37 protein-coding genes and 2 pseudogenes (1 of these 39 running past the window's edge) are annotated in these 57,671 nt (G+C 72.2%); 23 read left to right on the top strand and 16 right to left on the bottom strand.

Annotated features, from left to right (window positions below):
* Positions 1-1,606 carry the 5' portion of a glycoside hydrolase family 3 C-terminal domain-containing protein gene (locus ACZ51D_RS24965; RefSeq protein ID WP_465621932.1) on the bottom strand. 1,250 nt of this gene lie to the left of the window's left edge, so 1,606 of the gene's 2,856 nt are visible here — the first part of the coding sequence; it begins with the start codon at positions 1,604-1,606; its stop codon lies off the left edge, out of view.
* A 452-nt stretch (positions 1,607-2,058) separates the two neighbouring features.
* Here ACZ51D_RS24965 and ACZ51D_RS24960 point away from each other — a divergent pair, with 452 nt between their 5' ends.
* The 3 genes from ACZ51D_RS24960 to ACZ51D_RS24950 all read left to right on the top strand — a co-directional run bounded on the left by ACZ51D_RS24960 (position 2,059) and on the right by ACZ51D_RS24950 (position 7,503).
* Positions 2,059-3,087, top strand: coding sequence for a LacI family DNA-binding transcriptional regulator (locus ACZ51D_RS24960; protein ID WP_465621689.1), 1,029 nt, complete (start codon positions 2,059-2,061; stop codon positions 3,085-3,087).
* A gap of 27 nt (positions 3,088-3,114) precedes the next feature.
* Complete coding sequence (locus ACZ51D_RS24955; protein ID WP_465621687.1) at positions 3,115-5,142, top strand: beta-galactosidase; 2,028 nt, start codon at positions 3,115-3,117, stop codon at positions 5,140-5,142.
* A gap of 243 nt (positions 5,143-5,385) precedes the next feature.
* Positions 5,386-7,503, top strand: a complete 2,118-nt coding sequence (locus ACZ51D_RS24950) for a beta-galactosidase (RefSeq protein WP_465621685.1) — start codon at positions 5,386-5,388, stop codon at positions 7,501-7,503.
* Positions 7,504-7,574: 71 nt separating this feature from the next.
* Here the strand turns inward: ACZ51D_RS24950 and ACZ51D_RS24945 are convergent, their stop codons facing one another.
* The 4 genes from ACZ51D_RS24945 to ACZ51D_RS24930 form a co-directional block, all read right to left on the bottom strand.
* On the bottom strand, positions 7,575-8,663 hold the full coding sequence (locus ACZ51D_RS24945; protein WP_465621683.1) for an aldose epimerase family protein: 1,089 nt from the start codon (positions 8,661-8,663) through the stop codon (positions 7,575-7,577).
* A gap of 381 nt (positions 8,664-9,044) precedes the next feature.
* Complete coding sequence (locus tag ACZ51D_RS24940) at positions 9,045-10,076, bottom strand: LacI family DNA-binding transcriptional regulator (protein ID WP_465621681.1); 1,032 nt, start codon at positions 10,074-10,076, stop codon at positions 9,045-9,047.
* Between the two features lie 428 nt (positions 10,077-10,504).
* Positions 10,505-11,992 (bottom strand): SulP family inorganic anion transporter, encoded by a 1,488-nt coding sequence (locus ACZ51D_RS24935; protein WP_465621679.1) that lies wholly within the window; start codon positions 11,990-11,992, stop codon positions 10,505-10,507.
* A gap of 148 nt (positions 11,993-12,140) precedes the next feature.
* Positions 12,141-12,743, bottom strand: a complete 603-nt coding sequence (locus tag ACZ51D_RS24930; protein ID WP_465621677.1) for a carbonic anhydrase — start codon at positions 12,741-12,743, stop codon at positions 12,141-12,143.
* A 510-nt stretch (positions 12,744-13,253) separates the two neighbouring features.
* On the opposite strand from ACZ51D_RS24930, the gene ACZ51D_RS24925 reads away from it, so the two are divergent.
* The 4 genes from ACZ51D_RS24925 to ACZ51D_RS24910 all read left to right on the top strand — a co-directional run bounded on the left by ACZ51D_RS24925 (position 13,254) and on the right by ACZ51D_RS24910 (position 18,536).
* Positions 13,254-15,902 carry an RICIN domain-containing protein gene (locus ACZ51D_RS24925; RefSeq protein ID WP_465663566.1) on the top strand — a complete coding sequence of 883 codons (2,649 nt, stop codon included), beginning with the start codon at positions 13,254-13,256 and terminating at the stop codon, positions 15,900-15,902.
* Between the two features lie 164 nt (positions 15,903-16,066).
* Positions 16,067-17,086 (top strand): expansin EXLX1 family cellulose-binding protein, encoded by a 1,020-nt coding sequence (locus ACZ51D_RS24920; protein WP_465626014.1) that lies wholly within the window; start codon positions 16,067-16,069, stop codon positions 17,084-17,086.
* A 131-nt stretch (positions 17,087-17,217) separates the two neighbouring features.
* The gene (locus ACZ51D_RS24915; RefSeq protein WP_465626012.1) at positions 17,218-17,748 is read left to right on the top strand and encodes a SigE family RNA polymerase sigma factor; all 531 of its coding nucleotides are present in this window, start codon (positions 17,218-17,220) and stop codon (positions 17,746-17,748) included.
* A complete protein-coding gene (locus tag ACZ51D_RS24910; protein WP_465626010.1) occupies positions 17,745-18,536 on the top strand; it encodes a hypothetical protein in 792 nt (263 codons plus the stop codon). Before ACZ51D_RS24915 ends, ACZ51D_RS24910 begins: the two co-directional genes overlap by 4 nt.
* A gap of 318 nt (positions 18,537-18,854) precedes the next feature.
* Here ACZ51D_RS24910 and ACZ51D_RS24905 read toward each other — a convergent pair whose 3' ends face one another.
* From ACZ51D_RS24905 to ACZ51D_RS24895, 3 genes are all read right to left on the bottom strand, one after another.
* The gene (locus ACZ51D_RS24905) at positions 18,855-20,861 is read right to left on the bottom strand and encodes a PTS fructose transporter subunit IIABC (RefSeq protein WP_465663565.1); all 2,007 of its coding nucleotides are present in this window, start codon (positions 20,859-20,861) and stop codon (positions 18,855-18,857) included.
* A gap of 211 nt (positions 20,862-21,072) precedes the next feature.
* A complete protein-coding gene (gene pfkB / locus ACZ51D_RS24900) occupies positions 21,073-22,032 on the bottom strand; it encodes a 1-phosphofructokinase (protein ID WP_465663564.1) in 960 nt (319 codons plus the stop codon).
* Entirely contained in the window at positions 22,029-22,790 is a 762-nt protein-coding gene (locus ACZ51D_RS24895) for a DeoR/GlpR family DNA-binding transcription regulator (protein ID WP_360508141.1), read from the bottom strand. The genes pfkB and ACZ51D_RS24895 overlap by 4 nt, the downstream gene beginning before the upstream one ends.
* 338 nt (positions 22,791-23,128) lie before the next feature.
* Between ACZ51D_RS24895 and ACZ51D_RS24890 the strand changes: the two genes are divergently transcribed.
* The 4 genes from ACZ51D_RS24890 to ACZ51D_RS24875 all read left to right on the top strand — a co-directional run bounded on the left by ACZ51D_RS24890 (position 23,129) and on the right by ACZ51D_RS24875 (position 28,780).
* Positions 23,129-23,401: an HPr family phosphocarrier protein gene (locus tag ACZ51D_RS24890; protein WP_360508138.1), complete on the top strand. Its 273-nt coding sequence runs from the start codon at positions 23,129-23,131 to the stop codon at positions 23,399-23,401.
* Complete coding sequence (gene ptsP / locus ACZ51D_RS24885; RefSeq protein WP_465663563.1) at positions 23,398-25,056, top strand: phosphoenolpyruvate--protein phosphotransferase; 1,659 nt, start codon at positions 23,398-23,400, stop codon at positions 25,054-25,056. Before ACZ51D_RS24890 ends, ptsP begins: the two co-directional genes overlap by 4 nt.
* Positions 25,057-25,412: 356 nt before the next feature.
* Positions 25,413-26,948 carry a cellulose binding domain-containing protein gene (locus ACZ51D_RS24880; protein ID WP_465663562.1) on the top strand — a complete coding sequence of 512 codons (1,536 nt, stop codon included), beginning with the start codon at positions 25,413-25,415 and terminating at the stop codon, positions 26,946-26,948.
* A 14-nt stretch (positions 26,949-26,962) separates the two neighbouring features.
* The gene (locus ACZ51D_RS24875; RefSeq protein ID WP_465663561.1) at positions 26,963-28,780 is read left to right on the top strand and encodes a glycoside hydrolase family 6 protein; all 1,818 of its coding nucleotides are present in this window, start codon (positions 26,963-26,965) and stop codon (positions 28,778-28,780) included.
* A gap of 59 nt (positions 28,781-28,839) precedes the next feature.
* On the opposite strand, the gene ACZ51D_RS24870 is transcribed toward ACZ51D_RS24875, so the two are convergent.
* Positions 28,840-29,862 (bottom strand): LacI family DNA-binding transcriptional regulator, encoded by a 1,023-nt coding sequence (locus tag ACZ51D_RS24870; RefSeq protein ID WP_465625997.1) that lies wholly within the window; start codon positions 29,860-29,862, stop codon positions 28,840-28,842.
* A gap of 286 nt (positions 29,863-30,148) precedes the next feature.
* Here ACZ51D_RS24870 and ACZ51D_RS24865 point away from each other — a divergent pair, with 286 nt between their 5' ends.
* From ACZ51D_RS24865 to ACZ51D_RS24845, 5 genes are all read left to right on the top strand, one after another.
* The gene (locus ACZ51D_RS24865; RefSeq protein ID WP_465663560.1) at positions 30,149-31,492 is read left to right on the top strand and encodes an ABC transporter substrate-binding protein; all 1,344 of its coding nucleotides are present in this window, start codon (positions 30,149-30,151) and stop codon (positions 31,490-31,492) included.
* Between the two features lie 5 nt (positions 31,493-31,497).
* Positions 31,498-32,445, top strand: coding sequence for a carbohydrate ABC transporter permease (locus tag ACZ51D_RS24860; RefSeq protein WP_465625993.1), 948 nt, complete (start codon positions 31,498-31,500; stop codon positions 32,443-32,445).
* Between the two features lie 3 nt (positions 32,446-32,448).
* The gene (locus ACZ51D_RS24855) at positions 32,449-33,321 is read left to right on the top strand and encodes a carbohydrate ABC transporter permease (RefSeq protein ID WP_465663559.1); all 873 of its coding nucleotides are present in this window, start codon (positions 32,449-32,451) and stop codon (positions 33,319-33,321) included.
* A 25-nt stretch (positions 33,322-33,346) separates the two neighbouring features.
* On the top strand, positions 33,347-34,816 hold the full coding sequence (locus ACZ51D_RS24850; RefSeq protein WP_465663558.1) for a GH1 family beta-glucosidase: 1,470 nt from the start codon (positions 33,347-33,349) through the stop codon (positions 34,814-34,816).
* Between the two features lie 178 nt (positions 34,817-34,994).
* Positions 34,995-36,077 (top strand): lactonase family protein, encoded by a 1,083-nt coding sequence (locus tag ACZ51D_RS24845; protein ID WP_465663557.1) that lies wholly within the window; start codon positions 34,995-34,997, stop codon positions 36,075-36,077.
* Positions 36,078-36,127: 50 nt separating this feature from the next.
* Here the strand turns inward: ACZ51D_RS24845 and ACZ51D_RS24840 are convergent, their stop codons facing one another.
* Both ACZ51D_RS24840 and ACZ51D_RS24835 read right to left on the bottom strand, forming a co-directional pair.
* Positions 36,128-37,102 (bottom strand): glycoside hydrolase family 6 protein, encoded by a 975-nt coding sequence (locus ACZ51D_RS24840; protein WP_465663556.1) that lies wholly within the window; start codon positions 37,100-37,102, stop codon positions 36,128-36,130.
* Between the two features lie 173 nt (positions 37,103-37,275).
* A complete protein-coding gene (locus tag ACZ51D_RS24835) occupies positions 37,276-40,260 on the bottom strand; it encodes a glycoside hydrolase family 48 protein (RefSeq protein ID WP_465663555.1) in 2,985 nt (994 codons plus the stop codon).
* 477 nt (positions 40,261-40,737) lie between these two features.
* Between ACZ51D_RS24835 and ACZ51D_RS24830 the strand changes: the two genes are divergently transcribed.
* Together ACZ51D_RS24830 and ACZ51D_RS24825 are read left to right on the top strand one after the other, a co-directional pair.
* On the top strand, positions 40,738-41,742 hold the full coding sequence (locus tag ACZ51D_RS24830; protein ID WP_465663554.1) for a LacI family DNA-binding transcriptional regulator: 1,005 nt from the start codon (positions 40,738-40,740) through the stop codon (positions 41,740-41,742).
* A gap of 192 nt (positions 41,743-41,934) precedes the next feature.
* On the top strand, positions 41,935-44,103 hold the full coding sequence (locus tag ACZ51D_RS24825) for a glycoside hydrolase family 9 protein (RefSeq protein WP_465663553.1): 2,169 nt from the start codon (positions 41,935-41,937) through the stop codon (positions 44,101-44,103).
* A 108-nt stretch (positions 44,104-44,211) separates the two neighbouring features.
* Here ACZ51D_RS24825 and ACZ51D_RS24820 read toward each other — a convergent pair whose 3' ends face one another.
* Both ACZ51D_RS24820 and ACZ51D_RS24815 read right to left on the bottom strand, forming a co-directional pair.
* A complete protein-coding gene (locus ACZ51D_RS24820) occupies positions 44,212-45,579 on the bottom strand; it encodes an extracellular catalytic domain type 1 short-chain-length polyhydroxyalkanoate depolymerase (RefSeq protein ID WP_465663552.1) in 1,368 nt (455 codons plus the stop codon).
* 68 nt (positions 45,580-45,647) lie between these two features.
* The gene (locus tag ACZ51D_RS24815) at positions 45,648-48,008 is read right to left on the bottom strand and encodes a beta-xylosidase/alpha-l-arabinosidase (RefSeq protein WP_465663551.1); all 2,361 of its coding nucleotides are present in this window, start codon (positions 48,006-48,008) and stop codon (positions 45,648-45,650) included.
* A gap of 158 nt (positions 48,009-48,166) precedes the next feature.
* Between ACZ51D_RS24815 and ACZ51D_RS24810 the strand changes: the two are divergent.
* Positions 48,167-49,387, top strand: a pseudogene (locus tag ACZ51D_RS24810) (RNA-guided endonuclease InsQ/TnpB family protein).
* 45 nt (positions 49,388-49,432) lie between these two features.
* Here ACZ51D_RS24810 and ACZ51D_RS24805 read toward each other — a convergent pair.
* From ACZ51D_RS24805 to ACZ51D_RS24795, 3 genes are read right to left on the bottom strand one after another with little or no spacing between them, the layout of a single operon-like run.
* Positions 49,433-50,251 (bottom strand): carbohydrate ABC transporter permease, encoded by an 819-nt coding sequence (locus tag ACZ51D_RS24805; protein ID WP_465625973.1) that lies wholly within the window; start codon positions 50,249-50,251, stop codon positions 49,433-49,435.
* Positions 50,251-51,189, bottom strand: coding sequence for a carbohydrate ABC transporter permease (locus ACZ51D_RS24800; protein WP_465663550.1), 939 nt, complete (start codon positions 51,187-51,189; stop codon positions 50,251-50,253). Before ACZ51D_RS24800 ends, ACZ51D_RS24805 begins: the two co-directional genes overlap by 1 nt.
* 11 nt (positions 51,190-51,200) lie before the next feature.
* Positions 51,201-52,451 carry an ABC transporter substrate-binding protein gene (locus ACZ51D_RS24795; RefSeq protein ID WP_465663549.1) on the bottom strand — a complete coding sequence of 417 codons (1,251 nt, stop codon included), beginning with the start codon at positions 52,449-52,451 and terminating at the stop codon, positions 51,201-51,203.
* 198 nt (positions 52,452-52,649) lie between these two features.
* Between ACZ51D_RS24795 and ACZ51D_RS24790 the strand changes: the two genes are divergently transcribed.
* The 4 genes and pseudogenes from ACZ51D_RS24790 to ACZ51D_RS24775 all read left to right on the top strand — a co-directional run.
* On the top strand, positions 52,650-53,675 hold the full coding sequence (locus ACZ51D_RS24790; protein ID WP_360504470.1) for a LacI family DNA-binding transcriptional regulator: 1,026 nt from the start codon (positions 52,650-52,652) through the stop codon (positions 53,673-53,675).
* A gap of 473 nt (positions 53,676-54,148) precedes the next feature.
* The gene (locus tag ACZ51D_RS24785; RefSeq protein WP_465663548.1) at positions 54,149-55,132 is read left to right on the top strand and encodes a glycoside hydrolase family 11 protein; all 984 of its coding nucleotides are present in this window, start codon (positions 54,149-54,151) and stop codon (positions 55,130-55,132) included.
* 259 nt (positions 55,133-55,391) lie between these two features.
* Positions 55,392-56,861, top strand: a pseudogene (locus ACZ51D_RS24780) (glycoside hydrolase family 10 protein); the annotation flags it as partial.
* A 103-nt stretch (positions 56,862-56,964) separates the two neighbouring features.
* A partial coding sequence (locus tag ACZ51D_RS24775) for an RICIN domain-containing protein (protein ID WP_465663547.1) occupies positions 56,965-57,671 on the top strand: 707 nt, incomplete at its 3' end.

Genomic DNA, 57,671 nt, shown 5'->3' with positions numbered 1-57,671 from the left:
AGCGCTCGGCATCGTCCGCGCTCTCGGCGGTGACGGTCACCCGGCCGTCGGTCGGGTCCATGGCGGCGTAGCGCCCCGTGAACACGGAGCGGAGCAGCACGGTGTCGGCGCCGGCCGGTTCGAGCCGGAAGGTCTCCTTGACGAACCAGCTCCTGATCACTTCCCGGTCGGCGGCCAGGGCGTCGTCGTCCTGAAGGCTCAGGTAGCGGCCGGTGTCGGCGGCGCACAGGGTGAAGGCGCCGCCGCCCCAGTCGGTCACGTCGTAGGCGGACTTGCCGAGCAGGTCTCCCGTGGTGCGCGAGCGCAGGGTGATCCGGTCGGCGCCTTCCACCCGGACCACTTCGGCGCCGTGTGCGCCGACGGCCTCGGCCAGTCCGGTGGCGATGCCCACCTGGTACGGCATGGTGCCGCTGTACCAGTCCTCGAAGAGCGTGTCGGAAAGCGGGCCGATGACAGCGATCCGCGGCGTGCGGGCCGGGTCGAGCGGCAGCAGGCCGTCGTTCTTGAGCAGCACCGTCGACTCGGTCGCGGCCTGCCGGGCCAGGTCGCGGTGCTCGGGGCAGTCGATCACCTCGGGTCCGGTGTCGGCGTAGGGGTCCAGCTCGGGGTCGAACTCGCCGAGGCGGAAGCGCAGTTCGAGCTGCCGCCGGACCGCGCGGTCCACGTCGGCCTCGTCGATCAGTCCGCGTTCCAGCGCTTCGCGCAGCCGGCCGACCGGAGTCGCGCTGTCCTCGCCATGGTCGGTGAAGCTGTCGATGCCGGCCTTCAGCGCGGCCGCGTGGGACTCGGCGTGGTCGTCGAAGTAGTGCTCCGGGTCGACCAGGTTGGAGGGGCCCTCGGCGTCGCTGACCACGAACAGCTCGTGGCCGGTGGGCTCGGCCCAGCGGCGCAGCTCCGCCTCGATCAGCGGGCTGACGTGGCAGGGTCGGCCGTTGACCAGGTTGTAGGCGGCCATCGCGCCGGTCGCGGCGCCGGAGGCGACGACCGGGCGGAAGGCGGCGAGGTCGTACTCGTGGAGCACGCGGGGGCGTAGCGAGGAGGAGGTGGTGCAGCGGTCGTCCTCGTTGTTGTAGGCGAGGAAGTGCTTGAGCACGGGGGCGGTGCGCAGGTAGGTCGGGTGGTCGCCGGCGAGGCCCCGGCAGAACGCCTCGCCGACCCGGGCGGTGTGCACCGGGTCCTCGGAGTAGCCCTCCTCGTTGCGCCCCCAGCGCGGGTCGCGCAGCAGGTTGAGCACGGGGGCCCAGGCCTGCAGGGAGTTCGCCCCGCGTTCGGTGGTGCCGATCGCCGGCGGGCGGTGGTAGTGGAAGGCGCGCAGTTCGGTCGAGACCGCCTCGGCGACCTCGCGCACCAGGTCCTCGTCCCAGCTGGCGCCGAGGCCGACGGCCTGCGGGAAGACCGTCGCCACCCCGAGCCAGGAGACCCCGTGCAGGCCCTCACTTCCGGTGCGGAAGGGGGCGACGCCCAGGCGCGGCACGGCGGGCGCGTACTGGTGCAGCATCGCGAGCCGTTCGTCGAGCGTGAGCCGGTGGAGCAGGTCGTCGACACGCTTGCGCAGGGGAAGCGTGGGATTGCGGAAACCGGGCAGGCCGGCTGCGGACGCGGGCACGGAACTCACGTGGAATACCCCTCGGGCGGGCTGGGCTCGGCGTCGTTCATCGAAGCGCTTCGACGTTGACAGGCTCCGAAGTGACTGTCAACTCCCCCGAGCGCAACCGATTTTGCATTTGTTCAGCCTCTTGCTCAACCGGTAACGCATCGTTAGTCTCGGCGAAACATCCAAGCGCTTCGACGCTTCCGACGCTGCGACGGAGAGGGGCCACGCCACCATGAGCTGTCGCTGCAGATGGCGGTCGTGGTCCTCACCCTGGTACCACTGGTGATCGTGAACCCGTTCGTGCAGAAGCACCTGCGTACCGGTGTCCTCATCGGCGCGATCAAGGGCTGAGTCGTCCGCCCGGGCCAGCCGGGCCCCACGGACCCGGAGCGGTCCCGCGCGGACCTCCCCGGCGCACGGCCGGGACCGCTCCCCACCGGAACCGACACGAAGGAACCAGAGCGATGGTGACACTCGCCGATGTGGCCAGGCACGCCGGCGTCTCGTCCAGCACGGTCAGCTACGCCCTCAGCGGCAAGCGCCCGATCTCCGACGAGACCAGGATCCGCGTCGAACAGGCCATCACGGACCTCGGCTACCACCCCAACGCGGGTGCCCGGGCCCTGGCCGGCAAGCGTTCGCACATCATCGCCCTGGTGGTGCCGCTCCACCCCGAGGTGCACGTGCCCACGATGATGGAGATCGCCATCGCGGTCACCGTGGCGGCCCGCGAACACGGCTACGACGTCCTGCTGCTCACCAACGACGAAGGGCCCGAAGGCGTCCGCCGGGTCGCCGCCACCGGACTCGCCGACGGCGTCATCCTGATGGACGTGCGGCTGGACGACGACCGCGTCCCGGTCCTGCGGGCCGAGGACATCCCGGCCGCCCTCATCGGCCTGCCCGACGACCCCGCCGGACTCTCCTGCGTCGACCACGACTTCGCCACTGCCGGCGCCCTGTGCGCCGACCACCTGGCCGACCTCGGCCACCGCGACATCGCCTTCATCGGTTACAGCAGCGGCGTCTACCGACGGCACGCCGGCTACGCCGAGCGCACCCTGACCGGCTTTCGCGCCCGCGCCGAACGACGCGGCCTGCGCTTCCTCCACCGCCCGTGCGAAGGCACCTACGAGAGCACCGCCGGCACCCTGGCCCGGATCCTCGCGGACCGCCCGGACACCACCGGCTTCGTCGTGCAGAACGAGGCCGCGATCGGCCCGCTGCTGAGCCTGCTGCGCGCCGGCGGGCGAACCGTGCCGGAGGACGCCTCCGTCATCGCCATCTGCCCCGACCCGCTGGCCGAGCAGCACTCTCCCCGGCTCACCTCCGTGACCAGCCCCCGGAAGGACCTCGGGCAGGTCGCCGTCGAGCAGGTCATGGCCAGGATCGCCGCGCGCGCCGCGGGCGACGATCCGGAGGACCGGCTCCTCCTGATGCCGCCGGAGCTGATGGTCCGCGAAAGCACCGCCCCGGCGCCGCACCGAAGTTGACACCACGACGAGAGGGACGGTTCCCAGATGGACATCCGCCGGCTCACCGACCGCCTCGGCGGCCTCGCCTACGGCGGGGACTACAGCCCCGAGCAGTGGGACGCGGAGGTGTGGAAGCAGGACGACGAGCTGATGCGCCGGGCGCGGGTCAACCTCGCCACCGTCGGCGTCTTCTCCTGGGCCCTGACGGAGCCCGAGGAGGGCCGCTACGACTTCGACTGGCTCGACGCCCACCTCGACCGGCTGCACGCGGCCGGCGTCGCCGTCGACCTGGCCACCCCCACCGCCTCCCCGCCGCCCTGGTTCAGCCTGGCCCACCCGGACGCCCTGACGGTCCGCCCCGACGGCGCCCGCCTGACCCACGGCAGCCGGGACACCTACTGCCTCGCCGCGCCCGCCTACCGCCGGGCCGCCCGCCGCATCGCCGGCGCCCTCGCCGAACGCTACGGCGACCACCCGGCGCTCGCCCTGTGGCACGTGCACAACGAGTACGCGACCCTCTGCTACTGCGACCACGCCGCGGCCGCTTTCCGGGTCTGGCTGCGCGCCCGCCACGGCTCCCTCGACGCCCTCAACGAGGCCTGGGGGACGGCCTTCTGGAGCCAGGGCTACAGCTCCTGGGAGCAGATCCTGCCGCCGCGCGCCACCCAGTGGCACAAGAACCCCGGCCAGGCGCTGGACTACAGCCGCTTCTGGTCCGACGAGACCCTCGCCGCCTACCGCGAGCAGCGCGACGCGATCCGCGCCCACAGCGACCGCCCGGTGACGACCAACCTCATGCTGCCCGGCTACCAGAACCTGGACCTGTGGGCCTTCGGCCGCGAGGTCGACCTGGTCTCCGTCAACCACTACCCCACCGCCCCCGGCATCGACGCCGCCGCCCAGGCCGCCTTCGACGCCGACCGGGCCCGCTCCTTCGCCGGCGGCGCCCCCTGGCTGCTGATGGAACAGGGCACCAACACCGTCTACGCCGGCGGCCGCGTGCTCGCCAAGGAACCGGGTGAGATCCTGCGCCACTCGCTCGCCCACATCGCCCGCGGCGCGGAGGGCGCCCTGTTCTTCCAGTGGCGCCAGTCCCGGGCCGGCGCCGAGCAGTGGCACTCGTCGATGGTCCCGCACGCCGGGCCGGACAGCCGCACCTTCCGCGAGGTCACGGCGACCGGGGAGGCCATCGCCCGGCTCGGCGAACTCGCCGGCTCCACCGTCCGGGCCGAGGTCGCCGTCCTGCACGACTCCGACGCCTGGTGGGCGATGAACGTCGACGGGCTCCCGTCCTGCGAGCTCGACTACCTCGCCGCACTGCGCCGCGCCCACCGGGCACTGTGGGACGCCGGCCGGACGGTCGACTTCGCCCACCCCGAACACGACCTGAGCCGCTACCGGGTCGTCCTCGCCCCGGCCCTGTTCCTGCTCACCGACGCGGGCGCCGAGAACCTGCGCCGCTACGTCGCCGCCGGCGGCACCCTGCTCGTCCAGCACTTCGGCGGCACCGTCGACGCACGCCTCCACGCCCGGCTCGGCGGCTACCCGGCCGCACCGCTGCGCGAGGCCCTCGGCATCCGGGTCGAGGAGCACCGTCCGCTGCGGAAGGGCGAGGAGATCGCGCTGTCCGACGGCTCGACGGCCACCTCCTGGAGCGAGTCCCTGCGCACCGAGGGCGCCGAGGCGCTCGCCGCCTACACCGAGGGCATGCTCGCCGGAAGCCCGGCCCTGACCCGCCACCGGTTCGGTTCCGGCCGGGGCTGGTACCTCTCCACCCGCCTGGACGACCCCGGGTACGCCGCCCTGATCGGCCGTCTGCTGGCGGAGGCCGGGGTCGTCCCGGAGCTGCCCGGCCTGCCGGCCGGCGTCGAAGCCGTCACCCGGCACGCCCCGGACGGCCGGGGCTGGCACCTGCTGCTCAACCACCGCGCCGACGCCGTGCCGCTGCCCCGGCCGGGCCACGACCTGCTCACCGACGGCACCGTCGACGAACTGGCCCCCGGCGGCTGCGCGGTCCTGCGCGCGCTGAACGCGCCCCGCGTCTCCCCCGCCCCACCGAGGAAGCGTCCCTGAGCGACCCACGCGAGACGATCCGCCGGGGCCACGACGCCCTGGAGCCGGAGACCGGCCCGGGCGACCGCGAGCCGAACTCGGTTCGGCCATGCCTTCGTTCCCATGTACGACGCCAACGCACACGGTGACCGGCACCACCGCCTGATCAACCGTCCTGCCCACCCCGTCCTGTCCACCCCGCCCTCCCCACCCCGGCCGTCGGCCCCTCGGCGGCCGGAGTTCCTCACGTCCCGAGGTGAACCCATGGTCCCGCTGCCCCCGCGCGTCCTGTTCGGCGCGGCCTACTACCACGAGTACCAGCCGTACGAGCGGCTCAAGGAAGACCTCGACCTGATGACGGAGGCGAAGTTCACCGTCATCCGGGTCGGCGAGTCCGTCTGGTCCACCTGGGAGCCCGAGAGCGGCCGGTTCGAGTTGGACTGGCTGACGCCGGTGCTCGACGGCGCCCACGAGCGCGGTATCTCCGTCGTCCTCGGCACCCCCACGTACGCCGTGCCGCCGTGGCTGTCCCGGCAGTACCCGGAGATCGTCACCGAGCAGGCGACCGGCCGGCCGATGGGCTGGGGAGCCCGCCAGGAGGCCGACTTCTCCCACCCCGCCTTCCGCCACCACGCCGAACGCGTCACCCGGGCGATCCTCGCCCGCCACGCCTCGCACCCCGCCGTCATCGGCTTCCAGGTGGACAACGAGCCCGGTCTGCGCCTGCCGCACAACCACGGCGTGTTCCAGCGCTTCGTCGACCACCTGCGGCACACCTACGGCGACGTGGAGACCCTCAACCGGGAGTGGGGCCTGGTCTACTGGTCGCACCGGCTCTCCACCTGGGCCGACCTGTGGCGACCCGACGACAACCAGCAGCCGCAGTACGACGTCGCCTGGCGGGCGTTCCAGGCCCGCCAGACCACCGAGTTCGTCGCCTGGCAGGCCGACATCACCCGTGAGTACGCCCGGCCCGACCAGTTCGTCACCACCTGCCTCGCCTACAACCACCCGGCGCTGGAGGACGACGAGATCACCGACGCCCTGGACGTCACCGCGGGCAACCCGTACTACGACATGCAGGACGCCCTCGCACTGCCCGACCCCACGCCCGAGGACCACGAGCAGTGGTGGAAGACCGCCGGCGTGTGGGCGCTGTACCAGAGCGCCGACCGGATCTTCTCCTCCCGCCAGGAGCCGTTCCTGGTCACCGAGACCAACGCCCAGGCCATCAGCGGCACTTCGGAGAACCGGCCGGCCTTCGACGGCCAGTGGCGGCAGGCCGCCTGGGCCCTGGTCTCGCGCGGCGCGCGGATGATCGAGTACTGGCACTGGCACACCCTGCACTTCGGCGCCGAGACGTACTGGGGCGGCATTCTGCCGCACAGCGGCAGGCCCGGCCGGGTGTACGCCGAACTCGCCCGCCTGGGAGCCGAGTTCGAGACGGCGGGGGCGCTGGTCGCCGGACTCGACCCGGACGCCGACATCACCATGGTCTACTCGACGCCCAGCAAGTGGCTGATGCAGAAGTACCCGCCGCTCGCGAAGCCGGACGGCAGCCCCGACCCGGCCTCCTACCACCGCGTCTTCGACCCGTTCTACCGCGGCGCCTTCGAGGCCGGCCGCCAGGTGCGGATCCTGCACGCCCGCCAGCTGCACGACGCCCGGGGGGAGCGCCACGGCGTGGCACCCGACGTGGCCGCCCGGCGCCACCCCGTCCTGATCGTCCCCGGGCTGTACCTCGCCGAGGACTCGCTGCTGGACTGGTTCGCGGCCTACGCCGAGGCCGGCGGCCACCTCGTGCTCGGCCCCCGCACCGGCTACGCCGACCACGAGGCCCGGGCCCGCCACGAGACCGCCCCGCCACGCCTGACGGCAGCCGCGGGCGCCTGGTACGACGAGTTCAGCAACCTGCCCGCGGACCTCCCGCTGCGCGCCGTACCCGGCAGTGCGCTGGCGCTTCCGTCGGGCACGACCGCGACCCGGTGGGTGGAGGGCCTCACCGCCACCGATGCCACCGTGCTGGCCGGGTACGACCACCCGCACTTCGGCCGCTGGTCCGCCGTCACCACCCGCGCCCACGGTGCCGGCCGGGTGACCTGCGTGGGCACGGTGCCCGGACGCGACCTGGCCCGGACGCTGGCCGCCTGGCTGGCCCCCGCCGCCGCCAGTGGCTGGCGTGACCTGCCCGCGTCCGTCACCGCGACCACCGGGACGGCCCCGGACGGGCGCCGCGTCCACGTGGTGCACAACTGGAGTTGGCAGCCCACCCGCGCCCAGGCCCCGGTGGACCTGACCAACGTGCTGGGCGGCGCCTCGGTGCCCGCCGGCGGGTCGGTCTCCCTCGGCGCCTGGGACGTGCGGGTCTTCGTCGCCGGCTGAGGACGGAAAAGGTGGAGGGGCGATGGGCCCCGCCGGGCCCACCGCCCCTCCACCGCTCGGCGGCCGCGCCGCTACTGGGCCGAGAAGCGGTACACCGTCCTCGACCGGTACTTCTCCCCCGGGCGCAGCAGGGTGGAGGGGTAGTCGGGCCGGTTGGGCGAGTCCGGGAAGTGCTGGGTCTCCAACGCGATGCCCGCGTGCGCGGCGTACCGGCGGCCGGATCGACCGGTCAGCGAGCCGTCGAAGTGGTTCCCGGTGTAGACCTGGAGCCCCGGCTCCGTGGTCAGGCACTCGACGTGCCGGCCGCTCACCGGGTGGCTCAGCAGGGCGGCCCGGCGGAACCCCGTGCCGCCGAGCACCCAGTTGTGGTCGAACCCGCCTCCGGCCGCCAGGAGTTGGGGGTTCTCCGCAGTGATGCAGGTACCGATCCGCCGGGCGCGGCGCAGGTCGAACGGAGTGCCGGCGACCGGCTCGACCGGGCCGAGCGGGATCAGGTCGCCGTCCACCGGGAGGTACCCGGCGGCCTCGACGCGGAGCAGGTGGTCGAGCACCGTTCCGCGGCCCTCGCCGGCCAGGTTGAAGTACGCGTGGTTGGTGAGGTTGACGACCGTCGGCGCGTCGGTGGCCGCCTGGTAGGTGATCGAGAGCTCGCCACCGGAATCGAGCAGGTACGTCACCTCGGCGGTGACGGCCCCCGGGAACCCCTGGTCCCCGGCGGGGCTGCGCAGGCGGAAACGGACGCCGACCTGCCGGTCCGCCCGGACCGGAACGCCGTCCCAGAGGCGGGTGGCGAAGCCGTCCGGACCACCGTGCAGGGTGTGCCCGGTGAGCTGGGTGGCCAGCCGGTACGTCGCGCCGTCGAGGGGCAGCACACCGCGCGCGATCCGGTTGGCATAGCGGCCGACGGTCGCGCCGAGGTACGACGCTTGGCCGAGCAGGTCCTCGATGCTTCCGCCGCCGAGGACCACATTGGCCGTCCGCCCGGCCCGGTCCGGCGCGTTCAGGGCTTGGAGGCGGGCGCCCAGGCTGAGCACCTCCGCCGTCACCCCGGCCCGGGAGCCGAACGTCCAGCGGGTGATGCGCCGGCCGTCCGGCATGACCCCGGCGACCTCCTGGGCCACCATCAGGTCGCCGGGGGAGACGAGTACGTCTCTGGGCACGGGCTGCTCTCCGTTCAACGGGGTGCGGGAAAGGAGTTCGGGATGAGGGGTTCAGGATGAGGCGAGGTCGTCGAACACTTTCCTCGTCCTTGGTGGGGAGTCTGCAGGGTGGCCTGTCGCCGGTGCGGTCGTCGGCCGGGGCAGGGCAGAGCACACCGGCGACAGGCTCCGTTCCGCCACCTCTCCCTCTGAAGGGCGGAACGAGTGGCCGTCGGCCAGGCAAACGGAAGCGGGATGCGGTGGCCTGGCCGACGGAGTGGGAAGGGCGTTGTCGTCAACGCTCACGATGATTGTTAGCGCTAACAAAGATGCTGTCAAGGCAGGTCCGCGACCGGAGCCCGCGATCCGGGTGATCGGGGCCGCTGCGGATCGGCTACCGGTTCACCGTCGGAGGGCCGGGCCCGCGCTGCGGCGCAGCACGAGCTCCGGGGTGATCTGCGCATGGGTCGGCGAGGGGGCGGTGCTCTCCAACTCCCCGACGAGCAGTTCCAGGGCGCGGCGGCCGAGTTCGCCGAAGTCCTGGCGCACGGTGCTCAGCGGCGGGATGAAGTAGGCGGCCTCGGGGATGTCGTCGAAGCCCACCACGCTGATCTCGTCGGGGACCGACCGGCCGGCCTCGTGCAGGGCGCGCAGCAGGCCGAGGGCCATGTGGTCGTTGGCGCAGAAGACGGCGGTGACGTCGGGGAGTTGCGCGATCCGCAGTCCCGCCTGGTAGCCCGAGCGGGCGCTCCAGTCGCCGCGTTCCACGTCCGGCACGGGGGCTCCGGCCGCCTGCAGCGTGAGGCGCCAGCCCTCCTCGCGGTCCTGGCTCTCCACCCAGTTGGCCGGCCCCGCCAGGTGGTGCACGGTACGGTGCCCCAGGTCGAGCAGGTGCCCGGTGGCCTCCCCGGCACCGAAGCGGTTGCCCACCGACACCATGGGCACCCGGGTCTGGTTGCCGGACCCGACCGCCACGATCGGCACCGAGCTGGAGAGCCGAGCGACCGCACTGACGGCGGAGGTCTGCGGCGCGATCACGACGACGCCCTCCACGCCCTGGTCGCGCAGCCGGTCCACGGCCTCCTGGACCGACCGGCCGTCCAGGGAACGCAGACTGGCCACGCTCACGAAGTAGCCGGCGCTGCGCGCGGCCCGCTCGATGCCGTCCAGCATCGAGGCCGGGCCATAGAGCGTCGAGTCGAAGCTCACCACGCCGAGAGTCTGCGAGCGACGGGTGACGAGCGCGCGGGCGGCGGAGTTGGGCCGGTAGTCCAGCTCCCGTATGGCCGCCAGCACCCGGTCCCGGGTGCCGGGCCGCACGTGCGGGGCACCGTTGAGCACCCGGGACACCGTCTGATGGGACACCCCCGCCAGCTTCGCCACGTCCGACATCACGGGCTGGCGCTGTTCCGTCCCGGCACTCTCGGTTCCCACTCGCAGTCCCCTCCTCGGCGCTGTCGACCACAGTACGCGACCAGGTCCAGGCCAATTCGTCACCCTCGGTTCAAAGGGCGGCTCCCTTCATACCAGCCACGCAGGGTGCTCACATCTGTCTACATTGCCAAGTTAACGCTCACATCCGCGCCACGGAGGTGAATGCCGAGATCACTGTCCCGCTGCCCGCACGGCGACAGCGAGCGGTGAGGGGTTCGGCACTCAGCGCGTTCGGATCAGGATCGGATCGGTGAGCGGTCTCCCCTCCGCCCGCCTCTCCGCGCAGACCTCTCTCCATGCAGTCCTCTCTCCATGCGGTCCTCTGCGCGCAAGAGAGGTTCCGGAGTCCGGTGCGGAAGGCGGGAACCGACGGGGCCAGGGCGATCCCCGAGCGCGGAAACCTGCCGACCGCCCGGGCGCCGGACCGGTCAGGCCACCGCTACCGGGAGCCCGACCAACTCGGCGGAGCCGCTGCGGTTGTGGCGCTCCTGCCACTGCTCCAGGGCGGTGCGGCAGGCGTGGTCGAGGTGGCGCACGCCGGAGAGGTCGAGCCGGACGGGCCGGTCGGCGGGCAGTTCCTCCAGGGACTCCAGGGTCTCCAGCAGCCGGGGCAGCCGAAGGAAGGTGGCGTTGCCGTGCAGGGTCACGCGCACGGCACCGTCGGCCGGATCGACGACCGCGATGTGGAGGTGCGAGGTGTCCCAGGCACTCTTGAGCACCGCGAGGAGCAGGCCGAGCAGCACGCCTTCGAGCAGGTTGGTCACCACGATGGTCAGGGCGGTGACCGTCAGGATCGCCGCTTCGCCGCGATCGGCCCGCCAGAGCGGGCGCAGCGTACGGACCGGGACCAGCTTGGCGCCGGCGTGCACCAGGACGCCGGCCAGGGCGGCGAGCGGGATGGCGGAGAGCGCGGCCGGGAACAGTGCGGCGAAGAGCAGCAGCCACAGTCCGTGCAGGACCCGAGAGGCCTTGGTGCGGGCGCCGGCCTGCACGTTGGCAGCACTGCGGACGATCACGGCGGTCATCGGGAGCGCGCCGAGGATTCCGCAGACGGTGTTGCCGACGCCCTGCGCGAGCAGCTCGCGGTCGTAGTCCGTGCGCGGGCCGTCGTGCAGGCGGTCGACGGCCGCGGCGCTGAACAGGCTCTCGGCCGAGGCGATCAGTGCGAACGCGAGCGCCGTGCCGAGGACGCCGAGGCTGCCGAGCGCCGCGAGTTCGGAGCCGCCGGGCAGGTGGACCACCCCCGCGAGACCGGCCACCCGGACCCGGGCGACGGGCAGGTCGAACAGCGCGGTGACGGCCGTCGCGGCGGCGACGGCGGCGAGCGGTGCGGGCACCCTCCGGACCCGGGCGGGCAGACGCGTCCAGAGCAGCAGGACCGCCACCGTCGCGGCGCCGATCGCGGCGGCGGCGAGGGCCTGCGGGCCCCTGGCGACATCGGCGGCCAGGCCCGGGAGGCCGGCCAGTTTGGCGAGGCCGTCGGCCGGTCCCTTGGCGTCGGCCAAGGCGTAGAGCTGACCGGCGATCAGGACGAGACCGATCCCGGCGAGCATGCCGTGGACGACGGAGACGGATATCGCCCGGAACAGTCGGCCGAGTCGGGCCGCGCCCATGGCGAGTTGGAGCAGGCCGGCCACGGCGGTGATGACGCCGAGGGTGGCGAGGCCGTGTTCCTGGACGGCGGCGAAGACCAGCACGGTCAGGCCGGCGGCGGGGCCGGACACCTGGAGGCTGCTGCCGGGCATCAGCCCGGTCACCAGGCCGCCCACGATGCCGGTGATCAGGCCGAGTTCGGCCGGTGCACCGGAGGCGACGGCGACGCCCACGCAGAGCGGGAGCGCGACCAGGAAGACGACGATGGAAGCGGGGAGGTCAGAGCGCAGAGTGCTCAGCCGAAGGGCGGGACGACGGGTCATCGGGTCCTCGGGAGAGTAGCGGTGCGGACGGTGTCGGTCCGGAGGGTGGTGGTGGCGCCGCGGGGCGCGGGCTTTGCTGGGCTGGGGGCCGTGGATCACCGACGGGGCACCCCGATTCGCAGCGGCTTCACAGCGGACTCACGCGAACTCACAGCGGTAGGAAGAGGTTGCTGTCGGGCCGGTGGGCGAGCACCAGCCCGGTGTGGATCTCGTAGAACCAGCCGTGCAGCCGGATCCCGCCCTCGCGCAGCCGCCGCGCGACGGCCGGGTAGCCGCGCAGCCGGTCCAGCTGGGTGAGGACGTGGCGCTGCACGGGCCCGGCGACCGTGGGATCGAACACGTCCGCGCCGTCCGCGCCCAGGTCGGCCCGGTCGGCCTGGCGCAACCAGGCACGGACGGCGGGAACGACGCTGAGGTCCTCGCCGCGGACCACGGCGCCGACGGCACCGCAGTGCGAGTGGCCGCAGACCACGATGTCGCGGACGCCGAGCACCTCGACGGCGTACTCGATGGTGGCGGCCTCGCCCGAGGCGAGCTCGTCCCGGTAGGCGGGGACGATGTTGCCGGCGGTGCGGAGCTCGAAGAGGTCGCCGGGGTCGGCGTTGGTGATCAGCGCGGGCACCACGCGCGAGTCCGAGCAGGTGATGAAGAGGGCCTGGGGTGCCTGGCCGGCGGCGAGGCCGGTGAGTTCCCGGCCGGTGTCGCCGGCGCGCTGCGGGAAGGCCCGGGCCCGGTCGATGAGCGGATCCATGGGGTTTGTGCCTCCTTCGTGACCCCGGCGGTTTCGGCCGGAGGAGCGATGGACGGGGCGGTGCCTCGGAAACGTGCGTTCCAGGCGGAAGGGTGCGTCAGCACGACGGGCGCGGCACGCCGCTGGGCCGCGTCGCCATCGGAGCCGCTCCGGCGGCCTGATGGCGCGTCAAGAGTGAGTAAAGCACGGCCATGAGAAGAGTAAAGACGCGTTCCGGGCGCAAGTTGTGCCGATCTCGTTAACATCCTGTTGCCTCGAACGGCAGGGAGCCTTCCGCTCTGGAAAGCCGCCACCCGGACGCGCGCCCTCGGGAGGTGCTCCCGTGCCTCCCGCTCACGGCTCGGCCGAAAAGTTTCCGAACGGGCGGCAACCTCCCCCGCGACGGCGGCAACTGACAGGCGACACCGAGGGCGTCACGCCCACGGATCGTCCGATCCCACCGCCGACCGCCGGCGCGCACCCCGACCAGACGGGTGTGCGTCAGCGGGGCCGAAGCAAGGAGTAGCACCCATGAACGAGACGGATCCCACCGCGGACGGCCGTGGCCGGCGCACCCGCGCGGCCGGTGGCGTGCGGCGTCCCCGTGGGCGCCACCGTCGGCGCTGGACCACGCTGGGCCTGGCGCTGGGCGTGCCCGGGGTGCTCGGCCCGTACCTGCTGTTCGTGCAGGCCGACTCGAAGGCCGCCTCGGTGGACCCCGACGCCTACTACACGCTGGTGTCCGTCCGCAGCGACAAGGCCCTGGACGTGCCCGGTGCGGACGCCGCCGACGGCGCCTGGGCCCGGCAGATGAACCGCGTGGCCGGGGCAGTGAGCCAGCAGTGGCGGCTGCGGCTGGCGGCGGACGGCTACTACGAACTGGAGAACCGCAGCAGCCGCAAGGTCCTCGGGGTGCGCGGTGACTCCGCGCAGTCCACCGCCGCCGTCGAGCAGCAGAGCGACCACGCCTCCGCCGCGCAGCAGTGGCGGATGGCGGACGCGGGGGACGGCGCGGTGAAGTTCGTCTCCCGCGCCAGTGGCATGGTGCTGGACGTGTGGGGCGGTGGCAAGGACGAGGGCGTCCCGCTCATCCAGTACGCGGACCGGGGCGCCACCAACCAGCAGTGGAAGCTGGTGAAGGTGTCCGGTACGGGCGGGTACACCTGGCACAACGCGCAGATCGTCGGCGGCGGGTTCGTCACCGGACTGGTCTTCAACCCCGCCCGCAAGGACCTGCTGTACGCCCGGACCGACATCGGCGGCGCGTACCGCTGGGACGCGGCCGCCGGACGGTGGACCTCACTGACCGACTGGATCGGCGGGGCGGACTGGAACCTGCTGGGGATCGAGAGCCTGGCCACCGACCCGGTCGACCCGAACCGCCTGTACCTCGCGAGCGGCACCTACACCAACGACTGGGCGGGCAACGGCGCGATCCTGCGCTCCACCGACCAGGGCCGGACGTTCCAGCGCACCGACCTGCCGTTCAAGCTCGGCGGCAACGAGGACGGCCGGTCCATGGGCGAGCGACTGGTGGTGGACCCCGACAACCACGGCACGCTCTACCTCGGCACCCGCAAGAACGGCCTGTGGCGCAGCACCGACTACGGCGCGACCTGGAGCCAGGTCGGCGGCTTCCCCGTCAAGGACGGTGCGAGCAGCGGGGTCGGCCTGTCCTTCGTGACCTTCGGCCCGTCCGGCAGCCGGACGATCTACGTCGGCGTGGCCGACAAGTCCACCTCGCTGTACCGCTCCACCGACGGCGGCACCACCTGGCAGGCCGTCACCGGCCAGCCCACGGGGCAACTGCCGCAGCACGGCGTGCTGTCCGGCGACGGCTCGTTCTACCTGACGTACACCAACGCGCCCGGCCCGAACGGGGTGACGGCCGGATCGGTGTGGAAGTACACGCCGTCCACCGGAGCCTGGAAGAACGTCTCGCCGTCCAGCGGCAGTTACGGCTTCGCCGGGCTGGCGGTCGACCCGCAGCACCCGTCGACGGTGATGGTCACCACGCTGGACCGCTGGTGGCCCTCCGACGAGCTCTACCGCTCGACCGACGGCGGCGCCACCTGGAAGGCGTTCGGCGCGACCTCGGAGCGGGACAACTCCGCGGCGCCGTACGTGGGTACCGGCATCGGGCACTGGATGGGCGCGCTGGCCATCGACCCCTTCGACTCCGGGCACGTGCTCTACGGCACCGGGTCGGGCATGTGGGGGAGCAACGACGTGACGGCGGCGGACAGCGGACGCCCGACGCACTGGACCGTCCCGGCCAAGGGCCTGGAGGAGACCGCCACGCTCGGGCTGGCCAAGCCGCCGGGCCTCCCGCTGATCAGCGCGCTCGGCGACGTCAGCGGATTCCGGCACGACGACCTGACCAAGGTCCCCGCGAAGGCGCTGAGCGGGCCGCTGTTCTCCAACACCACCGGTATCGACTTCGCCCAGGCGAAACCGGAGTTCATGGTGCGGGTCGGCCTCGGCGGCCAGCAGCACGGCGCCTACTCGACCGACGGCGGCGCGGGTTGGGCCCCGTTCCCGAGCGCTCCGGTGGCCGACGCGGGCGGCGGGTCCACGGCCGTCTCGGCGGACGGCGCCACCGTGGTGTGGGCTCCGGCGGGCCAGGTCCCGTTCGTCTCCACCAACCGTGGCGCGTCCTGGGCGGCGGCCTCCGGCCTGCCCAAGGACGCGACCGTGGTGGCCGACCGCTCGGCGGCCAACACCTTCTACGCCCTCAGCGGCGGCACCCTGTACGCGAGCACCGACGGCGGGAGGCACTTCACCGCCCGCGGAACCGGTCTGGGCGACGGGCAGCTCAAGGCGGTCCCGGGCGTCGCCGGAGACCTGTGGATCGCCGGCGGGGGCAACGGCCTGCGGCACTCCACCGACGGCGGGGCGAGCTTCCGCAAGCTCGACGGCGTGGAGGGGGCGAGCGCCATCGGTTTCGGCAAGGCGGCGCCGGGCGCCGGCTACCAGGCCCTCTACCTCAGCGGGAAGGTGAAGGGCGTCATCGCACTGTTCCGCTCCACCGACAGCGGCTCGACCTGGGTCCGGATCAACGACGACCAGCACCAGTTCGGCGGCAGCAACATCAACGTCATCACCGGCGACCCCGACGTCTACGGCCGGGTCTACCTCGGCGGCTACGGCCGCGGCGTGGTGTACGGCGACCAGTCCTGACCCCGCCGGCCGGCCCGCGGGCGGGCGGCGGCGCGCCGTCACCGCCCGCCCGCGGGCCGGCCACGGAAAGAAGCCGGGCCATCGGTGCCGGACCGGCAACCTTTCCGTCCTCGGCGGCCACTGAGTGGTGCAACGTCGACTCGATCTACCGGAATTGGATGGGCATGAGGGCAACGAAGCACGCCGACCCGCGGGCGCGGCGAAGGCAAGGACTGATCGTGGGCATTCCGTTGGCAGTGGCGGCCGTCGGCGTGCTGGTGTGCCTGGCCCTCGCGCTCCTCACGGGGAACGGGGGCGGTCCCGGCCCCGACGCCGCGCAACCGGCGGCCGCCTCCGTCGCGGTCACCGAGCCGAGCGCTCCGCCCGGTACCGGTGTCCCGGTCGAAGCCACGCCCTCGGCGTCGCCGTCGCCGGCCACCAGCCCCCCGCCCTCGGCCACCGTCACCCCGTCGCCGTCGGCCACGCCCACCCCCACGCCGCGACCGTCGACCACCACGGCCACGGCCACGGCGTCACCCTCGGCCGCCGCCGGCGGTGCCCGCACGGCACCGGTCACGACGTCCCCGGCCGGGCGGATCAAGCCGGGGTCGAGCTACCCGGGCGTCGCCACGTCCTACGACGCGGCCGACGGCAACGGCGCCTGCTCGTTCGGCCCGTCCGGCGACCTCATGATCGCGGCGATGAACCACACCGACTACGAGTCGTCCAGTGCCTGCGGGGCGTACGTGCTCGTCCGCGCCGCCAACGGGGCGAGCATCACGGTGCGGATCGTCAACGAGTGCCCGCTGCCCTGCGCGCCCGGGCAGCTCGACCTGAGCCACGAGGCCTTCGGCAAGCTCGCGGAGCTGTCGGTGGGCCGGCTCCCGATCACCTGGACGCTGCTGAGCCCCGTCACGGCGCCGGACACCATGTCGATCCGGTACAAGACCGGGTCCAGCCAGTGGTGGTGCGGGATCCAGGTGATCGGCCACCGGAACCCGGTGGCGACGCTGGAGGTGCGGACCGGCGGCGGCTGGCGGCAGCTGTCCCGCACCGACTACAACTACTTCCTCTCCCCCGACGGCAGCGGATGCGGCGGATCGATCAGGGTCACCGACATCTACGGCGAGCAGCAGACCGTCGATGGGCTCGCCGTGAAGCCGGACGTCGTCCAACCGACCCGCGTGCAGTTCGCCCGGCATTGACCGCGCCGCCCGTCTGTCGGCCTGCGGGCGTGACCCTCCGGGGCGGGGACCGCCCCGCCCCGGGAACGGGCACTGCTAGTCTCATGCCGACTGTTAACGTTCACATTGCAGGGAGAGGGCGACCGGGGGAAATGCTCCTCGATGACACGTCCGCGGAATTCCACGACTTCTTCGAACGCCACTACGCCGAACTCGCCCGTCTCGCCCACCTCCTGACCGGCGAGACGGACGCGGCGGACGATCTCGCCGCGGACGCCCTGCTCGCCCTGTGGCAACGCTGGGACCGGCTCCGTGCGGCCGACCACCCGCTCGCCTACGCCCGCGGAGTGGTCGCCAACATGGCCCGGGCCCGGATCCGCAGCGCGGTCCGCGAACGGCGCCGCGTCCTGCTGTTCTGGACCCGGAGCCCCGAGAAGACCGACGGACCGGACGTGGCCGCCGTGCTGGACGTCCGTGCGGCGCTCGCCCGGCTACCGTTCCGCAAGCGGGCGTGCGTGGTGCTACGGCACGCCTTCGACCTCTCGGAGAAGGACACCGCCGCGGCGCTGGGCATATCGGTCGGTACGGTGAAGAGCCAGACCTCAAAGGGGATGGCCGAGCTGGAGAGAGCACTCGGCGCACGAGCGGTCGGCGAACTGACGGCAGGAAGGAGGAACCGGTGAACGAGCACATCGCCCGGCAGCTGCGCGAGGCCGCCGAGGCCCACCACCCCGACCCCGCACGGATGCTGGCCCGCGTGCAGCGCGGCGCGGCCGGTCCCGCCGTCCGTCACCGTGCGCGGTCGGGCCTGCGGTCATGGCCCAGGGTCGCGCTCGCGGGCCTCGCCACCGCCGGCGTCCTGGCCACCGGCGGACTCGCCGTGGCCGCCATCGTCCGGACCCCGCCGCCGTCGGACACCGCCACCACCGCACCGGCCGCCCCCTCGCCGACGATCACGTCGACGCCGACGCGGTCCGCTCCCCCGACCGCCGCCCCGGCACCGGCCCCGGCGACCACCACGCCGCCCACCGGCACCCCGGTCGGCCCTCGCCCGACCCCGTCGGCGAGCAGCCGGGCCCAGAACGGCCCGCTGTGGTCGGAGGGGTCGGTCGACCCGCACAGCAGCGTCTACTGGGCCCAGAGCAACCTCACCCTCAGGACCACCCAGCCGCTCACCTCGCTCACGGTCGAACTGCGCGTCGCGCAGACCGGCGACGTGCGCGACACCGGCAACTGGCGGACCCTGCCCGACGACGACTTCACCGTCACCGTCCAGGAGACCGGCGGCGCACTGGTCTACCGCTGGGTGCTCAAGCCGGGCCGTTCCGTCCCGGCCGGGCAGCACGAGTTCGCCGGCCAGTACAACCACGCCACCGGCGTGCGCACCTCCGCGAACGACGGCTACCGCATCGACGCCCAGTCCGCGGGTGGCTCCGCGTCCGTCTGGGGAGGCTTCCCCCCGGGCCGGTGACGGCTGGACGGTTTCTCCGGAAGCGGCCCGTGTGAGCGTGCACACGGGCCGCTTTCCGGCCTACGTGCACGCTCACACAGCAGCCTGCCGGTTCGCGCATGGGCTCCGCGTTCCTCCCGCCGGATCGGGGAGGAACGCCGCCGAAGGCTGTCCGCGCTCCCCTTCGCGGACGCGAACGGGGCGCCCGCTCGACTGAGCGGGCGCCCCGAACCGGCCCGGACTCCGGCCCGCCGGATCACTGCCGGACGCACCTCACGAAGGCACCTCACGAAGGCACCCCACGAAGGCACCTTGCGAAGGCACCTCGCGGGCCGTCGGTCAGGCGCCGACCAGCTCCTTCTCGGTGGCGAGGGAGTCCGGAGCCGCCGAGGTGGCGGGCCTGCGCATCCCCTTGAGCAGGACGACCACCGCCGTGGTGACCACCGTGCCCGCAGCGACCGCGATCAGGTACAGGAACGGGCTGCCGATCAGCGGAAGCACCCAGATTCCGCCGTGCGGTGCACGCAGGGTGGAGCCGAAGGCCATCACCAGGCCACCGGCGGTCATGCTGCCGACCATGTTCGCCGGGATGACCCGCAGCGGATCGGCCGCCGCGAACGGGATCGCACCCTCGGTGATGAACGACGCGCCGAGCACCCAGGCAGCCTTGCCGTTCTCCCGCTCCTCGGGGCTGAACAGCTTGCGCCGGACGACGGTCGCCAGGGCCATGCCGAGCGGCGGGGTCATGCCGGCGGCCATCACGGCAGCCATCACCTTGAGGCTGCCGGCGTCGGGGGTGGTGCCCGCGGCGGTGAGCGCACCGGCCGCGAAGGTGTAGGCGACCTTGTTGAGCGGGCCGCCCATGTCGAAGGCCATCATCGCGCCGAGCAGCAGACCGAGCAGGATCGCGTTGGAGCCGGAGAGGCCGTTCAGCCAGTCGGTCAGGCCGTTCATCGCCGAGGCGATCGGCGAGCCGACCACCACGAACATCAGGAAGCCGACCACCGCCACCGACAACAGCGGGATCACCACGACCGGCATGATGCCCCTGACCGCCCGCGGCACGTTCCAGCGGATCATCCACAGCACCAGGAAGCCCGCGACCAGGCCTGACACCATGCCGCCGAGGAAGCCCGCGCCGACTGCCACCGAGACGGCACCGCCGGCGATGCCGGCCGCCAGTGCTGCCCGGTCCGCGATCGCCCAGGCGATGTATCCGGAGAGGATCGGGACCAGGAAGCCGAAGGAGATCTTGCCGGTCTGGAACAGCATCGCCGCCCAGCTGTGCGAGGAAGTCCAGTCGAAGTGGCCCAGCACGGACGGGGCGGAGGCGATCTGGTAGCCGCCGATCGCGAAGGCGAGGGCGATCAACAGTCCACCGGCCGCGACGAAGGGAATCATGTAACTGACGCCCGTCATCAGGTAGGTGCGCAGTCGCTGGGCCCAGTGCTCGCCCGCCGGTGCCTTCGGTGCGGCGACCCGGTCTGCGGCGGTACGTGCGCCGCTGCCGACCCCGGCGACCAGCCCGGCGGCCTGCGCGATGAGGTCGTCGGCGCGGTTGACGGCAGCCTTCACGCCCACGTCCACGGTCGGCTTGCCGGCGAAGCGGGCGCGGTCCCGGACCTCGACGTCATGGGCGAAGATCACCGCGTCCGCGCCCGCGATCACCTCGGGGGCCAGCAGCGTCGTCCCGGCCGAGCCCTGGGTCTCGACCTGGATCCGCGCGCCGACCCGGGCGGCAGCCAGTTCCAGGGCCTTGGCGGCCATGTAGGTGTGGGCGATGCCGGTCGGGCAGGAGGTCACCGCGACCAGCCGCAGCCCGCCCTCGGTGACCGGCTCCTGAGCGGTGACCGGCTCCTGAGCGGCGGCCGGCTGCGGGGTAGCCGCCGGTGCCTCCTCGCCGTTGATCAGGGCCGCGACCGCGCCCGGGCTCTCGGCGTCGCGCAGGGCACCGGTGAAAGCGGGGTCCATCAGCCTGCGGGCCAACGCGGCGAGGATCTGCAGGTGGGTGTCGTCCGCGCCGGCCGGTGCCGCGATCATGAAGACCAGGTCGGCGGGCCGTCCGTCCGGGGCGTCGAAGTCCACGCCCCTGGCGCTGCGGCCGAAGGCCAGGCTCGGTCGCGTGACATGGGGTGATCTGCAGTGCGGGATGCCGATGCCGTCGCCCATCCCGGTCGGGGCCTGGTCCTCGCGGGCGGCGACGTCGGCGAGGAAGGCCTCGAGGTCGGTGACCCGGCCCTCGGCGACCAGCCGCTGGGCGAGGGCGCGAAGCGCTTCGCTCTTGTCCTGGGGGGCGAGGTGGAGATCAACGAGTGCGGGTGTGATCAGTCCGCTGGTGTCGCTCATCGTGTCGGTCCTTCGACTGGTGCCTGAGAGTGTTCCCTTGCCCCCGGGAATGGTCGCCCTTCCGTCCCACACGGTCGGGCGTGGTGCCTCCGGCAGGAGGCGCCGGACGTTCGCCTGCGCGGTGCCCGCTCGGCCTGCTGGGTCGCAGTGGCCGCGCCGGCGCCGCGTTCGACGTCCGTCCGTCGGTGCCCTCCCACCGGGAGGGCCGTTCTCAACCGCGAAGCGGTCGTTCGAGCGGAATGTCCGCTGTCACGACCACGGCGGCCGGGTCCAGGTCCGCCGGGGTCGGCATGACGCTCCCCGGCAGTTGTACGGCGGCGGCGCCGTGCGCCAAGGCCGCCGCGAGTGCCCCGGGGCCGGTGCCACCGGCTCCGAGGAAGCCCGCGAGTGAGGCGTCGCCCGCGCCCACGTCGCTGCGTACGGCGGCGACCGGTGCGCTGCCGTACCAGCTGCCCTCCTCGGCGATCAACAGCATTCCGTCCGCGCCGAGGCTGGCGAGGACCTGCTGGGCGCCGCGCCTGCGCAGCTCCCCGGCCGCGTCCACGGCGTCGCCGACGGTGGCGACCCGGCGGCCCACGGCCTCCGCGAGTTCCTCCCGGTTGGGCTTGACCACGTCGGGGCGGGCCGAGAGCGCGGCGACCAGCGCGGGACCGGAGGTGTCCAGCGCGATCCGGGCACCGCCCGAGTGCACCTGCGCGACCAGCTCGGCGTACCACTCGGGCGCCAGTCCGCGCGGCAGGCTGCCGCAGCAGGCCAGCCAGTCCACGCCGGTCCCGGTGCCCTGTCCGGTGTGCTGGGCGTCGCGGACGCGGGCCAGCAGCGCGGCCGACTCGGCGGCACTGAGCTCGGGGCCCACCGCGTTGATCTTCGTGAGGCTGCCGCCGTCCTCGGCGATCGAGACGTTGATCCGGGTGTCGCCCGAGATCGCGACCGCCGCGACGTCGATGCCCTGGCGGCGCAGGAGGTCGGCGAGCACCTGCCCGGATGCGCCGCCCAGGGGGAGCACGGCGCTGGTGCGGTGTCCGGCGGCCGTGAGCGCGCGGGAGACGTTGACGCCCTTGCCGCCCGGGTCGAGCCGGTCGTGCCCGGCTCGGTTGACCTCGCCCAGGGCGAGCGTTCCCAGCTCGTAGGTGCGGTCGAGGCTGGGGTTCGGGGTGATGGTGACGATCATGCGCGGATGACTTCCGGTCCGTGGTTCTCGATCTCGGCGGCCTGCTCGTCGGTCAGTCCGGTGTCCGTGACCAGTACGTCCACCTGGTCCAGCGAGCCGAACCGCGCGAAGTGGCGGGCGCCGTACTTGGAGGAGTCGGCCACCAGGACCACCCGCCGGGCACCGGCGAGCATGGCCCGTTTGACGGCCGCCTCGGCGAGGTCCGGCGTCGAAAGGCCCCCCTCCGGGGAGAAGCCGTTGGTGGCGACCACCGCGACGTCGGCGTGGATGTCGGCCAGGTCGCGCAGTGCCCAGGCGTCGACGGCGGCCTGCGTGCGGTGGCGCAGCCGCCCGCCGACCAGGTGGAGGGCGAGCTCCGGATGGTCGGCCAGCCGGGCTGCGACCGGGAGAGCGTTGGTGACGACCGTGAGGGCGCAGTCGGCGGGCAGCAGGCCGGCCAGCCGGGAGACGGTCGTCCCGGCGTCCAGGATCACGCTGCCCTCGCTGGGCAGCAGGGCCAGGGCCGCCTTGGCGATGCGCTCCTTCTCGGCCGCGGCGGTGGAGTCCCGTTCGGCCAGGCCGGGCTCCAGGTGCAGGGCGCCGGCGGGCAGCGCGCCGCCGTGCACCCGGTGCAGCAGACCGGCCCGGTCCAGAGCGCTCAGGTCACGCCGGATGGTCTCCTGCGTGACGCCGAAGTCCTCGGCGAGCGTCGGCACGTCCACCCTGCCCAGTTCCTGGACGAGGCGGAGGATCTGTTGCTGCCGCTCGGGTGCATACATGTGGGTTTGCGTCCGTTTCATGTCCGTTCACGCCTGACGAGGCCCGACCATACGCGCTCGGACCGAAAAAGCAAGAGCTCGTTCAGCCTCCGGTTCGCCAGCGACGGACTGCCCGAATGTGTTGACATCCCTCGGCAACCGGGCGTAGAACCAATCGAAACAACACGCCAACGGGCGTGAAACCACGAACTGCCCGGTCTCCGCCACTGCCCCCGTACCGCGAAGACCCGGGCACGAACACGGTGGCCCGCGCTTCACCCTCCGCGCGGGCCACCGTGCCCAACTTCCCGCCGATCCGGCTCCCACCCGGACCGGCGATCGTCCCCCGAGGAATCCCGATGCACTCGATCCAGGTCACCGTCGGCACCGAGAGCGGCCTGCACGCCCGCCCGGCGTCCCAGTTCGTCCGGGCTGCCGCCCTGCAGCCGGCCAAGGTCACCGTCGGCCGCCCGGGCCAGACCCCGGTCGACGCCCGCAGCCTGCTCTCCGTCCTCGCCCTGGCCGCCGGCCGCGGCGAGACCCTCGAGCTCACCGCCTCCGGCGACGGAGCCCAGGACGCACTCAAGGCGCTCGCCGACCTGCTCGCCTCCGACCTCGACGCAACGGCATGAGCCGCCCGATGCGCGGGATCGGCGTCGGCCGCGGCAGTGCCGCAGGCCCCGTCGCCCGGATGGCATCCGCACCGACGCTGCCCGCACCGAGGCCTGTCACCGACCCCGCGGCCGAGGCCGAGGCCGTCCGCGCCGCCCTCGGCGCGGTCGTCGCCGACCTGGACGAGCGCGCCGCCCGCACGAGCGGCCCCGGCTCCGAGGTGCTCGCCGCCCAGGCCATGATGGCCGCCGACCCGGCCCTCGCCGACCGGGCGGCAACCCTCGCCGAGCAGGGCACCGACGGCGCCCACGCGCTCGCCGCCGCCTTCGACGGCTTCCGCACCGCGCTGGCCGCCGCCGGCGGGTACTTCGCGGAACGCACCGCCGACCTGGACGACCTGCGCGACCGCGCCGTGGCCCACCTGCTCGGTCTGCCCGTGCCCGGCCTGCCCGACCCCGGTCACCCCTACGTCCTGGTCGCCGACGACCTCGCACCCGCCGACACCGCCCTGCTCGACCCCGAACGGGTGCTGGCCCTCGTCACCGTCCGCGGCGGGCCGACCAGCCACACCGCCATCCTCGCCAAGGCGCTCGGCCTGCCCGCCGTGGTCGGCTGCGCCGGCGCCGCGGCGCTCCAGGACGGCCGGCAGGTCCTGGTGCACGGCGCGGACGGCGTGGTCGAGCCCGATCCGAGTCCGGAGGCGGTCGACCGGGCCGGCGAGCACGAGCGCCGTCGCCGCGAGCGGCTGGCCGGATTCCGGGGACCGGGCCGGACCGCGGACGGCCACCCGGTCACGCTGCTGGTCAACCTCGGCGCGCCCCACGAACTGGCCGGCGCGGCCGCCGCCGATGCCGAGGGCGTGGGCCTGTTCCGCACCGAGTTCCTCTTCCTGGACCGCATCGAGGCACCGGGCCGCGCCGAGCAGGCCGCCGCCTACCGGAAGGTCTTCGCGGCCTTCGCCGGCCGCCGTGTCATCGTCCGCACGCTCGACGCGGGCGCGGACAAGCCGCTGCCCTTCGCGAGCTCCACCGACGAGGAGAACCCGGCGCTGGGCGTCCGCGGTCTGCGGACGGCCACCCGCGACCCGCAGCTCCTGGAGACCCAGCTCGCCGCGATCGCCGAGGCCGCCGAAGACAGCACCGCGCAGGTCTGGGTGATGGCCCCGATGGTCTCGATCCCGCGTGAGGCCGCGGAGTTCGCCGCCCTGGTCCGCGCACACGGACTGCCGCAGGCCGGCGCGATGATCGAGGTCCCGGCAGCCGCCCTGCGGACCGACCGGCTGGCCGAGTTCTGCGACTTCTTCAGCATCGGCACCAACGACCTGGCCCAGTACGCCTTCGCGGCCGACCGGACGCTCGGCACGCTCGCCGAGCTGCTCGATCCCTGGCAGCCCGCCCTGCTCGGACTGGTCGCCACCGCCGCCGCATCCGCGGCCGAGCACGGCCGTCCGATCGGCGTCTGCGGCGAGGCCGCCGCCGACCCGGCACTCGCCCTCGTCCTGGTCGGCCTCGGGATCACCAGCCTGTCCGCCGCACCCGCCTCGCTACCCGAGGTGCGGGCGGCGCTGGCCGCCCACACCCTCGCGCAGTGCCGCGAACTCGCCGAAACGGCCCTGCTCGCCGACGACGCCGCCACCGCGCGCAGCACGGTCCGGTCGCGCATGACGGGACACTGATCCGCTCCTCCGACATCGGGCGGTCGTCTCGTCCTCCCTCAAGCGGTCGGCCCGACATTCCCACGGGGTGACAGGATCCGCGGGCACCGTGCCCCGCCCACGACCGGATGCGGTCGCGCCGTGGACGGCCGCACGGCGTTCTTACGACAGTGCTTGACCAGTGGGAGCGCTCCCACTGTGCGGGATCCCCGTGAGCCGGTCAAGAGGCTTGAAGAGTCGAACACTTCCGCTCACCAATCCCGGCAACTCCTCTTTTCCTTTGCGGCAGTTGGCGCTACGGTCAGTGCCCACCAGTGGGAGCGATTCCGTCAGTCGACGTGCCGGGAGCGGCGCGTCCTCGCTGCAAGGAGTCGCTCATGCGACACCCCCCACCCCTCACAGCGCTGTTCGGCGGCGCGGTCCTCGCCCTGGCGAGTGCCGTGTCCGCCGCGGCGGGTGCGGGCCCGGGCACTGCCGCTCCGTTCGGCTGCTCCGTGGACTACTCCACGGTCAACCAGTGGGCCGGCGGCTTCCAGGCCTCCGTCGTCATCACCAACAACGGTGCACCGAGCAGTGGTTGGAGCCTCGGCTTCCACTTCACCGGTGGCCAGCACCTCACCCAGGGCTGGGGCGCCACCTGGTCCCAGTCCGGCACCGACGTCACGGCCACGAACGAGAGCTGGAACGGCGCGCTCGGGACCGGCACGAGCGTCACCCTCGGCATCATCGCCTCCTGGTCCGGCGCCAACCCCGACCCGACCGGGTTCACTCTCAACGGCCTTGCCTGCTCGACCGGTTCGGGATCATCCCCCGGCCCGACCGACACCCCGACCCCGACTCCGACCAGCACCGCGACCCCGACCGGATCCCCGACCACCACCCCCGCCCCGACCGTCGGCGCGCCCGAACTGAGCGTCAGCGGCAACCGGTTGACCGACCCGAGCGGCGCCACCCGCCGCCTGCTCGGCGTCAACCGCTCCGGCGGTGAGTTCATGTGCGTCCAGGGCCACGGCATCTTCGACGGCCCGGTGGACGACGCCGCCGTCCAGGCCATCGCGGACTGGAAGGCCAACACCGTCCGGATCACGCTCAACGAGGAGTGCTGGCTCGGCCTGGACGACATCCGGCCCGAGTACCGGGGCACCGCCTATGTCGACGCCGTCAAGGAACTGGTGACCCGCGTCCTCGCGCACGGGATGACCCCCGTGGTCGAACTCCACTGGACGTACGGCCAGTACACCGGCAACTCGGCGGGCTGCCCGGACGTGCACGCCTCCTGCCAGAAGCCGATGCCGGACGCCCGCTACGCCCCGGCGTTCTGGACCTCGGTGGCGAACACCTTCAAGGACGACCGCCGGGTGGTCTTCGACCTGTTCAACGAGCCCTACCCGGACCGGGCCACCGCCACCACCGAGCAGGCCTGGGCCTGCTGGCGCGACGGCGGCACCTGCCCGGGCATCGGCTACGAGGTGGCCGGCATGCAGGACCTCCTCGACGCCGTCCGCGCCACCGGCTCGCGCAACGTCGTGCTCGTCCCCGGCATCGCCTACGCGAACGACCTGAGCGGCTGGCTCGCCCACGCCCCCTCGGACCCGACCGGCGATCTGGCCGCCGCCTGGCACATCTACAACTTCAACTCCTGCGCCGACGAAGCCTGCTGGACCTCCACCCTGGCCCCGGTCGCCGCCCGGGTCCCGCTCGTGGCGGGCGAGATCGGCGAGAACACCTGCGGACACGCGTTCGTCGACCGCGTCATGAAGTGGTCCGACGACCGCGGGCTCTCCTACCTGGGCTGGACCTGGAACACCTGGGACTGCTCCTCGGGCCCCGCCCTGATCAGCCGCTACGACGGCACTCCCACCGCCTTCGGCCTCGGACTGCGCGACCACCTGCGCGCCCTCGACGGACACTGAAAGGGACCCCCACCATGAGCCGCACCACCCCCACCCGCACCACGCACACGCACACCACCGTCAACCGGTTGCGCAGCAGCCGGACCGCCCTGCTCGCCGCCCTCGGCCTGCTCACCGCGACCGGCGCCACCGCCACCGTGCTGTCCACCTCGGCCGGCGCCGCCGCGGCCGGCTGCCGGGTCGACTACCAGGTCTCCAACCAGTGGGACACCGGCTTCGGCGCCAACGTCGTCGTCACCAACACCGGTGACCCGCTGAGCTCGTGGACGCTGGAGTGGACCTTCGCCGGCAACCAGCAGGTCACCCAGGGCTGGAACGCGACCATCAGCCAGTCCGGGGCCGCCGCCACCGCCCGTAACGTCTCGTACAACGGCAGCCTGGCGACCGGCGGTTCCACCTCCTTCGGCTTCAACGGCTCCTACAGCGGCACGAACCCGGTGCCCACCGCCTTCAAGCTCAACGGCGTGCTCTGCAACGGCGCCACCACGACGCCGACCCCCACTCCCACCGGCACGCCGACGAGCACTCCCACGGCCACGCCCACGGGCACCCCGACGGGCACACCCACCACCCAGCCCGGCACCCGCGTCGACAACCCGTACGCCGGCGCGAAGGTCTACGTGAACCCCGAGTGGTCCGCGCACGCCGCCGCCGAGCCCGGCGGCGCCAAGGTCGCCGGCCAGCCCACCGGCATCTGGCTGGACCGGATCGCCGCCATCGCCGGCGCCAACGGCAGGATGGGGCTGCGCGCCCACCTCGACGAGGCGCTGCGCCAGAAGGGCAGCGGCGAGCTCGTCGTCCAGCTGGTGGTCTACGACCTGCCCGGCCGGGACTGCGCCGCCCTCTCCTCCAACGGCGAACTCGGTCCGACCGAGATCGACCGGTACAGGACGGAGTTCATCGACCCGATCGCGGCCATCCTCGCCGACCCCAAGTACGCCGGCCTGCGGATCGTCACCACCGTCGAGCTCGACTCGCTGCCGAACCTGGTCACCAACACCACGCCGCGTGCCACCGCCACTCCCACCTGCGACGTGATGAAGGCCAACGGCAACTACATCAAGGGCATCGGCTACGCCCTCAAGAAGCTCGGCGCCATCCCCAACGTCTACAACTACGCCGACGCCGGCCACCACGGCTGGCTCGGCTGGGACGACAACCTCGGCGCGTCCGCCGAGCTGTTCAAGCAGGCGGCGACCGCCGAGGGCTCCACCGTCGCCAACGTCCACGGCTTCATCGTCAACACCGCGAACTACAGCGCGCTCAAGGAGGACAACTTCACCATCGACGACAGCGTCAACGGCACCTCCGTCCGCCAGTCCAAGTGGGTGGACTGGAACCGGTACGTCGACGAGCTCTCCTACGCGCAGGGGCTGCGCACCAAGCTGGTCTCGCTGGGCTTCGACCCCAACCTCGGCATGCTGATCGACACCTCGCGCAACGGCTGGGGCGGCGCCGCCCGGCCGGCCGGTCCCGGGCCGCGCACCAGCGTCGACGCCTATGTCGACGGTGGGCGCTACGACCGGCGGCTGAACACCGGCAACTGGTGCAACCAGGCGGGCGCGGGCCTCGGCGAACGGCCGCAGGCTGCCCCGGCGCCGGGCATCGACGCGTACGTCTGGATGAAGCCTCCGGGCGAGTCGGACGGGGCCAGCAAGCAGATCCCGAACAACGACGGCAAGGGCTTCGACGGGATGTGCGACCCGACGTACACCGGTAACCCGAGGAACAACAACCACATGTCCGGTGCGCTGCCGGACGCGCCGCTGTCCGGCGAGTGGTTCTCCGCCCAGTTCCAGGAGCTGCTGAAGAACGCGTACCCGGCGCTGTGACACGGCGTTGAGCACCCCCGGCCGTCCGGAGCCCCGCGCGGCTCCGGACGGCCGGCCGGTCAGGAGGACTCCCGCACCACCAGCTCCGTCGGCAGCACCAGGCGGGATGGCTCGGTGTCCTCCCCCGCGATCTGCCGCAGCAGGAGCCCGGCCATCGTGCGGCCCATCTCCTCGATCGGCTGGCGGACGCTGGTCAGCGGCGGGTCGAGGTGGCGGGCCACCGGCGAGTCGTCGACGCCCACCAGCGCGACGTCGCCGGGCACGTCCAGGCCTCTGGCCCGCAGGACGGCGAGGGCGCCGACCGCCATCAGGTCGGAGGCGGCGAACACCGCGTCCACGTCGGGGCAGCGCTCCAGCAGCTCGCGCATCGCCCGGCGGCCGCCGTCCTCCGTGAAGTCACCGGTGGCGACGAGGTGTTCGTCCGCCGGCAGGCCGGCCGCCGCCAGCCCCTGGCGGTAGCCGGCCAAGCGGCCGTGCGCGGCGTCCATGTCCAGCGGGCCGGTGATGGTGGCGATGCGACGGCGCCCACGCCCGGCCAGGTGCTCCACCGCCGAGCGGCCCGCGCCCACGTTGTCGGAGTCGACGTACGCCACCGGCTCCTGCGGCGAACGGCGCCCGTTCAGCACGGCCGGCAGGCCCAGCGCGCGCACCTGGTCCGGCAGCGGGTCGTCCCGGTGGACGGAGACCAGCAGCACGCCGTCCACCCGCTGCGCGGCGAGGTACTGCTCGAAGCGCTGCCGCTCCTGCTCGGTGCGGATCAGCGTGAGCAGCAACTGCTTGTCCGCCGCGCCGAGTTCGGCACTCACCCCACGGATGATGTCCAGGAAGTACGGCTCCGCGAACAGCCGCGCCTCGGTCTCCGGTACGACCAGCGCGACCGCGTCCGTCCGGCTGCCGGCCAGCGCCCGGGCCGCCCGGTCGGGCACGTAGCCAAGCTCCGCGATGGCCCGGCCCACCGCCTCCCTCGCCTGTTCACTCACCCGCGACGAGCCGTTGATCACCCGCGACACCGTGCCGCGCCCGACCCCGGCCCGGGCCGCGACCTCCTCCAGGGTCGGCCTTCCGGTCTGCCGTCTGCTCACTGCCCCCGTGCCCTCCGTCGCCGCCGTCGGTCTCGCGCCCGCTTGGCAGAGGATCGTAGATCACCGGGGCGCGGCACCGCCATGGCTCGGCCGCGTTCAGGAAGTGACGGTGGCGTCCCAACGGCGGTGCGCCTGAGGGCAATTCGACTTCACCTCTTGACACCGGATCAGCTGAGGCAGGAACCTTCCGACATGGCGTGGGAGCGCTCCCATGCCTCCATGGGCCACCACCGGCGAGCCCACGTACCACCCCCGGACGACACCACCCCCGGACGAGGAGAGTGGAATGCGCACCACCGGCACCATCACCACCAGACGTCGACGCCTCACCGCGCTCATCGCCCTGGCCGCGGGCACCGCCCTCCTGGCCGGCTGTGGCAGCGGCGGCGGCACCGGCACGAAGGCCGACGGCGCAAGCGGCACCGTCACCCTGCGGATCGGCACCTTCGGATCCTTCGGCTACGACAACGACACCGGCGCCAAGCTCTACGCCGAGTACGAGAAGCTGCACCCCGGCATCAAGATCGTCGAGTCCAACGTGGCCGACGGCCAGAAGTACTGGGACACGCTCAAGCTGCGGCTCTCCCGGGACAGCGGACTCGCCGACATCCAGGCCGTCGAGGTCGGTTACATCGCCGAGGCCACCGGGCCCGCCCTGGCGGGCAAGTGGGCGGACCTCGGCAAGACGGGCGGCGCGGACCTCGGCGCCTTCCTGGACTGGAAGGTGAAGCAGGCCACCACGGCGGACGGCAAGGTGATCGGCCTCGGCACCGACATCGGCCCGATGGCCATCTGCTACAACAAGGACCTGTTCGCCAAGGCCGGACTGCCGACCGACCGCGCGCAGGTCGGCGCGCTCTGGGCCGGCAGCTGGGACAAGTTCCTCGAAGCCGGGCGCGCCTACCAGGCGAAGGCCCCCGAGGGCACCGCGTTCCACGACTCCGCCAGCGGCCTCTTCAACGCCGTCGTCTCCAGCGAGCCGGTCCAGTACGCGGACACCAAGGGCGAGTTGGACTACCGGAACAGTCCCGGGGTGAAGCAGGCCTGGTCCGTCGCCACCAGCGCCGCCACCGGCGGACTCACCGCCAAACTGCGGCAGTTCGACGAGAAGGGCACCTGGAACGCGGGCTTCAAGAACAACAGGTTCGCCACCGTCGCCTGCCCGAGCTGGATGACCGGGATCATCAAGGACCAGGCCGGCCAGGAGAACCAGGGCAAGTGGGACATCGCCCCCGCCCCGGTCGCGGGCAACTGGGGCGGTTCCTTCCTGGCCGTCCCGAAGTCCGGCCCGCACGTCAAGGAGGCCGCCGAGCTCGCGGCCTGGCTGACCGCGCCCGCGCAGCACGCGAAGGTCTTCGGCGTCAACGGCAACATCCCCTCCACCAAGGAGACCCTCTCCTCCCCCGCCGTCCGGAACGCCACCCTGCCGTTCTTCGGCGACACCCCGGTCGGCCGGATCTACTCGGAGGCCGCCGCCGGCATCAAGGCCGTCCCGATCAGCCGCTGGGACGGCCAGGTGAAGACCTTCATCACCGACAACGGCATCCTCGACATCGAGCAACGCGGCACCGATCCCGCGCAGGCGTGGGCCAACGTCAACAAGCTGATCGACGACAAGATCCAGAAGTAGTCACGGTGGACCTCATCGCCCCCAACACCCCATCAATCAGGCCGCGTTGGCGCAGCAGGCTGTACCGCTGGGACGTCCGCGCCGCGCCGTACGCCTTCGTCGCGCCGTTCTTCCTCTGCTTCGCGGCCTTCGGCCTCTTCCCGCTGGTCTACACCGGCTGGCTCTCCCTGCACCGGGTCGAGCTCGGCGGCGAGGCCCAGTGGCTCGGCCTGCGCAACTACACCGCCCTGTGGGACAGCGACTTCTTCTGGAACGCGCTCGGCAACACCTTCACCATCGGCGTGATCTCCACCGTGCCGCAGCTGCTGCTCGCCCTGGGCCTGGCCCATCTGCTCAACTACGAGATGCGCGGCCGGGGTTTCCTGCGGGTCGCGGTGCTCGCGCCGTACGCGACCTCGATCGCCGCCGCGACGCTGGTCTTCGCCCAACTGTTCAACAGCGACTACGGCCTGATCAACACCGTGATCGGCTGGGCGGGATTCCACCCGGTGGACTGGGAATCCTCCAAGTGGCCCGCGCAGATCGCCATTTCGGTGATCGTCACCTGGCGCTGGACGGGCTACAACGCGCTGATCTACCTCGCCGCGATGCAGGCCGTCCCGCAGGACCTGTACGAGGCGGCGGCACTCGACGGAGCCTCCCGGGCCCGGCAGTTCCTCAGCGTCACCATCCCGTCGATCCGCCCGACCATCCTGTTCACCATCGTGGTGTCCACCATCGGCGCCACCCAACTCTTCGGCGAGCCCATGCTGTTCGGCGGCAGCCTGGGGGTCAGCGGCGGCAGCGGCAACCAGTTCCAGACGCTCAGCCTGCTGATGTACGAGAAGGGGTGGGTGACCGGGGCGCTCGGCCAGGCCTCCGCGATCGCCTGGGTGATGCTGCTGCTCCTGCTGTCCGTGGGCGCCGTACAGGCGCTCGTCGTCCGCGTCCGTCACCCTCGCAGGAGGGGCTGAACCATGAGCACCGCATCCACGACACGCACCCGGTGGCGTCCGTCCGCCGGGCGCCAGCACCACGCCGGGCCGCTGACCTACGTCCTGCTCGGGCTCGCCGCCCTGGTCTCGCTCTTCCCGCTGTACTGGAACCTGGTCGCCGCCTCGCACTCCGGCGAGCGGGTGGTCGAGGCACCCGCGCCGCTGCTGCCGGGCCGGCACCTGTTCGACAACCTGGCCTTCGCCTGGAACCAGGTCGACATGGGCCGGGCACTGGTCAACACCACGGTCGTGGCCGGCCTGGTAGCCCTGTCCACCGTGATGTTCTCCACCCTGGCCGGGTTCGCCTTCGCCAAACTGCCCTTCCGGGGCCGCAACGTGCTGCTCGCCCTCGTGGTCGCCACCATGACCATCCCGCCGCAGCTCAGCGTCATCCCGCTGTACGAGATCATCACCGACCTGGGCTGGGTGGACCAGCTGCAGTCGGTCGTGCTGCCCTCGCTGGTCGCCGCGTTCGGAGTCTTCTTCATGCGCCAGTACCTGGTCGAAGCCCTGCCGGTGGAGCTGGTCGAGGCCGCCCGGGTGGACGGCGCGCACAGCCTGCGGATCGTCTGGCACGTGGTCTTCCCGGTGGCGCGGCCCGCCATGGCCGTCCTCGGCATGCTGGTCTTCGTCCAGGCCTGGAACGACTTCTTCTGGCCCTTCATCGCCCTCACCCCGGAAGGCAACCCCACCCTCCAGGTCGCGCTCGCCGGCCTCGGATCGGGCAACCACAGCGTCGACCAGGCGATCGTGCTGACCGGCGCCCTCATCTCCACCGTGCCGCTGCTACTGGTCTTCGCACTGCTGGGCAAACACATCGTGGGCGGCATCACCGCCGGCGCCGTCAAGAACTGAACCTCCTCACCCCCGGGAGCAGCCCGTGCCCCTTCCCCCCGCCAGCCCCCTCACCCCTGCCACGACCCCACCCCCCGCCACGGCCCTGCCCCGCTTTCCGGCCGGGTTCCTCTGGGGCGCGGCCACCTCCGCCTACCAGGTGGAGGGCGCCACCGCCGAGGACGGCCGCACCGCCTCGATCTGGGACACCTTCTGCCGCACCCCCGGCAAGGTCTTCCAGGGGCACACCGGCGACGTCGCGGCCGACCACTACCACCGCTTCCGCGAGGACGTCCGGCTGATGGGCGAACTGGGCCTGACCGCCTACCGTTTCTCCGTCTCCTGGCCGCGCGTCCAGCCCACCGGCCACGGCCCGGCCGTCCAGCAGGGCCTGGACTTCTACCGCCGCCTCACCGACGAGCTGCTCACCGCCGGGATCACCCCCGTCGCCACGCTCTACCACTGGGACCTCCCGCAGGAGCTGGAGTCGGCCGGCGGCTGGCCCGAACGCACGACCGCCGAGCGGTTCGCCGAGTACGCCGCGCTGGTGGGCGAGGCCCTCGGCGACCGGGTCGAGCACTGGACCACCCTCAACGAGCCCTGGTGCAGCGCCTTCCTCGGCTACGGCTCCGGCGTCCACGCCCCCGGCCGCACCGACCCGGTGGCCGCCCTGCGGGCCGCCCACCACCTCAACCTCGGCCACGGCCTGGCCGTCACGGCACTGCGCGGCGTGCTGCCCGCCGCCGCCCGTCTGTCGGTCGCGCTCAACCTGCACGCACTGCGCCCGCTCACCCCGTCCGCCGCCGACCAGGACGCCGTGCGCCAAATCGACGCCGTCGGCAACCGGGTCTTCCTCGGCCCGATGCTGGAGGGCGCCTACCCGAAGGACCTGCTCGCCGACACGGCCCACCTCACCGACTGGACCTTCGTCCGCCCCGGCGACGAGGCCGCGATCCACCAGCCGCTGGACTGGCTGGGCGTCAACTACTACACGCCCACCGTCGTCTCGGCGACCGCCGAGGGCACCGCCCCCGCCCGCGAGGACGGCCACGGCGCCGGCGCCGGTACCCCCTGGCCGGGCGCCGACCGGGTCGGCTTCCACCCGGCCCCGGGCGAGCTGACCGCTATGGGCTGGGCCGTCGACCCCACCGGCCTGCACCAGCTACTGACCGGACTGGCCCGACGCCACCCGAGCCTGCCACTCATGGTCACCGAGAACGGCGCGGCCTACCACGACGAGATCGGCGAGGACGGCACCGTCGACGACCCGGAACGCACCGCCTACCTCCACGCCCATCTCGCGGCCGCCCACCGGGCCGCAGCCGACGGCGCGGACCTGCGCGGCTACTTCGCCTGGTCCCTGCTCGACAACTTCGAGTGGGCGTACGGCTACGACAAGCGCTTCGGCCTGGTCCACGTCGACTACCCCACCCAGACCCGCACCCCCAAGTCCAGCGCCCGCTGGTACGCCCGCGTCGCCCGCACCGGCGAACTGCAGCCGCCGACCGGCTCCTAGGAGCGCAGCGTCGAACGCCTCGTGACAGAGTTGGCCGGTGCCGGGCAGACCACCCGGCACCGGCCGCGACGCGCTCAACGGCGACCCGCCCCAGGAGACCCCGGCCGTCGCCCGCGGCCGCCTGTGCCACACCCCGTGACAGACCGTTCGCCGAACGGTGGACAGAGAGCAGGCGTCCTTGAACCAGCCCCCGACCCCCACGTCCGGCGGTCTGTTGATCATCGGCAGTGCCGCCCCGGCCGACACTCCCGGCGCCGGCCTGTCCACCGTCGGCTACGACGCCACCGGCACCATGGGTCTCCTTCGCACCCTGCCGGTCGACCGTCCGTCCTACGCGGCTGTCGACCCGACCCGCGCGGTCCTGCACGCCGTCCTGGAACAGGAAGCCGGGCAGGTCCTCTCCCTCCGGATCGATCCCCGCACGGGGACCCTCCGTCTGCCCGCCACCACCATGAGCGGTGGCATGGGCCCCTGCCACCTCGCGGTCCACCCCAGCGGTTCACACCTCTTCGCGGCCCACTACGGCGACGGCGTCCTCTCGGTCATCCCCACCGGCGCCGGCGACGCGGTCGCCGCCGCCGAGCCGGTGCAGACCGTCCGCCATCCCGGCCGCGAGGCCTCCGGCGAACTGCGCACCACCCCGCACGCCCACATGGCAGCCCCCTCGCCGGACGGACGGTTCCTCCTGTGTACCGACCTGGGCACCGACCGGGTCTACGTCTACGCCTTCCATCCGGCCACCGGCCGGCTCAGCGCACACCGAACCGTCCGACTGCCGACCGGACGTGGCCCCCGGCACCTGGCGTTCCACCCGTCGGCAGGACACGTCTACGTCCTCAACGAACTCTCCTCCACCCTCACCGTCTGCACCTGGGACGCACTCTCCGGCCGCCTCGAACCCACCGCCGAGCTTCAGACGCGCCGGGATCCGGGTGCGCCGAACGCCAACCAAGCCGCCGCCGTCCGGGTGTCCGCGGACGGCCGCTTCCTCTACACGACCAACCGCGGCGACGACGCGATCGCCGTGCACGCCCTCCACGACGACGGGGCGGCCGTCGAGCTGATCGACGTCACCGCCTGTGGCGGGTCCTGGCCCCGCGACATCGCCCTCACCTCCGACGGGCGGCTCCTGTTCTGCGCCAACCAGGGTTCCGACACCCTGACGGCCTTCCACCGCAACCCGGCCTCCGGTCATCTGACCCCCGCCGGAGAGCCCCTCGTGATCACCGAACCCACCTCCGTCCTGCCGATCGGCCCCTGACCGGTGGAGGCGGCCGGCCCCGGCCCCGGACGGGGCCGGGCCGCGCCATGTCAGTAGCCGTAGATCATCTTGTAGGCGACCTCGGGCAGGAACTGCCCGGCGGTCGATCCGGCGCCGCCACCGCAGTTGCCGTCGGACTCGCCGGGCACCTTGATCCACAGCAGCATCTCGGCGCCGCCACCCCGCTGCGTGGGCGTCCCGATCCTCCTCCCCGCCGGGTTGCACCACGCGCCGTTGGAGCCGTTGCCGTTGCGGCTGGTGTCGACGACGTAGGGCTTGGTGAAGCCCTTCGCGGACTTCAGGGCCGCGTTGACGGCGTTGCCGTAGGCGACGTGCTCCGTCGTGGTGAGGTAGTTCGACACGTTCAGCGAGAACCCGTGCGCTCCGCTCACCCCGGCCGCGGCCAGGTGCTGGGCCATGGTGTCGGCGCTCAGCCAGCCGGGGTTGCCGGCGTCGAGATAGACCCAGGTGTTCGGGGCCTTGGCGTTGAACTGCGCGATGGCGTTGCTCAGCAGGGCGTTGCGCTCGGTGATCTGGGCCGGGGTCATGCAGCTCTCGTCGCCGAGCGAGTCGGGTTCGAGGACGACCACCGCGGGCCGGTTGCCGATGCCGCCGGCGAAGCCGGCGATCCAGGTCCGGTAGTCCGCGGCGCTTCCCGCCCCGCCGCCGGACTGCCCGGCGCAGATGTCGCGGTTGGGGATGTTGTACGCCACCAGGAGGGGCAGCTCGCCCTTGGCGGCGGCCGCGCCGGCGAAGGAGCCGGTCGCCGTCCCGATGGTGCCGCTCCAGTTGCCGAACCAGCGTGCCGTCGGCACGTCGGCGATCGATGACCGGACGGCGGGGGCGCGGCCGTCGCCCGGGTTGGCGTTGACCCACCGACGCGCGGAGGAATCGGGGTCGACGTAGAAGCCGCTGGTCATGGTGGTGGGGTCGGCGGCGTGGGCGGTCCCGGGGTGGACCGCGACCACGAGGGCGCCCAGCACCGGGGCCAGGAGCAGGGACCGCGTACGGAGCGAGCAGCGCATGGTGTTTCTCCACGGGGTGGGGGTGGGGGCGGGCGGGGCTCCCGGTGTCGTCGTCCTTGGAGCCCGTGTGGCCGTCCGGCCCGGTCCGGCTCCGCGCGCGTGGGCGGAGCCGGGACCGGGTCCGGGGCCGGGTCGGGGGCCGGGTCGGGGACCGAGCCGGAGCGGGTGGGCCGTCAGTTGCCCGGGTTGACGGTCGGGAACAGCTGGGCGAAGGTGTCGAAGGCGGTGGCGATGTCCGCCTCGGCCCAGAACCGGTGGTAGGTGAAGGTCGGCGCGGCGCCGCCGTCGAGGTAGGTCTGCACCTTGGACCATTGCGGGTCCTTGGTGTACCAGGGGCGGATCGACAGGAAGGTGTTGCTCGCCGAGCTGATCCGGGTGCCGTCCGGGTAGCTGCCGGTCCAGCCGGGCGGCACGTACAGGCCCTGGTGGGTGGTCGGCGAGTAGGCCTGGGTGAAGCGGCTGTAGTCGGCGCGGGTCTCGGCGGCCGAGTAGCCCAGGCCGTCGGTGTACCTGGCGTGCAGGGTGTCCAGGATGTTCTGGGCGAACTTCTGGGCGCTGCTGCTACCGGACTTGGCCGCGTAGTACGCGAGGGTCTTGGCGAGCGAGCCGGCCACGCCGACGTCGGTGCTGGTGCCGCTCGCGACGACGTGCAGGCCCGCGTTGCTTCCGGGGCTGGTGGCGTTCCAGGTGTCGGGCGCGCCGGTCCAGGTGAGCTTGTCGGGGGTGGTCAGGGTGCCGGTGGCCCGGTCGGCCCGGGAGACGGACATCGCCCACGGGATCCACTTGTCGAGGATGCCCTTCGCCCGGGTGTCGCCCGTGGCGTAGTAGTACTCGGCGAAGCGTTCCATCGACCAGGTCTGGAACCCGAACCACTGGTTGGAGGCGGGGTCGTGGTACTCGGGCTGCCAGTCGTAGTACAGGCCGTAGAAGGTCGGGTCGCCCGCCGGCGGTGCCGCGTCGTCGCCGTAGTTCCCGCCCCAGCTGTTGGTGGCGCCGCCGGCGATGCCGCCCTCGGTGGACTGCAGCCACTGGAAGAACTGGAGCTGCTTGTCCAGGCTGCCCGCCCAGTCGGTGGCGGCGCTCGGCGAGAGCGGCTTCAGGCCGGGGTCGTTGGCGAGCACCCACGCGGCCATCGGGTTCTGGTAGCCCTGGTGGGCGGCGGAGCCGGAGATCCGCCACGACCAGCTGCCGTCGGCCGCCCCTCCCCAGGCGAAGTACCAGGTCAGCAGGCCGAGTTGCTCGTTCGCCTTGGAGGTCCCGCCGGGGCAGGTGGTGGAGCCGAGGCAGTTGCCCGCCTGCTTGAAGTACTTGTCGTAGAGCGAGTAGCGCAGGTAGTCGCCGAGCTTGGCGGCCTTGGCGAGGGTCGCGGTGATGGCCGCGCTCTTGCCCTGCGACGTGGCGAACTGCTCCGCCCAGTAAGCGGCCTGGACCAGCCGGGCGTCGGCGTCGGGCGCGTCGGTGTACTTGTACTGCTTGCTGAAGGAGCCGCCGCCGTCGTTGAACAGGCTGAGGAAGCCGGAGCTGCTGTTGCCGTACGTGAACAGGTCGCAGTCGGGCTGCGGCACCGTCTCCCAGACCGACTCCTCCGGGCCGCGCTGGAAGGTGTTGATCAGGCTGGGCTTGCTGGTTCCGTCCTCGCACTGCCCGAAGCCGTACTTGTTGTCGGCGTCCAGCAGCCAGGCCGGGGCGTAGATGTCCGAGCTGCCGTAGGCCCGGCCCAGCTCCGCGGAGAGCGGGTCGGTGCCGACCGGTACACCGCCGTTCAACTTGGCCGGGTACTGGTCCGGTTGGGCCTTCTCGGGACCGTACTGGCCGGGCTTGGCCGGATTGTAGGTGCTCTGACCGGGCTGCTGGGCGTGACTGGGGATCAGGTGGGCCTCCAGGTTGGTCCAGGCGTTGTTGAAGCCCGTCCAGTCGCCGGTCACCCGGCCGTAGTCGGCCTCCAGCCACAGCCAGTAGCTGTAGGTCTCGGAGGTGGTCTCGTGGCCGTAGTCGGGAGCCTCCACGATCAGGGTTTCCACCGCGTGGTACGGGATGCCCTGCGGGCTGAAGTACCCGTTCGCCGGGTTCTTGAGCTTGCTGTAGAGGTCCAGGAAGTACTGGTCGTAGCCCGAGGTCTTCGCCGCCTCGGTCACCGTGACGGCGCCGGGGCCGAAGCCGGCCGCGGAGGCGGTGAAGGTGGCGGTCCCACCGACCTGCCCGGCATCGGTGCCGGCCGCGATGGTGACGGTCTGCGGGACGTTCCAGTTCCCGGGGGTGAAGGTGAGGCCGGCGCCGGATGTCACGCTCAGGTCCGGGTCGTTGCCCGAACGGTCCACCGTGACCGTGGTGTTCGCGGTCGGCGCCTGGGAGAGAGCGACGGTGAAGGTGCCGGTGCTCCCCTGCTGGACGGCGAGCGTGGCCGGGCCGACCAGGACGCTCGGCCCGGCCACCTTGATCGCGACCGGGCCGGAGGTCGTGGTGGCGCCGGCGTCGTCGGTGGCGACGGCGGTGACCGAGTAGTCGCCCGCCGCCACGTTCGCCCAGTCGACGCCGTACGGCGCGGTGACGGCGGTGCCGATCAGGGTGTTGGCGGCGGCCGAGGTCGAGGCGTAGAAGTCCACCTTCGAGACGGTGCCGTCGGCGTCGGCCGCGTCGGCGGCGAGCTTCACGGTGGAGCCCGGGGTGAAGGTCTGCCCGGCTGCCGGGGAGGTGAGCGAGACGGTCGGCGGCCGGTCGGCGCCGCGGCAGGGGGTGCCGTTGACGGTGAAGCCGGTGGGGGCGGTGTTGGCGGCGCTGTAGGAGAAGTTGGCGCTGGTGGTGTAGCCGGCGCCGGGGGCGATGGTGGTGGCGTAGCCGGGGTTGGTGACGGTGACGGTCTGTCCGGTCTGGCTCCAGGTGCCGTTCCAGCCGTTCTGGAGGGTCTGGTTGCCGGTGTAGGCGTAGCCGAGGGTCCAGCCGTTGATGGCGGTGGTGCCGGTGTCGGTGATGGTGATGTTGGCGGTGAAGCCGCTGCCCCAGTCGTTGACGGCGTAGCTCACGCCGCAGGACAGCCCGGCGGTCGCCGCCGCGGTGGGCACCGTGACGGCGCCGCCCGCCGCACCGACCAGGACGAGCGCGGTGGCCGTCGCGGTGAGGGTGAGCGGGTTGCCCCTGGCACGCAGGGTTTCGCGTCGCATGCGCGTCCTCCAGATGGGTGGGGTACCGCCACGCGGGTGGGGACGCGCGGCGGACGGAGGTGCTGCGAGCGATCGTGGGCTTGCGCGCCCGGCTTGGGAAGCGCCCGCAGGGCCCGGCGACGCCGGCCGGCGGGCCCTGCGGGGCCGGACAACGGCGGCGACCAGCGCGGAGCCGCGTCCCGGTGGCAGTGGGCCGCCCGGCTCGGCAGCGTATAAGTTACAGCGTCCGCCGGGAGCGCTCCCACGGCCGTCGACGGTGTTTCACGGGCCCCGGCTTGATCCGTGGGGGATCGCCGGGTGCCCGGTGGTACGCGGAGGTGATCCGCCGCGCCGGGCTGCCCGACCCCGTGTGAGCGGGAGTGCCGGATCCCTTGACGCTGATCGCTCAACGGGCCAAGCTGGCAAGGGTGGTGGGTCGGCGCGGGTGACGGGTCCGGGGTGTGGTTCCCCTGTCGAGGACCGATCCAGGACGGCCCCATGCCCCAGCCCATTCCCGGCAAGGATCCCGCTCCGACGCTGGCCGAGGTCGCCCGTCTCGCCGGCGTCTCCACGGCGACCGCGTCCCGGGTGCTCAACCGTTCCGCCCGGGTCTCCACCGAGGCGGCGGCCCGGGTGGAACGGGCAGTGCGCGAGTTGGCGTACGTCCGCCGCCGGGCGCCCAGCACCCGGGCGACCGGCGTGGTGGCCGTCGTGGTCTTCGCGGATCCTCTGCAGTACCACGCGGACGCCTTCCCGGTACGGCTGCTGGCCGGGCTGCGGCGCTCCCTGTCCGGCGCAGAACGGGAGTTGGCCGTCTTCACGGTGCCCAGGCGCTGCCGGCGACCGCCGCTGGTGCGCTACCTGTGCGGCGGCCACGTCGACGGTGTGCTGCTGGTCGGCCCCTGGGGGGACACCTCGCTCGCCCGGTTGCTGCACGCGGCCGGGGTGCCCGTGGTGTCGCTGGGCCGGCCGCCGGAGCCGGGCACGGTGGCGTTCGTGGACGCTGACAACCTCGCCGGCGCCAGGGACGCGGTGCGACGGCTGTGCGCGTCCGGGCGTCGCTCCGTGGCCACCATCGCCGGGCCGCCGAACACCGCCGCCGGCGTGGACCGGCTGGCCGGCTACCACCAGACGGTGGCCGCGATGGCCGCGGCACGGCCGGCCGTGGCGTACGGCGACTTCAGCGGCGCCTCGGGCGAGCATGCGATGCAGCGACTGCTGGACCGGCGCCCCGAGGTCAACGCCGTGTTCGCCGCCTCCGACCAGATGGCAGCGGGCGCCCTCAGGACCCTTCGGCGGCACGGCCTGCGGGTCCCCGAGGACGTTGCCGTGGTCGGCTTCGACGACTCTCCTGTCGCCGCGCGGTGCCGGCCGGGGCTGACCACCGTCCGCCAGCCGGTGGAGGAACTCGGCTCCCGTGCCATGGATCTGCTGCTGCGGAACCCGGCATGCGGCGAATCGGTGGTGCTGCCCACCCGGTTGGTCGTCCGGGCCTCGGGCTGAACGCGCCGCGCACCCGAGGCCGCCGGATGCGCCCGCGCCGTTCCGGAACCCGGTCGGTACCTGAGGTCACGTCAATCTCGCGTCTCCTGCCCACCCTTGACGCACCTTGTGCGCGGCTGGCTTCATTGGAAGTGGGAGCGCTCCCACGCCCTGGGCTCCCCTCTCCCCACCCCCAAAGGAAGGCCCCCACCCATGCCTCCCCTCCTCTCCGGCCGCGCACTGCCCCGACGCGCGGCCGCCGCGCTCACCGGCCTGGCCCTGGCCGCCGGCGGGCTGACCGCCACCGCGTTCGCCCCGGCCACCACCACAGCGGCCACGGCCACGGTCACCACGGCCGCCGACTTCCCCGTCCGCGTGAACCAGCTCGGCTACCTGCCGGACGGGCCCAAGCGGGCGACCGTGATCAGCTCCACGACCTCCCCACTCGCCTGGCAGCTGCGCGACGCCGCCGGCACGCAGGTCGCCGCCGGCACCACCACCGTGCACGGCGCCGACCAGGCGTCCGGCCAGTCCACGCACCTGGTGGACTTCGGCGCGTACACCGGCACCGGCACCGGCCTCACCCTGGTCGTGGACGGCCGGGCGAGCCACCCGTTCGACATCTCGGCGTCGCTGTACGACGGGCTGCGCGCCGACAGCATGTCGTTCTTCTACCAGCAGCGCAGCGGCATCGCCATCGACGCGGCCCTGGCCGGCAGCGCGTACGCGCGCCCCGCCGGCCACCTGGGCGTGGCGCCGAACCAAGGCGACACCAGCGTGCCGTGCCAGGCCGGGGTGTGCGACTACCGGTCGGACGTCCGCGGCGGCTGGTACGACGCCGGCGATCAGGGCAAGTACGTGGTCAACGGCGGCATCGCGGCCTGGGAGTTGGTCAACTCCTTCGAACGAGCCCACCGTTCGGGCGGCGACGCGGCGCTGGGCGACTCCACCCTGCGCGTTCCCGAGCGCGGCAACGGGGTGCCGGACGTGCTGGACGAGGCCCGCTGGGAACTGGACTTCCTGCTGCGGATGCAGGTCCCGGACGGCAAGCCGATGGCCGGGATGGCCTTCCACAAGATGCACGACGCGCAGTGGACCGGCCTGCCGACCCGGCCCGAACTCGACGAACAGCCACGCGAGTTGCACAAGCCCTCGACCGCCGCCACGCTCAACCTGGCCGCCACCGCGGCGCAGTGTGCCCGGGTGTACGCACCGTACGACGCCGCCTTCGCCGCCCGCTGCCTGGACGCGGCCCGCCGCGCCTGGACGGCGGCCAGGGCCAACCCGAACGTCCTCGCCCCGGCGACCGACAACACCGGCGGCGGCGCGTACGAGGACGCCGACGTCTCCGACGAGTTCTACTGGGCCGCGGCCGAACTCCTCGCCACCACCGGCGAGTCGCAGTACCGGGACGCGGTCACCTCCTCCCCGCACCACACCAAGCCGGTCGACGCGTTCTGGTGGGGCGGCACCGCGACGCTCGGCCGGATCACCCTGGCCACCGTGCCCGGCGTGGCCCTGCCCGCCGACGACGTGACGCGTCTGCGCGGCCTGCTGATCTCGGCCGCCGACGGCCACCTGTCCACCATGGCCGGACAGGGCTACGCGGTGCCGATCGCCGCCGACGGCTACGTCTGGGGGTCCAACAGCTCGGTCGCCGGCAACGCGATGGTGCTGGCCGTCGCCTACGAGCTGACCGGTGCCGCGCGCTACCGGACCGGCGCGCTGGAGGCCCTGGACTACCTGCTCGGCCGCAACGCGCTGGACCGCTCCTACGTGAGCGGCTACGGCGAGCGGGCCTCGGAGAACGAGCACCACCGGTTCTGGGCGCACCAGAACGACGCCTCGCTGCCGCACCCGCCGGCCGGCTCCCTCGCGGGCGGCCCGGACGCCGGCCTGGAGGATCCGGTGGCGAAGGCCCGACTGACGGGCTGCGCACCGGCCGCCTGCTACGTCGACGACATCGGCTCGTACTCCACCAACGAGGTGGCGATCAACTGGAACGCCTCGCTGGCCTGGCTCGCGGCGTTCGCCGCCGAACGGCGGGCGACACCGGCGCCGCCCGCGACGTCCTGCTCGGTGGCGTACCGGGTCGACAACGCCTGGAACGGCGGGTTCACCGCGACAGTGACCGTGCGGAACACCGGCACCGCCGCCGTCTCCGGCTGGACGCTCGGCTGGAGCTTCCCGGGTGACCAGCGGATCTCGAGCGGGTGGAACGCGACCGTGGCCCAGTCCGGCAGCGCCGTGAGCGCGCGGGACGCCGGTTGGAACGGCACCCTGGCCGCCGGGGCGAGCGCGAGCTTCGGGTTCCAGGCGACGTACTCCGGCGCCAACACGGCACCGGCCCGCTTCACCCTGAACGGCACCGACTGCACCTGAGCACCGCCCGGGCGGTCTGCCCGCCGCGCCGTCACGGCGGGGCGGGCAGACCGCGCGGCTACGGCCGGACCGGGTCACCGCGACCGGCGCGACCGCGGCGACCTCCGATCATCCGAACGTCCACTGCTGGTTCCTGCCGCCGCTGCAGCTCCACAGCTGGACGGGCGAGCCGTCGGCGGTGGCCAGGCCGGCCACGTCCAGGCAGAGCCCCGACTGCACTCCGGTGATCGTGCCGTTCGAGTTCAGCTGCCACTGCTGGTTGGCCTGGCCGTTGCAGGACCAGACGACCACCTTGGTGGCGTCGGTGGTGCCCCTGGCGTTGGCGTCCAGGCACAGCGTGCTGCCGCCGACGGTCACGGTCAGCTGCTTCGATGCCGTACGGGTCCAGGTCTGGTTCTCGCTGCCGTTGCAGGTGTGGATCTGCTGCTGGGTGCCCGGCGTCGCGTTGTTCGCGTCGGTCAGGCACTTGCCCGCGGCCACCGCGTGCAGCGCGCCGGTCGTGGCGCCGCCGGAGGACCCCGCGTCCAGGCCCATGAAGTGGATGGCGTTGGCGGCCATCGCGGTTCCCTGGACGGGCAGTTGGTGCCCGGCCCCGACGATGCTGTACGCCTCGACCTGGGTGGTGCCGGCGCTGTTGTCGTACCGCGTACGGTTCCAGTTCGCCGCGGGGGTGTCCGTGGCCGACGGGGTCTGGCTCACGCCGAGGACGTCGGTCCACTGCTTGATCTCTTCACCGAGGTTGTTGTGGCTCAGGATCGTGTCGGCGGTTCCGTGCCACAGCTGCACGCGCGGACGCGGACCGGTGTAGCCGGGATCCCCCGTGGTGCGGGCCAGTCCGCCCCACTGTTGCGGGCTCATGGACACCTTGCCCTGGGCGCAGTCCGCGTTCCAGCCGCGTACGGTGCCCGTGTGGAAGCAGTGGTAGGGCACTCCCATGAACGCCGCGCCCGCCTTGAACACATCGGGGTAGTCGGCGAGCATCACGTTCGTCATCATCCCGCCCGACGACTCGCCGGTCACGTACACGGCGTTGGCGTTGCCGCCGTAGTGCTGCTCCGTGTAGGTGATCATCGACATGAGCCCGACCGGGTCACTGCCGCCGTTGCGGGTCAGCGCCTGGTCCGAGGAGACGTCCCAGCAGCTTCCGCTCGGGTTCGTCGAGGGGTAGATGACGAGGAACCCGTACCGGTCGGCCAGCGACCCGAAGTCGGTGCTGGAGTACAGGTAGGGCCCCGTCCCCTGGCACCCGTGCAGGGCCAACAGGATCGGTGGGTTGGCCCTGACGCTGCTCGGCACGTACAGGTGCATCAGCAGACCTGTCGGGTTGGTGCCGAAGTTCGTGATCTGCGTCAGCGAGGCGGCGGCCTGCGGGGTGGCAGCGGCCTGGGGCGCGGCCTGCAGGCTCAGGCCGACCGCGAGGCCGATCGCGGCGACGATGCCCAGGAGACGGGACGGTAACGAGCGGGATCGGAACATGGGACCTCTCCGTCGGGATTGCCAGGGGGTGTGGGGAAGGTTCCGTCGGCGGCCGGCCCGGTGACGGATCAGGTGCACCGGAAGTCCGCGTGCAGGCGCCGGGTGTGGTCCAGCGCGCGGACCGGGCCGTCCAGTCGGACGGTGGCGGTGAGCCGGACGTCGGTGCTGGAGGCGGAGACCCGCAGTTCCAGCTCGCCCGGCTCGACGATGCGTCGGCCGTCGCGTCCGGTGAAGGACGCGAGGTCGGCGGGGACGCGGACCCGGATCCGGGTCCGTGCCCCCGCGTCGAGGGTGATCCGCCGGTAGCCGATCAGCCGCAGGACCGGCTGGACGACGGAGGCGACGGGGTCGTGCAGGTAGAGCTGGACGGTCTCGCTGCCGCTCCGCTCACCGGTGTTGCGCAGGGTGAAGGCGAGGCCGAACTCGCCGTCGGTCGTGGCGGCGGCCTGCTCCACCTCCAGGTCGGTCCAGGCGAACGTGGTGTAGCCGATGCCGTGCCCGAATCCGAACGCGGGGGTCGGGTCGGTGCTGGACACCTCGCTGGGTCCGGCCAGGCGGGCGGCGAGGTAGGTGGAGGGCTGCACGGCCGGCCGGGCCGGGATGCTGACCGGCAGTCGGCCCGAGGGGTTGGTCCGGCCGCTGAGCACGGCGGCGATCGCCCCGGTCCCGGCCTCGCCGGGGAAGAAGGTCTGCACCAGGGCCGCCGCCTCGGTCGCCGCGCGTCCCAGCGCGTAGGGGCGGCCGGCGAGCAGCACCGGCACGACCGGCCTGCCGGTGTCCAGCAGTGCGTCGAGCAACTGCTGCTGCACGCCGGGCAGTTCCAGGGACTCGGCGTCGCAGCCCTCGCCACTGGTGCCGCGCCCGAACAGGCCGGCCCGGTCCCCGAGGGCGACGATCACGACATCGGCCTGCCGGGCCGCCTCGACGGCCTCGGCGAAGCCGGACGTGTCGAGCCCGTCGACGCTCGCCCCGGCCACCGTCCGGATCTCGCTGTCGGGGAACTCGGCTGCCAACGCCTGGCCCAGGGTGGGCAGTTCGATGCCGACCGGGATCCCGGGGTGCTGGCTGCCGACGTGCACGGGGAAGGCGTAGCAGCCCAGCACCGAGGTCGGGGTGTCGGCGTTGGGGCCGATCAGCGCGATCCGGCGGGGGCCGCGCAGCGGCAGGGTGCCGTCGTTGCGCAGCAGCACCACGGCCTGCTCGGCGATCTCCCGGGCGAGGGCGCGGTTCTCCGGGGGGTCCAGGTCGACCGAGCCGCGCAGCGCGTGCGGGTCGTCGAGCGGCCGACCGGCGATCGCCGCCGGGACGGCCTCCCAGTCCTGGTCCAGCAGGCCGAGTTGGGCCTTCTGCACCAGCACCCGGCGCAGCGCCCGGTCGACCAGCGACTCGGGCACGGTCCCGTCCTCGACGGCGCGCAGCAGCGGCTCCCCGTAGGTCTTGACGGTGGGCAGTTCCACGTCCACGCCACTGGCCAGGGCGAGTGCGGCGGCCTCGGCCCAGTCTCCGGCGACGCCGTGCAGCACCTTGAGGAAGGCGATGCCGAAGTAGTCGGCGACCACGGTCCCCTCGAAGCCCCAGCTGTCGCGCAGCAGCCCGGTCAGCAGCGCCTCGTCGGCGGCCGAGGGGACGCCGTCGGTGTCGGTGTAGGCGTGCATGACCGAACGGGGCCGGCCCTCGCGCACCGCCATCTCGAAGGGCGGCAGGATCACGTCGGCACGCTCCCGCGCGCCCATGCCCACGGGGGCGAGGTTGCGTCCGGCGCGCGAGGCCGAGTACCCCGCGAAGTGCTTGAGCGTGGCGACGATCCCCGCCGACTCCAGGCCCTGCACGTAGGCGGTGGCCACCGTGCCGACCAGGTAGGGGTCTTCGCCGATGGTCTCCTCGACCCGGCCCCAGCGGGCGTCCCGGACGACGTCGAGGACTGGGGAGAGGCCCTGGTGGACGCCGACCGCGCGCATGTCGCGGCCGATGGCCGCGGCCATCCGCCGGATCAGGTCCGGGTCGAAGGTGGCACCCCAGGAGAGCGGCACCGGGTAGGCGGTGGCACCCCAGGCGGCGAAGCCGGCCAGGCACTCCTCGTGCGCGAGGGCCGGGATGCCGAACCGGTTCGCGGCGGCGATGCGCTGCTGGCTGCGGGCCAGTGAGAGCGCGCCCAGCGCCGGGTCGACCGGCACCGTGCCGAAGGGCCGGGTCAACTGGCCCAGCCCGGACGGGAGCAGGTCGTCGAGGGCGGGCGGATCCTCCATGTCGTGCTGGTGCGGGGCGACGTCTCCGCCCTCGTCGGAGGCGCCGACCCAGACGCCGACGAGCTGGGCCAGCTTCTCCGGCAGCGTCATCTCGGCGAGCACGGCGTCCGCGCGTTCCTCGGGGCTGAGCGCGCGGTCGCGCCAGCGGGCGGTCGGAGCGGTGGACGGGACGGCCAGGTTCATCGGATACCTCCGTGGATACCCCCGGCTTCAGCCGGGGGAGGAAACGGATTGCCCGCGTAGCGGGTCAGGGAAAGCCGAAGCGCCGTCAAGCTGGTGCGGTGTTTCGGTAGATGATCAAGCGTCATGTATCTATCAGGAATGGTGTTAGCGTGTGATCCGTGGAGACCACTTCGGTGAAGCGGGCGTTCAAGTTCCGCTTCTACCCTTCCGATGTGCAGGCAGCTGAGCTGTCGCGCACGTTCGGGTGTGTCCGGAAGGTCTACAACATGGCGTTGCACGCCCGTACGGAGGCGTGGACGCTGCGCCAGGAGCGGGTGAACTAGAACGCCACCAGCGCCATGCTGACGGCGTGGAAGAAGACCGAGGAACTGGCTCATCTCAACGAGGTGTCGTCGGTTCCGCTGCAGCAGGCGCTTCGGCATTTGCAGAGCGGCTTCTCGAACTTCTGGCAGAAGCGTGCCCGGTATCCCCGGTTCAAGTCCAAGCACAAGTCCCGTGCATCCACCGAGTACACCTCGTCGGCGTTCCGCTTCCGGGACGGCCGACTGAGGCTCGCGAAGATGACGGAACCGCTCGATATCGTGTGGTCCCGTCCGCTTCCCGCTGGTGCGCAGCCGTCCACCGTGACCGTCCGCCGGGACGGCGCCGGGCGATGGTTCGTCTCGATGTTGTGCGATGACCACCCCGAGCCCATGCCCGTCACCACGGCTGCCGTCGGGATCGACGCCGGGATCACCGCGCTGGTCACCCTGTCCACCGGGGAGAAGATCACCAACCCCCGCCATGAGCGCCGTGACCGCGAGCGCCTGACCAAGGCCCAGCGGGACCTGTCCCGCAAGGCCAAGGACTCCGCCAACCGGGCCGAGGCCCGGCTGAAGGTCGCCCGCGTCCACGCCCGTATCGCGGATCGCCGCAGGGACTTCCTGCATCAGCTCACCACTCGACTCGTGCGCGAAAACCAAACGCTCGTGATCGAGGACCTGTCTGTCCGCAACATGATCCAGAATCGGAAGCTGTCCCGTGCGATAGCCAACGCGTCGTGGTCCGCGATGCGGTCCATGCTGGAATACAAAGCCGGCTGGTACGGGCGGGAACTCGTGGTCGTCGACCGCTGGTTCCCCTCTTCCAAGCTGTGCTCGCAGTGCGGCACCCTGCGGGGCAGGATGGCGCTGAACGTCCGTGAGTGGGCGTGTGACTGCGGGACGACCCATGACCGGGACGTGAACGCGGCACGCAATATCCTGGCCGCCGGACTGGCGGTTGCAGCCTGTGGAGACGGTGTAAGACCTCAACGGAGCACTCCGGGCGGGCAGTCGTCGGCGAAGCAGGAAGTAGTCCCACCGCAGCGCACACGCGCAGCGGCTCAACCGCGAGGCTGAGGGGAATCCCCCTCGTCCACGAGGGAGAGGAAGTCAAGTTGCCGGTCACTTTCCTCCGACGCCCATGAGGCCTTGGACCAAGGCGCGTCGGGCGAACAGGTAGACGATGAGGACGGGGAGCGTCGACAGCACGACGGCGCTGAGCAGACCGGGCACGTCGACGCCGTGCTCGGTCTGGAAGTCGTACAGGCCGAGTGTGATGACCTTGGTGCTCTCCGACTGGGTGAGGATCAGCGGGAACAGGAAGCCGTTCCACGCCTGCAGCGCGGCGAAGACCACGACGGAGGAGAGACCGCCCCTGGACAGCGGCAGCACCAGCTGCCAGAACACCCGCCAGGGGGTGGCACCGTCCATGGCCATGGCCTCGTAGAGCTCGCCGGTGATGTCCCGCATCGCGCCGGTGAGGACCAGCGTGCACACCGGCAGGCAGAACGCCGCGGTGGGCAGGATGATTCCGAGCAGGTTGTCGTAGAGGCCGGCCTTGCTGATGACGTAGAACATCGGCACGATCACGGCCTGCGCCGGAATCGCCAGCCCCAGCAGGAAGATCCGGAAGACCGTGCCGATGGTCCTGCCCCGGGCCCGGACGATCGCGTAGGCGAGCGGGGGCACCACGAGCAGCACGATCGCGACCACGCTCACGGTGACGAGGAGCGTGTTGAGGAAGTCCCGGCCGAAGCCGTTGGAGAAGTCGTCGATGTAGTTCTGCAGGGTCAGCTGCGCGGGGAAGGTGAGCGGCCCCTGCGAGGAGTAGTCGGAGCGGGTCCGGAAGGTCGCGATCAGCAGGACGTACAGCGGGAAGCCGACCAGCGCCAGCCAGAGCAGCGAGCCGAGCCCGGCGAGGTGGTTGGGACGCCGTCGCATCAAAGTCCCTCCGTCGTGCTGCGCATCCTGTCGTAGCCGGACAGGCGCACGACGGCCAGCGAGATCAGGGCGGCGACCACCACGAGGACCAGGGCGATGGCCGAGCCCGCGCCGAAGTCGAAGCTCTTGAAAGCCTGTTGGTACATGTAGTAGGCGCTGTTGGTGGTGTCGGTGCCGGGGCCGCCCTGGGTGAGGATGAGGACGGTGTCGAAGGTGGTGAGGCCGCCGACCAGCATCAGGATCATCGACGTGATCACGGTGTTGCGCAGCTGCGGCAGGGTGATGTGGAAGAACTGCCGCACCTTGCCCGCGCCGTCGATGGACGCGGCCTGGTAGAGCACCTGCGGGATCGCCCGGGCGCCGCCCTGGTAGATCAGGGCGTGCATGGGCGTCCACTGCCACATGCCGACGAAGGTCAGCACCGCGATGGCACTTTTCTGACTGCCCATCAGATTGCCGTCGCCGAAGAGCCATTGCAGCTGCGACGGCACACCGAAGTTGGGGTCGAGGATGGCGCGCCAGACCACCGAGATCGCGGTCGCGGACAGCAGCAGCGGGACGAAGAAGATCGCGGACAGCACGGCACGGTTGCGTTGGCGACCGGCCGCCCACACGCCCAGCAGGATGCTCACCGGGGTCTGTACGACCACGCCGGCCACGGTCAGCACCAGGGTCAGACCGACGCTCTGCGTCATCACCGGGTCGTGCAGCAGCTTGGTCCAGTTGGCGAAGCCGTTGAACCGGGGGGCGTCGACGCCGTTCCAGTTGGTGAAGGAGAGCACCGCCACCAGGACCAGCGGCAGAAGCGCGAACATCAGGAAGAACACGGTCGCGGGCAGCGCCCAGGCAAGGCCCGGGCGGGTCACCCCGACGCCGGTCCGGCGAGGCCGCGCCCGCAGGCGGCGACCGTACCCGGACACCAAGGAGGGAGCACTCATGGCGATCCGTCTCAGGAGGCGGGCAGGGCCTGCATGGCCTTGATGAAGCCGTCCACGTCGAGCTTGCCGTTGAAGAACTGCTGGACGGCGGTGTGGATCGGCGCGTTGGCGGCCGGCGGGTACGCCTGGTCCCAGGACAGCTGGAACGACGGGGCGGCCTTGACCAGGTCGTACTGGTACTTCGAGTAGTCGGGGTTGTCCGCGGTGGCGAGGAACTGCTCGGTGTTGGTGGTGGTCGGCAGGTTGCCGATCGCCAGCTGTGCCTTCACGAACTCCTCGGAGTACATGAGCTTCAGGAAGGCGGCGGCTGCCTCGGGATGCCTGCTCTTCTTCAGCACCGAGTAGAAGTTGTTGGTGTTGCCGACCACGTCGGCCGGGTCGCCCTTGCCGCCGGCGATGGCGGGGAAGTTGCCGTACCCGAGACCGCTCTTGGCGAAGTCGGGGTTGGCGTCCCGCTGGGTGGCGTACTCCCAGGAGCCCATCAGCTCCAGGCCCGCCTTGCCCTTGGCCAGCAGGGCCGGGGAGCCGCCGTCGGTGAACTTGACCGAGTCGAAGTTCGAGCCGAACGCCCCGGCGTCGACCAGTTGCTTGAGCATGCCCAGGGCCTTCTTGGCGTCCTCGCTCTCCCAGGCGCTCCGGTCTCCGGACAGCGCCTTCCGGAACAGCTCGGGGCCCGCGACACGGTCGAACACGTACTCGTACCACATCAGGGTCGGCCACTGGTCGCCGCCGCCGAGGGCGATCGGGGTGATGCCCTTGGCCTTGAGCGCCCGGACGACGCCCAGCAGGTCGTCCCAGGTCTTCGGGGCGCCCAGGCCGGCGTCGGCCAGCACCTTCTTGTTGGTGAACAGCAGCACCGGCTGGGTGCCGCGCATCGGGATGCCGTAGGACTTGCCGTCGATCACCGCGGTGTTGAACACCGACGGCAGGAAGTTGCTCTTCAGCGCCGGGTCCGCGGCGATCATGTCGTCCAACGGGAGCAGCAGGTCGGACTTCACATAGGGCTGGATGCTGCCGCCGCCCCAGTTGAAGAAGACGTCCGGCGCCTGGGGGGTGTTGATGACGGTGTTGAGCTTGGCCTGGTAGTCCGCGCCGGGGATGGTGTCCAGGACGGCCTTGACCTTCGACGTCTTGTTGAAGGTGTCGACCAGTTGCTTCTCGACCTTGTTGCTGGCGTCCCCGTAGACCAGGACGTGGATCGTGCCGGAGCCCCCGCCGGCGGAGGAGGAACCGCCACTGCCGCAGGCGGTCGTCCCCGCCATGACCGCGGCCAGGCCGAGTGCAGCCGCTAAAGTGCGCCTCTTCATCACAAGTCCCCTAAAGTTTCGACCTGTTTCTCGAAATTACCGCTGGCCGGGACGCTAGGTTGCGGACAGGTTTCGGGTCAACCCCCCGGATCGGGGGTTACTGAAGCGTGATGCGCCAACTGCCCTGCGCCGCCCGTGCCTTATGCTGCCTCCATGGAAAAGGGCGATGAACTGGGACGGGTGACCCTCGCGGACATCGCGCGCGAGGCCGAGGTCTCCGTTTCGACGGTTTCGAAGGTCCTCAACGGCCGTACCGACGTGGCGGCGGCCACCCGCGTCCGCGTCGAGCAGGTCCTGAGCGGCCACGACTACCGGCGCGCCGCGCGCGGCGGCGGGGAAGCACCCCTCGTCGAGATCGTCTTCCACGAGCTCGACAGCCTCTGGGCGATGGAACTCCTGCGTGGCGTCGAGGCCGTGGCGAGCGAGCACGGAGCGGCGGTCGTGGTCACCCACAGCGGTTCACGCCGCGCCCCCGGGCCGGAGTGGATCGAGGCGGTGCTGCGCCGGCGCCCCCTCGGTGTCGTGCTGGTCTTCTCCAGCCTGCCGCCCGAGTTCAAGCGCCAACTGCGCGCACGCTCCATCCCGTTCGTGATCGTCGACCCGGCCGGCAACCCCGATCCGGACGTGCCCTCGGTGGGCTCGGCCAACTGGGCCGGCGGCCTCGCCGCCACCCGGCACCTGATCGAGCTCGGCCACCGGCGCATCGCCATCGTCACCGGCCCCGAGGACACCCTCTGCTCCCTGGCCCGACTGGACGGCTACCGCTCCGCGATGTCCATGGCCGGCCTGGCGGTCGACCCCGCGCTGACCGCCTTCGGCGACTTCCACACCGAGGGCGGATTCGCCCAGGCCGAACGGCTGTTGGAGCTCCCCGACCGGCCCACCGCGATCTTCGCCGGCAGCGACCTCCAGGCGCTCGGGGTCATGGAGGCCGCCCGGGTCCGCGGCCTGCGCATCCCCGAGGACCTGTCCGTGGTCGGCTACGACGACCTGGACATCGCGCAATGGACCAGCCCCGCACTGACCACCGTCCGCCAACCCCTGCGTGAGATGGCCGAACAGGCGACCCGTCTGATCCTCGCCCTCCGCACCGGGGAGGCCCCGGCGTCCCCCACCCGCCTCGAACTGTCGACCACCCTGGTGGTGCGCTCCAGCGCCGTGGCGCCCAGCCGGCCCTGACCGGAGCGGCACTGGCCCCCGCGCCGCGAGCAGCCCCGACGGGGCACCGACATCCGGATCGCGAAACTTTCGCAGTTCTTCCGCGTTGATTGCGATCCACCCGTGGGGAACGTGGGGGAACCGTAGGGAAATCGGGAGGCTCCTGACCGAGCCCCTGGGCCCGGCGGTCGACCGCCGAGCGCCTGGCCAGCACGTTCACCGGCGGGGGCGGGCCTGAGAGCGGGCGAAGGTATCGCTGTTTCGGTCGAAAGCGTTGACAACTTGTCGGGCTCAGGCCAACACTGGCGCCGTCGACAAGTCCGAGCGGCCCCGGATCCCGGCCCCCGCGTCGCCAACCACCCACAAGCGCGGACTTGTTGACGACAAGCCGGTTCCGTGCAACCACTGCGCGACGCCGTCCGTGCGACCCCACCCTCGCGGCCGTCGGCGGCGCAGTGCTGCACTCCCACCCATCGGCAGGACGGATCACCCCCGTGAACTTTCCCCACCGCAAGAGCCGCAAGGTCGATCACCCCCGGCGGCCGGCCGGCAAGGCGCGCGTCCTCCCCCTGGCCCTCGCCGCCGTCCTGGTCGCGCCCGGCACCGCCGAGGCCGCGACCGTCACCACGAACCAGACCGGCACCGACGGCGGATACTTCTACTCGTTCTGGACCGAGGGCACCGGTGCGGCCTCCATGTCCCTGAACGGCGGCGGTCACTACAGCACCTCCTGGAGCGGCGCCGGCAACTTCGTCGCCGGCAAGGGCTGGAGCACCGGGTCACGCAACCCGGTGACCTACTCGGGCACGTGGAGCACCAGCGGCAACGCCTACCTCTCGCTCTACGGCTGGAGCACCAACCCGCTCGTCGAGTACTACGTCGTCGAGAACTACGGCTCCTACAAGCCCACCGGCGCGTACAAGGGCACCGTCACCACGGACGGCGGCACCTACGACATCTACGAGACGACGCGCTACAACGCCCCCTCCATCGAGGGCATCAAGACCTTCAACCAGTACTGGAGCGTCCGTCAGGCCAGGCGGACCGGCGGAACCATCACCGTCGGGAACCACTTCGACGCGTGGGCCAAGTACGGCATGAACCTCGGCACCATGAACTACGAGATCATGGCCACCGAGGGCTACCGGAGCAGTGGCAGCTCCGACATCACGCTCGGCTCCTCCAGCGGCGGCACCGGCGGTGGCACCGGCGGCAGCTGCACCGCGACACTCTCCGCCGGTGACTCGTGGAGCGACCGGTACAACCTGAACGTCTCGGTCACCGGATCGACCCCCTGGAAGGTCACCGTGAAGGTGCCCTCCCCGGAGAAGATCAGCTCGACCTGGAACATCAACGCGTCCTACCCCGACGCCCAGACCCTCGTTGCCACCCCCAACGGCGCGGGCAACACCTGGGGCATGACCGTGATGAAGAACGGCAGCACCACGTGGCCGACGGTCTCCTGCAGCGCGAGCTGACGACCCGCCACCGCCCCAGGCGTTGACGCCGTACCACGCCTGCCGGAGATCTCACCTGCACCTGCGGGGCCGGGCCCGTGTCCGCCCTTGATTGTTAACGCTCACAGTCAGTGCCGGACAGTCGGCCGGGCGCCGCGCGGACACGCCCCCGCCGCCCCAGCAGGAACCGCTCCACCCGGCAGTACGCGCACGACTACCAGGACGACGCCCGCCCCCGACCGGCGCGCGGGCATCCCCCACCCGAGGAGAACGATCCGTCATGCCCTGGCTCCACACGAAACCCCTCCCCCGCAAGACCCTGACGGCGGCCGCGTGCATGCTCGTCGGTGCGGCCACCGTCGTCACCGCGAGCCCCGCGGCTCATGCCGCCGGGTCGACCACGCTGGGCGCGGCCGCTGCCGGCAGCGGCCGCTACTTCGGCACCGCCGTGGCCGCCGGCCGGCTCGGTGACGCGACGTACTCCACCATTCTCGACCGGGAATTCAACATGATCACCCCGGAGAACGAGATGAAGTGGGACACCATCGAACCCTCCCGCGGCAACTTCAACTTCGCCCCCGCCGACTCGATCGTCGGCCACGCCTCGGCGCACGGCCAGCGGATGCGCGGCCACACCCTGGTCTGGCACTCGCAGCTCCCGTCCTGGGTCAGCTCCATCGGCGACGCGAACACCCTGCGCGGCGTGATGGACAACCACATCACCACCGAGATGTCCCACTACAAGGGCAAGATCTACGCCTGGGACGTCGTCAACGAGGCCTTCGCCGACGACGGCAGCGGCCGGCACCGCAGCTCGGTGTTCCAGAACGTGCTGGGCGACGGCTTCATCGAGGAGGCCTTCCGCACCGCCCGGAACGTCGACCCCTCGGCCAAGCTCTGCTACAACGACTACAACATCGAGAACTGGACCGACGCCAAGACCCAGGGCGTCTACACCATGGTCAAGGACTTCAAGTCCCGCGGCGTGCCCATCGACTGCGTCGGCTTCCAGAGCCACTTCGGCGCCGGCGGCCCGCCGTCCAACTTCCGGACCACACTGTCCGACTTCGCCGCTCTGGGCGTTGACGTCCAGCTCACCGAGCTCGACATCGCCCAGGCGTCCACCACCGCGTACGCCAACGCGGTGAACGCCTGCCTGTCCGTCGCCCGCTGCACCGGCATCACGGCATGGGGCATCCGCGACAGCGACTCCTGGCGCAGCGGCGAGAACCCCCTGCTGTTCGACAACAACGGCAACAAGAAGCCCGCGTACGGCGCGGTCCTCACCACCCTGGGCGGCAGCGCCAACGGCACGCCGAGCGGGGGCATCGTCTCCGGCACCGTCTACACGCTCTCCGACGTGGCCGCCGGACGCGTTCTCGACGAGCCCGCAGGACAGAACGGCAACGGCACCCCGCTCCAGGTGTGGGAGGCCGGCGGCGCCGCCAACCAGCAGTGGCGGGCCACCCAGAACAGCGACGGCTCCTACACGCTCACGAACATCGCCAGCGGCCGCGCCCTGGACGAGCCGGCCAACCAGACGGGCAACGGGACGAAGATGCAGGTCTGGGACTCCAACGGCGGCGCCAACCAGCACTGGCGGGCCGGGCAGAACAGCGACGGCTCCTACACGCTGACCAACGTCGCCAGCGGCCGCGCACTGGAGATCCCCGGTGGTCAGACCGCCAACGGCACTCCCGTCCAGATCTGGGACTCCAACGGCGGCGCCAACCAGCACTGGAACTTCAAGTGACCTGAGCCGCGGGGGTGCGCGCTCACGGCAGGCGCGCACCCGCGTATGTGAGCGATAACAAAGCCGGGTGACAGCTCCATCCGTTCACGAAGGAGATCCCATGCACAAACGAGGTTCCAGTCGCAGGCCGGTGTCCGCGGTGCTCACCGCCGTGGTCGCGGCCGTGGCGGCGCTGGCGGCGATGCTCGTCGCAACCCCCGCTCAGGCGGACACCAGCGGCGCCTTGCGCGGTGCGGGTTCCGGCCGGTGTCTCGACGTGTCGAACGCCGACCAGCGCGACGGCGCGTCCCTGCAGATCTACGACTGCTCGGGCGGCACCAACCAGCTGTGGACGTCGACGTCCGGCAACCAGCTGACCGTGTACGGCAACAAGTGCCTGGACGTGCCGGGCCACGCCACCACGGCCGGTACCCGGGTGCAGATCTGGACCTGCAGCGGCGCCGCGAACCAGCAGTGGCGGGTGAACTCCGACGGCACGATCGTCGGCGTCGAATCCGGGCTGTGCCTGGACGTCGCGGGCGCCGGCACGGCCAACGGCACGGCGGTGCAGCTCTGGAACTGCACCGGCGGCAGCAACCAGAAGTGGACCGGCCTGTCCGGGACGTCGACCCCGCCGGGGGGCAACTGCAGTCTGCCGTCGACGTACCGCTGGTCGTCGACCGGTGCGTTGGCGCAGCCGGCGAACGGGTGGGCCTCGGTGAAGGACTTCACCGACGTGGTCTACAACGGCAAGCACCTGGTCTACGCGTCGAACGTGAACGGGTCGTCGTACGGCTCGATGATGTTCAGTCCCTTCTCGAACTGGTC

The sequence above is a fragment of the Kitasatospora sp. NPDC033851 genome, from assembly GCF_055576085.1.
Note: the sequence above shows the minus strand (reverse complement) of the source record. Positions and strands in the feature narration are given on the sequence as shown.

What these genes read in the sequence shown, in the direction of transcription:
- ACZ51D_RS24805 (WP_465625973.1), bottom strand. Translation starts at nt 50,251, where the DNA reads ATGCGACGGCGTCCCAACCACCTCGCCGGGCTCGGCTCGCTGCTCTGG.
- ACZ51D_RS24830 (WP_465663554.1), top strand. Translation starts at nt 40,738, where the DNA reads ATGCCCCAGCCCATTCCCGGCAAGGATCCCGCTCCGACGCTGGCCGAG.
- ACZ51D_RS24815 (WP_465663551.1), bottom strand. Translation starts at nt 48,008, where the DNA reads ATGAACCTGGCCGTCCCGTCCACCGCTCCGACCGCCCGCTGGCGCGAC.
- ACZ51D_RS24890 (WP_360508138.1), top strand. Translation starts at nt 23,129, where the DNA reads ATGCACTCGATCCAGGTCACCGTCGGCACCGAGAGCGGCCTGCACGCC.
- ACZ51D_RS24895 (WP_360508141.1), bottom strand. Translation starts at nt 22,790, where the DNA reads ATGTATGCACCCGAGCGGCAGCAACAGATCCTCCGCCTCGTCCAGGAA.
- ACZ51D_RS24920 (WP_465626014.1), top strand. Translation starts at nt 16,067, where the DNA reads ATGAGGGCAACGAAGCACGCCGACCCGCGGGCGCGGCGAAGGCAAGGA.
- ACZ51D_RS24880 (WP_465663562.1), top strand. Translation starts at nt 25,413, where the DNA reads ATGCGACACCCCCCACCCCTCACAGCGCTGTTCGGCGGCGCGGTCCTC.
- pfkB (WP_465663564.1), bottom strand. Translation starts at nt 22,032, where the DNA reads ATGATCGTCACCATCACCCCGAACCCCAGCCTCGACCGCACCTACGAG.
- ACZ51D_RS24915 (WP_465626012.1), top strand. Translation starts at nt 17,218, where the DNA reads ATGCTCCTCGATGACACGTCCGCGGAATTCCACGACTTCTTCGAACGC.
- ACZ51D_RS24795 (WP_465663549.1), bottom strand. Translation starts at nt 52,451, where the DNA reads ATGGCGGGGACGACCGCCTGCGGCAGTGGCGGTTCCTCCTCCGCCGGC.
- ACZ51D_RS24790 (WP_360504470.1), top strand. Translation starts at nt 52,650, where the DNA reads ATGGAAAAGGGCGATGAACTGGGACGGGTGACCCTCGCGGACATCGCG.
- ACZ51D_RS24855 (WP_465663559.1), top strand. Translation starts at nt 32,449, where the DNA reads ATGAGCACCGCATCCACGACACGCACCCGGTGGCGTCCGTCCGCCGGG.
- ACZ51D_RS24875 (WP_465663561.1), top strand. Translation starts at nt 26,963, where the DNA reads ATGAGCCGCACCACCCCCACCCGCACCACGCACACGCACACCACCGTC.
- ACZ51D_RS24820 (WP_465663552.1), bottom strand. Translation starts at nt 45,579, where the DNA reads ATGTTCCGATCCCGCTCGTTACCGTCCCGTCTCCTGGGCATCGTCGCC.
- ACZ51D_RS24955 (WP_465621687.1), top strand. Translation starts at nt 3,115, where the DNA reads ATGGACATCCGCCGGCTCACCGACCGCCTCGGCGGCCTCGCCTACGGC.
- ACZ51D_RS24950 (WP_465621685.1), top strand. Translation starts at nt 5,386, where the DNA reads ATGGTCCCGCTGCCCCCGCGCGTCCTGTTCGGCGCGGCCTACTACCAC.
- ACZ51D_RS24925 (WP_465663566.1), top strand. Translation starts at nt 13,254, where the DNA reads ATGAACGAGACGGATCCCACCGCGGACGGCCGTGGCCGGCGCACCCGC.
- ACZ51D_RS24960 (WP_465621689.1), top strand. Translation starts at nt 2,059, where the DNA reads ATGGTGACACTCGCCGATGTGGCCAGGCACGCCGGCGTCTCGTCCAGC.
- ptsP (WP_465663563.1), top strand. Translation starts at nt 23,398, where the DNA reads ATGAGCCGCCCGATGCGCGGGATCGGCGTCGGCCGCGGCAGTGCCGCA.
- ACZ51D_RS24865 (WP_465663560.1), top strand. Translation starts at nt 30,149, where the DNA reads ATGCGCACCACCGGCACCATCACCACCAGACGTCGACGCCTCACCGCG.
- ACZ51D_RS24905 (WP_465663565.1), bottom strand. Translation starts at nt 20,861, where the DNA reads ATGAGCGACACCAGCGGACTGATCACACCCGCACTCGTTGATCTCCAC.
- ACZ51D_RS24835 (WP_465663555.1), bottom strand. Translation starts at nt 40,260, where the DNA reads ATGCGACGCGAAACCCTGCGTGCCAGGGGCAACCCGCTCACCCTCACC.
- ACZ51D_RS24800 (WP_465663550.1), bottom strand. Translation starts at nt 51,189, where the DNA reads ATGAGTGCTCCCTCCTTGGTGTCCGGGTACGGTCGCCGCCTGCGGGCG.
- ACZ51D_RS24840 (WP_465663556.1), bottom strand. Translation starts at nt 37,102, where the DNA reads ATGCGCTGCTCGCTCCGTACGCGGTCCCTGCTCCTGGCCCCGGTGCTG.
- ACZ51D_RS24935 (WP_465621679.1), bottom strand. Translation starts at nt 11,992, where the DNA reads ATGACCCGTCGTCCCGCCCTTCGGCTGAGCACTCTGCGCTCTGACCTC.
- ACZ51D_RS24825 (WP_465663553.1), top strand. Translation starts at nt 41,935, where the DNA reads ATGCCTCCCCTCCTCTCCGGCCGCGCACTGCCCCGACGCGCGGCCGCC.
- ACZ51D_RS24930 (WP_465621677.1), bottom strand. Translation starts at nt 12,743, where the DNA reads ATGGATCCGCTCATCGACCGGGCCCGGGCCTTCCCGCAGCGCGCCGGC.